Consider the following 47,346-nt stretch of genomic DNA (forward strand, 5'->3'; position numbering starts at 1 on the left):
TGAACAACTCAATGCCGTATTCAAACCGGCGTTCCTCGGCCGCCTGAGCATCGTCCCCTACTACCCGGTACAGGACGCCATCCTTGAACGCATTGTCGGCCTGAAGCTTGAGCGCATCCGCCAGCGCTTCGAACGCAACCACCAAGCGCAATTGCACTTCAGCCCGGCGCTGGTACCGGCAATTGCCGCACGCTGTACCGAGGTCGACAGCGGCGCGCGCAACATCGACAACATCCTGTCGGGCAGCCTCATGCCAGAGTTGGCCGACCGGGTACTGACGCGCATGGCGCAAGATCAGCCGATCAACAGCCTGCGCATCGACCTGGATGAAGCCGGCGGCTTCGCCTACAGCCTGGCGTAAGAAATGCAGCCGTTGACACAAGGACCATCAGCAGCAGCCCGCACCGTTCGGCAGCTGCCAGACCTAGATTTCAGGAGCAGTGCAATGGGCAGGTTACTGGGTGTATTGATTGTGGCGTCGGCGCTGAGCGCGTGTGGCGTTACAGACCGGGTCGGCAAGCGAGTGGACGACACGTGGGCAGGCGACATGCTGTTCAGCAGCGACGAGCAGGTGACCCTGACCGTCGACGGCGGCAACCAGCTGAACCCCGACGTAGCCGGCACTCCGCTGTCGGTGGTCACCCGGATCTATCAGCTGACCAGCCTGGAACGCTTCATCAGCAGTGACGCCGACACGCTGCTGGCCAACCCGGAGCAAGCACTTGGCAACACCCTGCTCGATACCCGTGAGCTGGTGGTGTTGCCAGGCATCGGCGACATCCAGCGCTGGCCGCTGACCAAGCAGGCCCGTTACGTTGCCGTTGCCGCGTTCTTCCGCGACGAAAGCGGTGGGCGCTGGAAGATGGCCTTCAACGCTGACGCCTTCCGCAAGGATGGCATCCTGTTCTCTTCCAGCGGTGGTCGAATTCTGCTGGACCGCAACGAGATCACCGCCGAGCGCGGCCAGGACGTGCTGCAGCTGCCCTCCCAGCAGGCCATCGCCACGTTGCAACCCGCGCAGCCCCAGCAAGCACAACCAACTGTGGCCGAGCAACTGCAGGCCAAGGCGCTGGACTCTGCCCAAGAGGCTGCCGAAGAGGCCGCTGACAAATCCATCAAAAAATCAGTGACCAACCTGTTCGACTCTTCACTGGAAGGTATCCATGAGTAAGAAAAGCCGTGTGATGTGGTCGGAAGGGATGTTCCTCCTGCCCCAGCACTTCCAGTACCAGGACGAGTTCCACCAACATCAGCTCGCCCAGGCAACCCTGCGCTCGTCGCCGTTCCACTGGGGTGTTCAGGCGCTCGAAGTCGACGAACAGGCGCTAAGCAGCGGTGTACTGCAGCTCAAACGCCTGCACCTGGTGTTCCCTGATGGTTCGGTATTCGATGCGCCGCAGCATGACCCGCTGCCGGCCGCCCGCGACCTCAAGGAGGTGATGCAGGGGTCTGGCCTCAAGGTGTACGCTGCCCTCAAGCTGGCAGAACCCTACAGCGCCAATTACCTTGAGGAAGGTGCCGAGCGCACCGGTGCCCGCCGTTACCGCAAAGCGTTCGACACGCTGCCCGACCTCAACGAAGGTGATCTGGAAAACGAAATCACCAGCCTGCGCCTGAACGTGGTGCTGCTGGTCGATGGCGATGCACTGGACGGCTACAGCTATTGCCCGCTGCTTCACCTGCAGCGCAACAACCTCAACGCCTTCAGCATCGACAGCCAGTTCGTCCACCCGGCATTGCACCTGGGCGCCCACGAAACCTTGCTGACTATCGCCCAGCGCCTGCTGGCTTTGCTGCACAGCAAAAGCGAGACCTTGTCCGGCCGGCGGCGCGAACGCGCTGACCAGATTGCCGAGTTTGGGTCCAGCGATGTAAGCCTGTTCTGGCTGCTGTACACCGTCAACCGCGCCTACCCGGGCCTTGCGCACCTGCTGCAGCACCCGCAGCTGCACCCGGAGCAGCTGTACCGGTTCCTCGCGGAGCTGGCCGGCAGCCTGCTGACCTTCTCGCTCAACGCCCGGCTTGACGACATCCCGGCCTACGACCACCAGAACCCTGCCGCCTCGCTGATGAAGCTCGACCGGCTGGTGCGCGAGCTGCTCAACAGCGTCGTGCCCAACCAGTACATCCCGATTCCGCTGGACCAGACACGCCCCTCGTATTACGTCGGCCGCCTGAACGATCCACGCCTGGTAGACGCCGATTTCTACTTCTCGGTCCACGCCGACATGCCAGGCGCCCAAGTGCTGGAACTGGTGCCCCGGGCGTTCAAGGTTGGCTCGCCGGAAGACATCGAAGTGGTGGTCAACACGGCCATGCCCGGCGCCACGCTCAACCACTGCGTACGCACACCGAACGCCATACCGGTACGCCTGGACAACCAGTACTTCGCAATCGAACCCCATGGACGGGTGTATGAACGCATGATGGGCGCCAATGCCATCGCCTTCTACGTCCCCAGTGCCTTCAAGAACCTCAAGCTCGAACTGATGGCGGTGCTCAAATGACTGTTGCCGTAATGCCAGGCGGCGTGGCCGCCACCGAACAGACCTCGACTCTGAAGGACCTGGTCAAGGACTTCCTGACCATGGCCCTGATGATCCGCCGGGGCAACAAGGTCATCGACGTGAAACGCCTGCGGGCCAGCGTTGACGAGTTCTTCCCTGCCCTGGAGCGTGATGCACGCCGTGCCAACTACAGCGTCGAACAGGTCAAGGATGCCCAATACGCATTGTGCGCCTTCCTCGACGAAAGCGTGCTGAACGCAGGCCCTAGCGAAATCCGCAACCAGATCGAAATCAATCCGCTGCAATTCCAGTACTTCGGCGTACACCTGGCTGGCCAGGGCTTCTTCGACAAGCTCGACAGCCTGCGCACCGACGTCAAACGCAACCTGGACGTGCTCGAGGTTTTCCACCTGTGCCTGGCGCTGGGTTTCGAAGGCAAATACAGCCTCGAGCAGAAGGATCAGTTGCGTTATATCGCCAACACCCTGGGCCAGGACATCGCCCGCCACCGGGCACCCCGCAAGGCACTCGCCCCGCAATGGGCACTGCCCGACCAGGTGTCGCAGATGCTGCGTTACGAAGTGCCGTTGTGGCTTTACCTGGTGCTCATCGCACTGGTCTGCGGGGCGGTCTACCTGACCCTGGACTGGTTGCTGGGCAAGGAAGTCGCCGCTTTGGCGGAACAGGTCCGACGGCTGTTCGGCGTTTAATTCGGGTACGGTCAGGAAGACATGAAAGCACTACTGCGCTGTTTGAAAAATTTTTGGTTTGCCTTGGCGCTGGTCTGGGCCATTGGCTTGTTGGCCTGCTGGTTCGCACTGCCGCGCTGGCAGGTGTCGCGCGAGCAAGTCTATGTGGCGATGACGCTGTTCAGCGCCGTGTGCCTGCTGCTGGTCGTGTTGCGCCAATACCGCCGCATCCGTGCAGAGCAGAACATCGAGAACCTGGTGCAACTGGAGGTTGACCGCTCGCTGGGCAGCGAAGGTGAATTCCGCGATCAACATGTGCTGCGCGAGCGCCTCAAGCACGCCATCGCCATGCTGCGCTCGGCACGCTCGGCGGGCGGTGGGGGTGCATCGGCACTGTCCGACCTGCCCTGGTACCTGGTAATCGGCATGTCGGCTTCGGGCAAGACCTCGCTGCTGACCCGCTCCGGGCTGTCTGCATCGATCGCCGGTGCACAGGCCAGCGGTTTCGACAGCGGTACGCAACACTGCGACTGGTATTTCAGCCCGGAGGCGGTGCTGATTGATACCGCCGGCCGCTACCTGCGTGACGATGCTTCGGCAAGCGAGTTCGCCTCGTTCCTCAAGCTGCTGCGCAAACAGCGCAGCAAACCTGCCGTCAACGGCCTGGTGCTGGTGGTCAGCCTGCCAGAGATCATCTGCGCCACCGTTGCCGAGCGCGAGGCCATCGCCGCACGCCTGGTCAACCGCATTGACGAGTACAGCGAGTGCCTGGGCGTCAACCCGCCGTTGTACCTGATGCTCAGTAAAACCGACCTGCTGCCGGGGTTCAATCAGGCCTTCGAAGGCCTGGACAATAACCAGCGTCAACAACCCTTGGGCATGACATTCCCGCTGGCCGACGTGCGCAGCAAGGGCCTGCGTGCAGTGGCCGAAGAGCGCTTCAACCAGTTGCTGGCCAGTGTGCGCGAGCATGTAGACGCCCAACTGATCGGCGCTGGCAACACGGCCAACGTCGAACTGCTGCAGTTCCCCAACTACTTTGCCGAGCTGTCCACGGTGCTTGGTGGCTTCCTCGAGCAGTTCGAACGCAACGCCGATGGCCGTACGCCACCGATCGTGCGCGGTGTGTATTTCACCAGTGCTTTGCAAACCGATGAGCAACTGCCACCGGTGTATGAAGACGCACTGGGCGCGCACTACGCCCTGCAAGCCAGCGATCGCCCGGCTGCCGGCACGCCCGCGCACAAAGTTGGCGACAAGAGCTACTTCATCACTGGGACGTTCCGCAATGTGGTGTTCCCCGACCGTAACCTGAGCCTTTATTATTCGCGCCAAGGGCGCACCCGTGCGCTTACACCAGCGCTCGCCGCAGCGGCTGCACTTGCCGGTGTCGCCCTGCTGGCGTGGGAAGGTGTTTCGTTCCACAACAATCGCCAAGTGCTGGCCAGCATCGCTGGCGAACTCAGCGAACTGGAACAGGCCCCCGACCAGGCCGAGCGCCTGGCTTCCGGCCAGGCGATGGAGCAACTGCGCCGCTACCTCGGCGAATTCGAAGGTTACGACAGCCAAGGTGTCCCCCTGGCACTCGGCGCCGGGCTTTACAGTGGCAATGACCTGCTCAGCCCGCTACGTCAGGCTTACCTGCAGCAATTGCGCACCCAGGCACTTGAACCGATTGGCAAACAACTGCAGGTGCAATTGCGCGCCCTTAACCAGTTTGCCGAAACCGTGGACCGCACCCCGCTGGCCGCCCCTGGCAAACGGCCAACAGCCAAGCAAACCGCTGTGAATGCTGCACCTGCCAAGTCCGTCAAAGTGTTCAAGGCACCCGCCAGTGCGCCGTTGGTCACCGGCGTTGCGGGCACTGGTACCCAGACCCTCGGCCAGCTTCAGTCCGCAGCCAGCCAGGCCGGTCAGGAAGGCCGCCGGCGCGCGCTCGATGCACTGCAGGACAAGGCGCGCTCGGTATCAAGCGCCGACTCCTCCGAAGACACTGCACTGACTGCGGGGCTTTCGCTGTCCGAGGACAGCCTCGGGCGCCTCAGCGAGCAGCAGATAGGGTCGGTAATCGAGGCCTACAGCGCGCTCAAGCTGTACCTGATCCTGACCCACCCGCAGGCGCACCCGGACGTCGACTTCGTCGCCACCGAGTTGCCGCGCGCCTGGGCACAGGCAGCACAAGCGCAAGGGCTCGACATCAGCCCGGAGCTGATCGCCGCCAACAGCGCAACCTATGTGCGTTACCTGGAGCAAGGCAGCGCCCCAGCATTGCGCCGCAATGAGCAGCTGGTCACCGATGCACGGCAGAGCCTGCGCTCGTTCATGATCGCCAGCTCCCTGGTCGACCGCGAATACCTGCGCCTGCAGCTGGAGTCTGGCCGCCAATACCCAGCGTTGACGCTTGCCGATATGGTCCCGGCCAACAGCCGCAACCAGTTGTTCTCCGCCGAATCTGTGCCTGCTTTCTACACCCGCCAGGGTTGGGAGGAGTTCGTCCAGCCCGAGTTGATCAAGCTGCTGTCGGGCGAGTTGCGCAACGACAGCGACTGGGTACTCGATGGCGAAGGCGGCAACGGCCTGGTGCAAAAGGCCAACTTCATGCGTGAACTGCTGGCTCGTTACAAATCTGACTACGCCGAAGCCTGGTTCACCTTGTTGCAAGGTGTCGGTGTGCGTCATTTCACCGACATGGCCAACGCCAGCGAGCGCCTCACAGTCCTGAGTGACGTACAGAACTCGCCGGTCAAGAGCCTGCTGGCGGCCGTCAACCACAACACCGACTGGGACCTGCCCAAACAAGCGTCCACCTCGCCGACCAGTGCCGTCGACGACAGTTTCTGGAGCAGCATCAAGGGCGTTTTCGCCGGCCAGGGCGCACAAGGTGCTGCCATCGTCGCCAAGTTGCCTCGCGTTGACGACGCCAGCCTGGCCAAGCGTTTCGAGCCGGTCTCGCGGCTATTCGCCACGCAGAACGCCGAAGGCGCCGACAGCACCGTGATGGATCGCTATTTGGCCGCGCTGCGCAAGCTGAAGGTACGCCTGAGCAACATCCAGCGCTCTCAGGACGTCGGCAAGAACAGCAAACTGTTGATCAGTGAAACGCTCGAAGGCCAGCCTTCGGAGGTAACCCTGGTACGCAACTACGTCGAGACCAGCGTCGACACAAGTGCCGGCAGCTTGTCCGATTCGCTGCTGCGCCTGTTCAATTCGCCCCTGCAGTACACCTGGGAAACCCTGCGCGACCCGGCTGGTCAGCAAATCGCCAAAGCCTGGGCGCAAGACATTGCCCGCCCATGGCAACAGGTCATGGCGCACCGTTACCCGATCGTCGCCAGCAGCAACAACGAAGCCTCGGTCAAAGACCTGCAACGCTTCGTCGACCCCGAGAGCGGCTTGCTGCCCGCCTTCAAACGCAACGAAATCGGCAACTTGGCCGGTGGTGAAGGTTTGGGCATGGGTACCGGCAACAGCAGCAGCCCATTGGTGAATACGAAGATGGTCGACAGCATCGACAAGGCCAGCTCGGTTGGCCAGGTCATCGCTAGCCTGTCGGACCGCGAGAATGGCTTCGAGATCATGCTGGAGCCGTCAGCACGCTACACCGACATCATCTTCACCCTGGACGGCCAGGAGCAGCACTACCGCAATGGCCGCACCAGCTGGAACCGCTTCGCCTGGCCAGGCAGCAACAACGCACCGGGTGCACGCCTGGACGTAGTGACCCTCGAAGGCCAGCGCATCACTGTGTTCGACTACCCTGGCCGCTGGGGCTTGCTGAAAATGAATGACAGTGCACGGGTCAACGACCTCGACACCATTCAGCAGCGCTTTACCTGGCAATCGGTGGCCGGCCCTGTGAGCCTGGTGGTGCGCAACTACGGTGGGGTAAAGATGACCGACCTGGCTCAGGTCAAGGCACTGAGCGTGCTCAACGACAGTGCGCGGGTGAACTGATGATCGGTTGTTTCGGCAAAGTCCCGGCCAGCGCCGACTTCGTCAGCCTCAACGGCGCCCTGCCCGAGGTTTGCGAGTTCGACCTATGGCTGCAGAACGGCCTGGGCCGCATGCAGTCGCAGCCCGACTGGCGCGAGCGCTTTGACGCGTTGCCGGTGTGTTTTTTCTGTTACCGCAGCCGCAGCGGGCAATGGCTGCTCGGCGGCTTCATCAGCTCGCGCGACACCAGCGGTCGGCGCTACCCGTTCATGGTGTTCCAGAGCATCCGGGTGGAGCACGACGAACAGTTCGTCAGCCCGCATATTCTTTGCGAGCTGTTTGCCGGGCAGATCAAACCGTTGCTGATGCGGGCAGCACAAGGCACCGACATGACCGAACTGTTCGCCCGCATCAAGGCCATGCGCGGCTGGACCGTGCAAGACCTCGACCTTTACCGCCGTGTGCACGAAAAATTTCTGCGCGACTTCAACCTGCGCGACGTGGCCCGGCCGCTGCGCCACAGCTACCCGGAGTTCGACACCCAAGCCGGCATGGCCAGCCTATACCGCCTGCGCGCCGCCCTGCAGCAACAGCAACCCGCAGCCATCAGCTTGCCACTGCCGGCGCAGAGCGGCCTCAAACGGCCGATGGCTGACCTCTGGTGCTCGTTGCTATCACGCCTGCGCGGCACGGGCGGCATGCCCGACGTCAGCGTGCTGGTCGACGACTTCATGCGCCCTGGCCTGCTGTGCTTCGTATCGCGCGGCAGCGATGAGGTCTATCGCGTGCTGACTGGCGTTGCCGACAGCACCGAGCGCTACAACCTGCTGGACCCTTTGTCACAACCAGCGGCAGGCGGCGCATTGCCGCTACCTGCCGATGACCTCGCCCTGAACGATTTCATTGAGCGCTTTGCCAGTGCTCGGGACGAACAGTATTGATGAACAGGCTCAAGTACTACTTCTTCAAATACCAACCGTATGTACTCGGTGTGGTGTTTTTCCTGGCCATTTTCCTGGTCTGGGCAATCGGCCTGGCGCTGGGCTTTGCCTCGCTCTACAGCCTGCTGGCCGGTATCGGGCTGTTCGTACTGTTGTCTGCCGCCTATGTGTTGCTGATGTACCGCGGTGTGTCCAACCATCACGACCTCGAAGCTCTGCTGCGCGATGACGCCGACCAGGCCGTGCTCAACGCCAACCCGCAGGACCGCGAAGAGGTAAGCCTGCTGCGTGAGCGCCTGCTGCAAAGCATCGAACGCTTGCAAGGCTCGGGCAAATCCGGGGCCAACAAGGACGCCCTGTACGCCCTGCCCTGGTACCTGGTTATCGGCCAGCCGGCCTCGGGCAAAAGCACCATGCTCTACCAGTCCGGCCTCACGTTCCCCTACGCCGACCGCGAAGGCGCAAGGGTTTCCGGCTTGGGCGGCACGCGCAACTGTGACTGGTTCTTCAGCTCCGAAGCGGTACTGCTCGACACGGCCGGCCGCTACATGGACAACCAGGAAGAAGCCGGCAAATGGCGCGCCTTCCTCGGCCTGTTGCGTCAGCACCGCCAGCGCCGCCCCCTCAACGGCCTGATCGTCGCAGTCAGCATCGAAGACATCCTGCACGCCAACGCCGAAGGGCGCGAGCGCTTGGCCAAACGCCTGCGCGAACGCATCCAGGAGGCGCACGAACTGCTGCAGCTGCGCTTGCCGATCTACCTGGTTTTCACCAAGTGCGACCTGCTGCCCGGCTTCACCCATTTCTACCGTCAGCTGGACCCGTCGGCGCGCGACGACGTCATGGGCAAGACTTTCGCCCACGAAGGGTTTGAAAAGTCCGACTGGGGCACGCGCTTTACCACAGGCCTGAACGAATTGGTCGAACATTGGCAGGTGCTGGCCGACCAGCAGATGCTGCAGCAGGACATCCAGCTGACCCGCCAGGACCCGGCCGCGTACCGCCTGCCGCTGGAACTGGCGGCGCTAAAGCCCCTGCTCAACACCTTCGTGGCCGACCTGCTGCGTGCCAACCCTTACCAGAGCGCCGAACTGCTGCGCGGGTTCTACTTCACCAGTGCCTTGGACGCCGATGATCCAGCCCAAGGGGCATACGCTCGCCAGGTGCGCGAACGCTTTGCCCTGGCGGCACCCGGCAACACCGCTGCCGTCAACAGCCAGCCCGCGCCGCTGTTCATCGCCAGCTTGTTCCGCAAGGTGATCATCCCCGATCAGCACCTGGTGGCGCTGTATACCAGCAACCACCAGGAAACCCGTCGCAAGGCGACCTGGGTGGGTGCCGCCGGGCTTGCCGGGCTGCTGATGTGCCTGGCCTGGGGCTGGTCGTACAGCAACAACAAGGCCGCCCTCCAGGCCGTGGCAGCCAACCTGAGCGCAGCCGAGCAACAGGATGCCGCAGCCAGCCAGCAATACACCGACTGGCACACACTGGACCAATTGCGTCACGCCGCAGCCGAACTGTATGCCCGCCACCATGTCGACGGCGTGCCCCTGGCCATGCGCATGGGCCTTTACACCGGCCACGCCATCGAACCCTTCCTGCGGGAGGCGTATTTCGCCCAGCTCGAAAAGGTCATGCTCAAGCCCACTGCCGATAACCTGACCCGCTCGCTGTACCTTTTGAGCAGCATCAAGATCTACCAGCGCAACGCTTCGCGCCTGGAAGCGGTGAGCGGTATCGACAGCGTCGAACCGCGCGCCCTGCCCGTGGACAACCGCGCGCAATCTGTGGCGACCTTCGGCCAGACCACGCTGGACACTTACCTGATGCTGTCCAAGGCCCAGCGCGAGCAAGCCCAGCCTGCCGTGCTCAAGGCACGCATCCCCGACTATTGGTACCCGGCAATCTACAAACAGGTGCCACGCGCTGCCGGGCAGTCCGCGCAAGCGGCGGGCGAGGCCGACGACTATCAGTTCGCCGGGCGCCAGATCGCCTTCTACGCCGACCAGATCCGCGAGCCCGACGTGCCGCGCATTCTCAACAATGCGTTCCTGATTTCCAGCTCGCGCAATTACATCAACAGCCTCCTGTCACGCTCGCTGCGCGCTATCGAAACCATCACGCTGGAGTCCGACACGTTGTTCGCCTTCGGCCGCGCCGACTTCCAGAGCCTTGAGCCCGCAGGCCAACGCCAACTCAGCAGCATTGCCAACAAACTGCTGAACACACCCAACGTCGGCAAGATCGTCATCACCGGCCATGCCGACCAGATCGGCGACAGCCAGAGCAATTTGCAGGTATCGCGGCAACGTGCGCAGACCATCAAGACCTATTTGGTGGGCAAGGGCCTGCCAGCAGAGCTGGTCGACGCCGTAGGCGAAGGCAGCAACAAACCTCTGGTGCGCTGCAACATGCAAGCGCCGCGCGCCCAGCTGATTCAGTGCCTGGAACCTAACAGGCGTGTAGAGATCGAGGTCCGGGCACTTGATTGATGCCAGGTCTCAACACGACGCCGGCGGCTTGCCCGCAGGCGTCAAACTCAGGGCGGGTCCACGCTATGGATCAAGGAAGCCCTTTATACCTATGGAGAAACGTAAACATGGCATTTGACGCTTACATCAAAATTGACGGCATCCCAGGCGAAGCTCTGGATGACAAGCACAAGGACTGGATCGAAGTGCTGGGCTACCAGTACGGCGCCACCCAGGCCACCTCGGCTACTGCCAGCTCCTCCGGTGGTGCCTCGTCCGAGCGTGTCAACCTGAGCGATTTCACCATCCGCAAGTACGTCGACAAGGCTTCTGCCAAGGTTTTCGAAGCTTGCTGCAAAGGCCAGCACATCAAGGAAGTGGTGCTGAACGTGAACCGTGCCGGTGGTGACAAGGTGACTTACCTGACCATCACCCTGGAAGAAGTGGTGGTCTCCTCGGTCAACTTCCTCGGCAACCTGCCGCTGGATGGCCAACCTAACTCCGAAAGCGACCTGCCGATGGAAGAGGTCAAATTCAACTTCTCGCGCATCAAGACCACCTACACCCAGCAGAAGCGCTCCGATGGCGCCGGTGGCGGCAAGGTCACCGGCGGCTGGGACCGTTCGCTGAACAAGGTCTATGCCTAAGCCTGGCCTGAGCTGCCGCCTGTAACGGGCAGCTCGATCGAGGGTCCCGTGCCGCCATGGCACGGCGACCTTCCTTTTACCTTTGCGATAGAGCCGTCCATGTCCGACATTCTTGACGACCTTTCACTGTCAGCCTTGCGTGCCCCGATCGATGGCGGTGCTGGCGAGGACCTGAGCTTTTCCAGCCTGTTCGATCAGATCAAGGAGGCGCGCCGTGCCGATGCCGACTACCTGACCCAGGGTGATTGGCAAACCGACCTCAAGCAGGCCGACTGGGAGCAGGTAATTCAACTGGCCGCGACTGGTCTCACCGAGCAGAGCAAGGATTTGATGCTGGTGGCCTGGCTCAGCGAAGGCCTGGCACACAGGAAACAGTTTCCTGGCATCCGTTTTTCCCTGGCAGTGGCCCAAGCCCTGCTGGAAGATTTCTGGGACACGCTGTACCCCGCCCTTGACGAGGGCGTGGAGGAACGCGCGGCCCGCATCGCGTGGCTTACGACCACGCTAACCCAGGTGGTGCGCACCCTGCCGATCACCCAGGGGCAGCACTACAGCCTGCACAAGTATGAAGAGTCGCGGCAGGTCGAGAACCTCGCCCGGCAAAACCCCTCGGCGATGCACCAGGCGCTGGAAGAAGGCAAGATCAACGCCGAACTGTTCCAGCGCTCGGTAGTGCTAACCGACACCGAACACCTGCAGCAACGGCATGCGCAGATCAGCGAATGCCTGGTCGCCTGCCAGCAGCTTCAGGCTGCCGCCAACAAGGTGTTCGTACACGATGCGCCTAGCTTCCTGTCGCTGAACGACGTGCTGGTGCACGCCCGCCAGTTAGTCGAACGCTTGCTCAAGGAGCGCGGCGTCGAACTGGCTGTAGCACCTGCCCCAAACGAGCCAGTACCCGAGCAACGCGTCGCTGACGCCGCCCCCACTGCTGCTGTCGCGAGCGAACGCAGCGCCGCCGATGCACCGCTGCGGACTGTGCCGCTGAACCGCGAAGAAGCCTTCACACTGCTGCAAGGTGTTGCGCAGTACTTCAAGCAGGCCGAGCCCCACAGCCCGGTGCCTTACCTGGTGGAGCGCGCCATCAAGTGGGGCAACATGCCGCTGGAGTCCTGGCTTAACGATGTGATCAAGGACAGCAGCGTGGTCGATAACATTCGCGATGTGCTCGGCACCTTGCAACCTCGTGACTGATTTGTGGTCCTAGCCGCCAGAAAAGGAGTTTCGACATGCGTCCGATCATTCTCTTGAACGACCCCACCGACCGCGGAGGGATGGTCGTGCAAGGCTCGCCGTCTACCTTGGTTTACGGCCGTGCCGTCGCGCGGCTTGGTGACAAGGTGATGTGCCTGCACGGTGCGTGCGTGATCGCCAGCGGCGACACCACCACGTTGGTTGACGGCAAGCCGGTGGCCCGCCAGGGCGACAAGACCGCCTGCGGCTCAAGCCTGATCGCGACCAACAGCGACACCGGAATACTCTAAGGACTGCCAGCATGTTGAAACCCTTTGCCCAAGGCCATCGCTCGCTGTGGGATGTAATTGGCGAACGGCGTGAGCAAGAGCAGCGCCTGGCGCCCCCTCCCCGGCCCATTGCGCACTACGACACCGCGCGCATCGGGTTGGCCGATGCCTGGCTGTGGCTACCCAATCTGACCCCGGCTGAGGCCAAAGCAGGCAAGGCGCTGGGCAAGGTCGATGCTGACTTCGAGCACGACCCACGGCTGGTCAGCCCGGCCGGGCATCGGCGCAATGTGCGACGTATCCGCGCTGGCACTGACCGCGCCGAAGTAAGGGCACTACCCAGGGCGCTGCAGTTGCTGAAGGGCATGCTGGGGCAGTGGCATGAGTTCGCGGCCGAGCTGGACTGGGACCAGGTTCAGGTCGTACTGTTCGCCCCTACCGATATAGCTCCCGATCCGTGGCTTGATGCGGCGCTCGAGGTGTGGCCGTTCGACTACCTGCCCGGGCATGGCTTCATCGCCCCGGAACAAACGTTCGCCACCTGGCTGCCTTGGGCGCTGCAGAATGATCTGGAAGTACCCAATCTGTTGTGCATCGGCCTCGACTCCTGGGCGACGGTAGCCAGGGCTGGCAGCTTGACGGGTGAGCGCATGGCCGGTGAGGCCATCAGCGTACTCAACCTGCAACGCATCGACCTGGCCAACGCCGATACCAACCCCCGTTGGCATGTCACCCCTGCCGTGGCCCATACCCATGAACCCCGCGCCTTGCAGTCACGCAAAAGTACGGGCGGCCTGGAGCAGGTGGCCGAGGCGTTGTGTGAACGAAGTGGCATGGCAATCGCCGATGTAAAGGCTGTGGTTACCGACGGCTACCACGACGACAACCGTCTGGAGCATCTGTACCAGTTCCTGAATACCTGCCTGCCCGACTGCGACCTGCAGCAGCACGTCATCGGGCATGCCCTGCTGGCGGGCGAATACGGGCATGGCATCGGCGAGTTGAGTGCGCTGGCGTTGGCCTTGCAGGCGGCCAACAGCCTGGAGGGGCCCGTGCTGGTGCTCGACCGGCATGCCCCCACGCAGACCCAGGGATGGTTGGTTGAGCCGTCGCAGGTAGCGGATGCCGACCCGCAAACGAGTGAGCATGCCTGATGATGAGGTTCGCGAGCAAAATCAACCGCATGGCCCAGGAACGCGCCCAAACCGAAGCACGCCTGAAAAAGATGGGCATCGCCATCGATGAAAACTACCAGGACCCGCCCATCAAGGCCCTGGAATAACCCACTTTTTCAGCCCCCACTCAGGAGACCCCTTGTCATGGACCTGACCTTCGGCACCCCGCTCTCGCAAAGCGGCCGCCTGTTGCAGCTGACCACCCCGCTGGGTGCCGACGCGCTCCAGGCCCTGCGCGCCCACGGCGTCGAGCGCATTGGCCGCACCCCGCGCTACACCCTCGACGTGCTGGTGCAGGACACCGAGTACGATCCGGAGAAACTCATCGGCCAGCCCGTCAGCCTTGCCCTGCTCTGCGACGACGGCAGCCACACCCCGCGCCATGGCCTGGTCGAGAGCGTGCGCTACCTGGGCAGCGACGGCGGCCTGCATGACTGGCAGTTGGTGTTCGCGCCGTGGTTCAGCCTGCTCGAATACCGCAGCGACTGCCGCATCTGGCAGGACAAGAACCTGCCGGCGATTTTGGAGGCCGTTTTCGCCCAGTACGAACAGGCCAAGGGCAACTACCGCCTCGACCTGCGCCGCGAATACGCCCCGCTGTCCTATGTCACCCAGTTCAACGAAACCGACGCCAACTTCGTCCAGCGCTGGTGCGAACTGGAAGGCATCTTCTGGTACGTCGAGCACAAAGCCGACAGCCACTGCATCGTCTTCACCGACAGCGTCGACACCCTGCCTGCGCTCACCCCGCAGAACGTGCCGTTCCACACCCAGAGCGTGACCCAGAAGCAGGACGGCATCACCCAGTGGAGCACCGGCTCGCAATTGCTCAGCGGCAAGCTCAACTGGCGCAGCGTCGACTACCTGGCACACAGCCAACCGCGCGAAAGCGTGATGCCGGCGCTTGAAGCCGCTTCCGCCCCCGCCGCCCTGGAACGCTACGAATACCAGGGCCAGTACAACTGGCAAAAGCAAGAGCGCGGCGACTGGCTGAGCCGCGTGCAGATCGAGCAGCGTGAATCCCAGGCCCGCCGTGTGCACGGCCAGGGCGGTGTGCGCCAGTTGCAGGCCGGGCGCTGGTTTGAACTGACCCAGCACCCGCTGTACGAACGCAAGGCCGCCGAGGCCCGGCAATTCGTGCTGATCGAGGTGCAGTTCTTCGCCGAAAGCAACCTGCCCATGGCCCAGCAGCGCCGCGATGCGCCCGGCAGCCTGGCACCGTTGTTCAAATCGGTACGCCCGGCACCGGACGATGCGCTGCTCGGCTCGAAGCTGAGCGAAGCCTCCTACGGTTTCTTCCTCAGCACCTTCGAGGGCCAGCTGCGCAGCGCGCCCTACCGCAGCCCGTTCGAGCACGCCAAGCCCACCTGCCCCGGCCCGCAGACCGCCGTGGTGGTCACCCCCAGCGGCCATGAAGTGTTCACCGACAGCCTCAACCGCCTGTGCGTGCGCTTCCATTGGGACCGCCTGAGCCAGGACGGTGAGTTGAGTTCCTGCTGGCTGCGCATGCTGCAACCGAGCAGCGGCCCCGACTGGGGCAGCGTGCACGTGCCGAGGGCCGGCGAAGAAGTGGTGGTCACCTTCCTCGACAACGACATCGACCGCCCGTTGGTCATGGGCCAGGTCTACGGCGGCCACAAACCCGCCTGGCACTCCAGTGGTTTGATGAGCGGCTACAAGAGCAAGGAAGTCGGCGGCGGCGGCTTCAACCAGTGGGTGATGGACGACTCCACCGGCCAGGTGCGCACGCAGATCCACAGCAGCCACGGCCACACCCAGCTCAACCTCGGCTACCTGATCGACCAGCGCGGCAACAACCGCGGCGGCCTGCGCGGCACCGGCTTCGAACTGCGCACCGATGCCTACGGCGCCCTGCGCGCCCAGCAAGGCCTGTACCTGAGCACCTGGAAACGCAGCAACGCCGAAGGCGCCCAGCTCGACGTCAGCGAAGCCCAGCAGCAGTTGCAGAACAGCGAGCAGCGCCTCAAAACCCTCTCCGACACCGCCAAACAGCACAACGCAGACGCCCTGCAGGCTGGCCTCGACAGCCTGACCCAGCTCAACGCCGATACCGACGTGACCTACGGCAACGACAGCAGCAGCCCGAGCCAAGGCCCGAGCGAGCAGCAGCGCAACGGCGGCGACACCGCCTGGGCGATTCGCAACGGTGGCCGCGGCAAGACACCGGGTTATCAGAAGCCGCTGCTGATCGCTTCTTCCCCGGCCGACATCGCCACCGCAACCCCGCAAAACACCCACCTGCACAGCGGCAAGCACCTGACCGTGAGTACCGGGGAAGACGTCAGCATCGCCAGCGGCAAATCGCTGCTGGCCAGCGTGGTGCAGAGTATCAGCCTGTTTGCGCAGAACGCCGGGGCCAAGCTGTTTGCGGCCAAGGGCAAGGTGGAGCTGGAGGCGCAAAGTGATGCGATGGAACTCACTGCGCTGCAGAACATGAAGCTCACGTCGCTGGAACAGTTGATTGAGATGTCGGCGCAGAAGGAGATTCTGCTTACCAGTGGCGGGGCCTATATCCGTATCAAAGGCAGCAATATCGAGGTGCATGCACCGGGGACCATCGACATCAAGGGGGCAAAGAAAACGCTGGATGGGCCGGCCAGCATGGAGCACTCGTTCAAGGAGTTCCCCACCGGTCCTGACTCCGGCATGTATGACGAGCAGAACAGGTTGATGACCAGTTTCGGTGTACCGCTTGAAAACGTGGCTGTCGAGTTCGACATTCCTGGCAAAGGCAAGCGGGTTTACTTCACCGACCAAGAAGGTATGACACCCCGCCTTTTCAGCGACAAACCCGACACGGCCAAGATGAGGCTCGTACCCGATGAGTTGGTGGTGCCGGCAGGTGCTGACACATTTGTGCCGAGAAACAAATCATGAAACAGGATTTTAAGTTCAATGAACAAACGTGTTCTGAAAACAAGCCCAATCTTCATTACAACGAACTGTGGACGCTGGGTCAGCAAGAAGCGGTAAGACGACTATCGATTAAAACCCGAATTGAATTCAAGGCCACTGCGCGATATCAGTTAATCAAAGATTTCAGCACGAGAGCAGAGCGCATCGCGGGTAACTACGCACGGATTTATCTTGAGCTGGAGCGGAATGGCAAGCCTGAACTTAAAGGCCGATTCTACTGGACTGGACTTGCGACGTTCGCCAGCAAACAGGTCATGTGTGCCCTTGATTATGCCAGCAATAGTAAATGGCGCTGGACAGGGGCCGCCACACCTTTCTTTGAAATAACCAAAATGCATTTAGGAGAGGGTAATTTCTGGCTATTCCAAGATATCTTTGTGTGGCATTGGTTTTATATAAACTACCCTGATGAATTCAAATCAGCCACACCCATACGCGACTGGAACACATACATCTGCGAGTTTAAAGCTACATTCAAGGAATTGCCTTGGGTTGATGATGCGCTACCAAAAATAAACAACCTCCAAAAAACACCTGAGCTTGTTGAGGGTTTCCTCTTGATTTCGGAGACCGAGAAGATGCCGTTAGGCAAAGACCGAAGAGACAAGCAACTCGCATCGTTAATGGCAATCGCAAAACATGAGCAGATTAAAATCTTGCAACCTTTGATCTATGAGAATTGGGATTTTCAGAAGTTGCTCGATGCTCAAGCAGTGATGGAGGGGCACCTCGGAGTGCCTCGACGGCTCGCGGCCATGAGCACTATGTGCGAAACGAACAGCCCAGATTACGATACTGTTATGACCGAAGGGCAATTGCACAACAAAAATGACCGAATGAAATTTATTACTGAAATCGCGAATAATTACCACAAGCTCATGAAGATCAAAGGGACCTACATGCACGAAAGCATTCGCGCCATAGCAAGCTGGAGTGAAAATGTATAAACCTTTAGGATTGACACTTTTTTTATTTCTTATGGCCTGTGGAGAGTCACAGATGGGTAGCAATAAGCCGATCGTGCAATTTCAAATCAATGATAACATCCAGAATGCAATCGCCAACTCATCGGTCGACTTCAAAAAAGATTGCATGCTGGGCATTTGCCTCTACAAATATTCACTGTCTTTTGCCAGTGGGCACAGAGCGGCCATTGACATAAACCCAGCGTCATCAACATCTCTTCAATACAATGATGGTGTGGGTGTCACATTGGGCACCTATGAGAGCGATACGGTGAATGATGCAGAGATTATCCTCGGCGGGGTTGATCCCGATTCCTCCCACTCACTTGCCATGAATTACTTCCGGGATCAAGCAGACGGTTTGCTTGCCAAAGGATGGCATCGGTTTATCATGCCCAACGAAGCTAGACTGCCGGGCAGCCAAGCGAAAAAATTCGATAGCCCAAGAGTCGTTTTGGGTAAACCCATTGGCACAGGCCCATGGAATGATCCCGCATTGGTACTCAGCCAAGAAGAGTGGCTAGCGATGCCAATGTTCAGCAGTTGGTATTTTTACAAGGATGGTGTGTATCTGACACTTCGAGTTCAGCGCGAAAACAACGAAATTGCTCCGGAAGAGAAAGGCTCCTATTTGTTCACACTGACGGTCGAATCCGAAGCGGAGTTTTACAAAAGCTTTTTTGAAAGCGACGACCGTGAACAATGGACAACTCTCCTTCCCGCCGAACTCAAACGCATGGCCCAGGAACGCGCCCAAACCGAAGCACGCCTGAAAAAGATGGGCATCGCCATCGATGAAAACTACCAGGACCCGCCCATCAAGGCCCTGGAATAACCCACTTTTTCAGCCCCCACTCAGGAGACCCTTGTCATGGACCTGACCTTCGGCACCCCGCTCTCGCAAAGCGGCCGCCTGCTGCAGCTAACCACCCCGCTGGGGGCCGACGCGCTCCAGGCCCTGCGCGCCCACGGCGTCGAGCGCATTGGCCGCACCCCGCGCTTCACCCTCGACGTGCTGGTGCAGGACACCGAGTACGACCCAGAGAAACTCATCGGCCAACCCGTCAGTTTGGCCCTGCTCTGCGACGACGGCAGCCACTGCCCGCGCCATGGCCTAGTCGAAAGCGTGCGCTACCTGGGCAGCGACGGCGGCCTGCATGACTGGCAGTTGGTGTTCGCGCCGTGGTTCAGCCTGCTCGAATACCGCAGCGACTGCCGCATCTGGCAGGACAAGAACCTGCCGGCGATTTTGGAGGCCGTTTTCGCCCAGTACGAACAGGCCAAGGGCAACTACCGCCTCGACCTGCGCCGCGAATACGCCCCGCTGTCCTATGTCACCCAGTTCAACGAAACCGACGCCAACTTCGTCCAGCGCTGGTGCGAACTCGAAGGCATCTTCTGGTACGTCGAGCACAAAGCCGACAGCCACTGCATCGTCTTCACCGACAGCATCGACACCTTGCCTGCGCTCACCCCGCAGAGCGTGCCGTTCCACACCCAGAGCGTGACCCAGAAGCAGGACGGCATCACCCAGTGGAGCACCGGCTCGCAATTGCTCAGCGGCAAGCTCAACTGGCGCAGTGTCGACTACCTCGCACACAGCCAACCGCGCGAAAGCGTGATGCCGGCGCTTGAAGCCGCTTCCGCCCCCGCCGCCCTGGAACGCTACGAATACCAGGGCCAGTACAACTGGCAAAAGCAGGAGCGCGGCGACTGGCTGAGCCGCGTGCAGATCGAACAGCGTGAATCCCAGGCCCGCCGCGTGCACGGCCAGGGTGGCGTACGCCAGTTGCAGGCCGGGCGCTGGTTTGAACTGACCCAGCACCCGCTGTACGAGCGCAAGGCCGCCGAGGCCCGGCAATACCTGCTGATCGAGGTGCAGTTCTTCGCCGAAAGCAACCTGCCCATGGCCCAGCAGCGCCGTGATGCGCCCGGCAGCCTGGCACCGTTGTTCAAATCGGTACGGCCGGCACCGGACGATGCCCTGCTCGGCTCGAAGCTGAGCGAAGCCTCCTACGGTTTCTTCCTCAGCACCTTCGAAGGCCAGCTGCGCAGCGCGCCCTACCGCAGCCCGTTCGAGCACGCCAAGCCCACCTGCCCCGGCCCGCAGACCGCCGTGGTGGTCACCCCCAGCGGCCATGAAGTGTTCACCGACAGCCTCAACCGCCTGTGCGTGCGCTTCCACTGGGACCGCCTGAGCCAGGACGGTGAGTTGAGTTCGTGCTGGCTGCGCATGCTGCAACCGAGCAGCGGCCCCGACTGGGGCAGCGTGCACGTGCCGCGGGCCGGCGAAGAAGTGGTGGTCACCTTCCTCGACAACGACATCGACCGCCCGTTGGTCATGGGCCAAGTCTATGGCGGCCACAAACCCGCCTGGCACTCCAGTGGTTTGATGAGTGGCTACAAGAGCAAGGAAGTCGGCGGCGGCGGCTTCAACCAGTGGGTGATGGACGACTCCACCGGCCAGGTACGCACCCAGCTGCACAGCAGCCACGGCCACACCCAGCTCAACCTCGGCTACCTGATCGACCAGCGCGGCAACAACCGCGGTGGCCTGCGCGGCACCGGCTTCGAACTGCGCACCGACGCCTACGGTGCCCTGCGCGCCCAGCAAGGCCTGTACCTGAGCACCTGGAAACGCAGCAACGCCGAAGGCGCCCAGCTCGACGTCAGCGAAGCCCAGCAGCAGCTGCAGAACAGCGAGCAGCGGCTCAAAACCCTCTCCGACACCGCCAAACAGCACAACGCCGACGCCCTGCAGGCTGGCCTCGACAGCCTGACCCAGCTCAACGCCGACACCGACGTGACCTACGGCAATGACAGCAGCAGCCCGAGCCAAGGCCCGAGCGAGCAACAGCGTAACGGCGGCGACACCGCCTGGGCGATCCGCAACGGTGGCCGGGGCAAGACTCCGGGTTATCAGAAGCCGCTGCTGATCGCCTCTTCCCCGGCCGACATCGCCACCGCAACCCCGCAGAACACCCACCTGCACAGCGGCAAGCACCTGACCATCAGTACCGGCGAGGATGTCAGCATCGCCAGCGGCAAATCGCTGCTGGCGAGTGTGGTGCAGAGCATCAGCCTGTTTGCGCAGAACGCCGGGGCCAAGCTGTTTGCGGCCAAAGGCAAGGTGGAGCTACAAGCGCAAAACGACGAGATGCTGCTGACCTCGCTGCAGAACATGAAACTCAGCTCGACCGCCGCCGGTATCGAAATTGCGGCCAAGGACGGGATTTTGCTCACCAGTGGTGGCGGTTACATCCGCATCAAGGGCGGCAATATAGAAATCCATGCACCGGGAACCATTGATGTCAAAGGGGCGAAAAAGACCTTCAGTGGGGGCACGAGCCTGTCGCACAGCTTCAATGAAATGCCCAAGACCGACTTTGCCGACCCTTATGTGATCAAGAAGCTCAGTACTGGTGAGCCTGCGCCGGGGGTGAAGGTTGAAGTTACCAGGGCTGATGGCAGCGTGATGCAGTATGTATCGGATGCGGCCGGGAAGATTCCGGTGCAGCAGAGTCAGATTGCAGAACTTCTTAACATTAAAGTGCTCGATAAAACCTGAAACGGTACGTGCAATCGCGTGGCACGGGAAAACATGAGGACGGAAAAATGATTAACCCACTGAAGCTACATACAATTATCAACTCTGACGGCACTCGCACAGCTTCATCCACGATGTCAAGCTCCTCAGATCAACAAGAAAAAGAAATTGGTATTAAAGCAGCCAAGGTTGTACCAATAGTATTCATTCCAGGAATCATGGGAACAAACTTGTGGAACAACAGAACAAAAAAAATAGCTTGGATGGCACCTAACACTGACACCATTTTGTCAGGTATCGCTGCCGTAGGATCTTTTCTATCAGCCCTGTTTAGCTCTGCCAAGGACCGACAAAACGACTTAGATGGTAGAGAAGGGATGATATCTGTCTACAAAGAGGGTCCCATCGGCGGCGGCGGATTGAGAGAAACGATCAGTAAAGAAGAGCTCAAACGCCGAGGGTGGGGCGGCATCATGCGCTCAGCCTACCACCCAATAATGGAATCAATGCAAAATGAAATGAACTCCATTTTGCTGGATAATAAGCTCCAAGGGTGGTGGAAAGAAAACTCAGATCACGCCCCGAAAGAATGGGGTGACTGGAATGACAACCCTCCCCTCTCTGAATTACCGGAAAGCATAGGCCTCAAGCACGCTGCGGAAGTCCGCTACGAAGTATGGGCAGGAGGATACAACTGGTTACAATCAAACGAATACTCAGCATCTGACCTGATTAATTATATAGACAAAACAGTACTTAGCAGCTACGAAACAGCAGACAGCGTAATCATCGTCACCCATTCCATGGGTGGACTAGTTGCACGTGCCATGGTAGGTATTCATGAGTATTCACAAATTTATGGGGTCATTCATGGGGCAATGCCTGCGACTGGAGCGCCCGCCGCTTACCGCAGGATCAGAGCTGGTTTTGAAGGAGATGGTATACAAGGATTTATCGCGCGCCAGATCCTAGGTCCCACTGCAACTGAAACAACTGCGGTTTTAGCATTTTCACGAGGTGGCTTGGAACTTCTACCAAGCAAGCAGTATGCTGGCGGAGATAAGTGGCTATTCGCTCAAAAAGAAGGTGAGCCAAAAAAACTAATTTCCCTACCTGAATGCGGAGACCCATATAATGACATTTACCTGTCAAAAAAATGGTGGGGTCTAATACCTGAAGAGAATGAAAAACTACTAGACCCGAATCAGTTCACTGGGTCGTTCAGCTCAACTAAATGGAGAACAAAACGCACCAAGCGAAGCATTTTTGAAGACAACATTACTGCTACAGCGGGCTTTCATGACGCTATAAAAAAAGCCTATCACCCTTATACGTATGTGCACTACTCGGGCGAAGCCAAGGAATTTGATCTTCTTACATGGAGCAATATTACCTGGACCTCCGACTGGATAGGCTGGGGAGATATTAATAACTTCAAAATCACTAAAGATGATAGTACCGGAAACATTGAACTAGACGCCGGCTATAAATTTACATTTGGGCCTAAATACTCCCCAGGTGATGGTACGGTACCTGTATGCTCATCTGCAAGCTCGAGAGATTTTGAAAGCACACGCGCAGCGTTTGCCCATGGAAACAACAGCACTCTTAATCCTAACGCTTGCAAAGAAGGCACATTTAACAACTCATCAGGCTACGAACATCAGAATGCATATAACGACTCAAAGGGCCGCACTCTATTTGCGACACTCTATAGCATCGTGAGAATATCTCAACATGTCCAACTCTAAAAGCACGGCACACCAGACAAAGATATGGTTAAGAACCCTTACCCTCATAGCGACATTCACATCTTGTATCGGAGCTGGAGCTGAAAACATGTCAAATCAAATGAAGACTTTCTACTTTGGACGATACGCACTTGAAGTACCCACCGACGGTGCAGGCATTTGGTCTTCATATGATGTTGTCGAGGAAAGAATTGAACTGCTCAGCAAGAACGGTAAGCGCGACCTCCCGGCGAATAGCAATGATACAATTGCAAAAATCAATAAAAAACATAAAATTGGCTATATTGACGCCTACGACCAGACAATTCAGCTTGATGGCGGCGGCGCCATTATAGTAACGAAAGGGAAAAAATATAATTTCTATATTTACTACCTCACCGAAAAAAACACACTGTACAGTCAAAAAGTCGAATCAATACCTTTCGAGGATTTCGAAGGCGCAATAAAAATAGCTAGAGAACTGAATTCTTCTCTTCATTATCGTAACCCAGCAGTGCGCCCCCCAGCGCACACCTTTGCGATTGAAGCGGGGTACATGGACCTGCCGACCAATAAATTTGATGAGAAAGTATCAATTGGCTTGCCAGTATCATCTGTGCCCGGAATTCATTTAACATTTGATACACAAGTTATTGGCAAGCCGGAGCCAGGAATTTTATCACGATTTGAAGAGAGGTCAACCGGTGCTCTACCACTGCTGCGAAACCTGCTCAGCAGTTCCAGCATTATTAGAAAGGGCAAAAGGAAAGTTGCCGGTCTGACATTTGAAGAGCTTTTAATCAAGACAAAATCGGAAGGAAAAAATGTATACGCCTTCCGACTTGAATTCCCTGGAGCTCCTGACTCCAGTTTAGAGCCGTATACTGTTTTAGAATTGAGCACTGTCGATGGCGGCCCAGGATTTGAGAGCGACGAACAAGCCATCCAATTTTGGGATGAAGTAGTTGAGAGCTTAAAACGCATATAAACACAGCAGAGCAGCTGCGGCGTGCAGTGGAATCCAATGCTGTTTTGCACCCCGCAGCGCAACCTAGTTGACAAATTTCAGTAATTTATATCTCTATAACAGTGGCATTTATCGATCATTCGATTACAGCGTGGAGTAAGCAAAAAACCAGCATATGGGGCACAACAACATCCAAAATAAAATTTTTTGAAAAGAACATTGACCTTGTGAAGGTTTTTCATAATGCGATGGAACCGTCCCTGTGGTCTCCTCTTCAAGGCAGCTTTCGCCCACGGCTAGTGTAGAGCCGAAAATATGATCCGCTTATAAAATAGGCAAGCAGGAGCGCGGCGACTGGCTGAGCCGCGTGCAGATCGAGCAGCGTGAATCCCAGGCCCGCCGCGTGCACGGCCAGGGCGGTGTGCGCCAGTTGCAAGCCGGACGCTGGTTCGAGTTGACCCAGCACCCGCTGTACGAACGCAAGGCCGCCGAGGCCCGGCAATTCATGCTGATCGAGGTGCAGTTCTTCGCCGTAAGCAACCTGCCCATGGCCCAGCAGCGCCGCGATGCGCCCGGCAGCCTGGCACCGTTGTTCAAATCGGTACGCCCGGCACCGGACGATGCGCTGCTCGGCTCGAAGCTGAGCGAAGCCTCCTACGGCTTCTTCCTCAGTACCTTCGAAGGCCAGCTGCATAGCGCGCCGGCTTGCTGCGATGAGCACTCTATGCGAAACACATAATCCTGACTATGACACGGTGATGACAAAAGAAAAACTACACAACAAGCATGACAGAATGGAATTCATCACCTATATCGCAAACAATTATCACGACCTAATGTTAACAAAAGCGATTTATATGAGAGAAAGCATTGAAGCCTTTTCAAGCTGGAGCGAGCATGTTTAAACCGATTCTTTATTGTATGCTCCTAACCCTTACAGCTTGCGGAGACTCAGCCATGACCGACAAAAAACACAGCATTAAATTTAAAGTAGACAGCCAGATTACAGAAGCCCTTTCTGCATCGAGCGTCGACTTCAAAAAAGATTGCATGCTTGGTCTTTGCCTATATAAATTTGGATTGACATTCAGCGAGCCTCTGCGAGCTAACCTGTCTGTAGAGTTGGATACTGGGACCTTAGAGTTCAATGATACGATCAGTACAACCTTAAGAACTTTTGAAGGAAACATAATCGACAAGGCCTCCGTCACACTGGGCGGTATCGAGCCTGAGTCAAAGCACACCCAAGCAATCGAATACTTCTATCAACAGGTAGAAAAGTTACGTAAAAGTGGTTGGCATCGGTACATTTTCCCCAATGAAGCAAGAGTTCCAGGTAGCCAGGCAAAAGAGTTTGAAAATCCCAGATCCATTTTAGGTGAACCTGTAGGAACGGGGCCATGGAATGATCCTGAGTTGAGGCTGACCACGGAAGAGTGGTTGGCAATGCCCATGTTCAGCAGTTGGTATTTTTACAAGGATGGTGTTCATTTATTGCTACGCGTTCAGCGCGAAAAAAGCGAGAGCGCGCCTCAGGAAAGAGGCTCTTATTTGTTTACGCTCACCTTTGAGTCCGAGTCTGAGTTTTTCAAGGGCTTTGTAGACAATGAGAAACGTGAAGAATGGAAGGTTCTCCTTCCCGCCGAACTCAAACGCATGGCCCAGGAACGTGCCCAAACCGAAGCACGCCTGAAAAAGATGGGCATCGCCATCGATGAAAACTACCAGGACCCGCCCATCAAAGCCTTGGAATAACTCACTTTTAGCCCCACTCAGGAGACCTTCGTCATGGACCTCACCTTCGGCACCCCGCTTTCGCATAGCGGCACCGTATTTGCCACGCTCTACAGCATCGTGAGGGTATCCCAGCATGGTACATTGTAGCAGTCAAACTAACCGTCGGCATCTGAGTACAGTAATATTAATCACTGCCCTGACATTGCTATATTGCGTAGGTGTTGGAGCTGGAAATATGCCAAATGAGAGAAAAACCTTTTACTTTGGACGCTACTCTATTACGGTTCCGACTGACGGGCACGATATATGGTCTTCATATGAAGTGGTGAAGATGAGAATCGAACTCATCAGCAAAAATGGCAAGCACGACCTTCCCAAAAACATCTCGGAAATAATTACCACAATAACTAGCAAGCACAATGCTGGCTATGATGATGCATATGACCGCACGCTTCCGCTGGACAGAGGTGGAGCGATTGTGATCTCAAAGGGTTACGAATATAGTTTTTATATTTTCTACCTAACCGAAAACAATACTCTTTATCGCCAAAAAGTCGGATTAATACCATTCAGCGCTTTCGACAAAGCAGTTGCCAGGGCCAAAGAACTAAATAGCCTTATCCATTATCGAAATCCCGCGGATCGCCCACCCAACGACGCCTTTGCGCTAGAGGACGGGTACATGAATTTACCGATTGACAAATTCGATGAGAAAATTTCAATAGGGTTGCCTGTTTCATCAATACCCGGAATTCATTTGACTTTCGATACGCAGGTGATTGGGAAGCCTGAGCCGGGACTGCTATCTAGGTATGCTGAGAGATCAGGGGGTGTCTTACCCCTTTTAAAAAATCTCCTAACCCGTTCAAGGGTCATCAGGAAAGGCAAAAGAAATGTTGCTGGATTAATGTTTGAGGAACTGTTAATGAAAACTAGAGCTGACGGAAAAAACGTCTATGCGTTCCGGCTCGAGTTTCCAGGCACCCCTGAACTCAGTCTAGAACCCTACACAGTTCTCGAACTTAGCACAGTCGATGGTGGCCCCGGATTTAAGAACGATGAACAAGCCCTCCAATTCTGGGATGAGGTAGTGGAGAGTTTAAAACGTATATAAAGGTAGCAAAATAGCTGCGGAGTGCGGTGTGAACTTATGCCGTTTCGCCCTCCCCGCAGCGCAGCCTAAGTGAAAAGTTTCAGTAAACCATATCTATAAAGCTTTACCACCCACATCGACAAAATTATGTTCATTGGTAGTATCGCCAACATTTATCACACTCTGATGCTTAACGTAAAAATGCACCGAAAGCATCATCGAGATCATATCAACCTGGTGCAACAAGTTTGGGCGCACTCATTTTGCAACGCTATACAGCCTCGTTCGCCTGTCTGCACAGATCGGCTAACGGCGCTCAAGGGGCGTTTTGGGTTGAGCTGCTATTCGGTTTGGCTTACACTGACAAGTTCGGGCGTACTCAATTTGCAACTCTTCACAGCCTGATAAGATTATCATCAAATATCAAGAGTATTTAGTTTTTTTCGAGAGCAAAAATCGTGCAAAACTTAAGCGTAATCATTTTAACCGCACTATGCGCCTTTTCTTCTTCACAATCCATTGCTGCCGACCACATGGACTCACACTTGGAAAACCAAAACTGGAAGACTCATTACTTCGGAAGATTCAGCCTTTCGCTCCCCAAAGATTCTGAAATCTCGGCGGATTACAAAATATTCGGCGCAAACATAGAGTTAATCAGCAAAAATGCCCGTTCGGAACTCCCAAACATTGTTAACCAACAAATCGATGCCCTCAAAAAAGGCACAGCGAAAGGTACCGCCCATCGATACCAAAAGACTATACCCCTCGATAACGAAAGTACACTTTTGCTTTCCCACCTTACATCACTCTACACATTTAACGTTTATTTGATAACGAATAAGAATACCGCATACCACATGATGGTAAGAAACATTTCAGAAGAGGGGATGCCAACTGCTGTAGAGAGAATGCGCATGTTGAGCGATGCCATTTACTTTAGGCATCCAGATTCAGCGCCTCCTGCTGAAGGATTTGCTTTGGAAGCTGGATACACCTTACTCGATAAAACTAGATTTTACGAATCAGTCTACATGGGCGCACAAATAAAAGAGCATTCAGGCACTTACATAAGTCTTCTGACTAAAGGCATTGAAGAAAAAGAAAACACTCTTATCCAGCGATTTGAGGCAAAGCAATATGATGCGTCGGTAGGCGATCTGATGAAGGCAGGAACAATTACGGTATTAAGAAAAAATAAACGTACAGCTAGAGAAATCAATGGCGAGGAAATCGCACTTAGCGCCAATGCCGATGGAAAGAAATTTTACGCCTTTCAGTTCGAGCACGAGGGAACCATCGGTTCTAATACACGCCCATATATAGCACTCGAACTGGGAACCCATGAAAAAGGCAGTGACTTCGCGTCTGATGAAGAGGCTCTAGCATTTTGGGATGATGTGTTAAATAGTTTGCGTTCAACTCTTTGATTCATTGAGTAACCATGGCTTCAATGGGCCGACTGCGAAAGACAACACGGAAAAGCTAGGGCGCCCTGTTCTCATTGCGTTGTTCCATGCGCTATTCGCGGCTGTTCTTCTCGTACAAACCGCAGATCAGAAGTAAATGAACGAACGCAAGGCCGCCGAGGCCCGGCAATTCATGCTGATCGAGGTGCAGTTCTTCGCCGAGAGCAACCTGCCCATGGCCCAGCAGCACCGTGGTGCGCCCAGCAGCCTGGCACCGTTGTTCAAATCGGTACGCCCGGCACCGGACGACGCGCTGCTCCGCTCGAAGCTGAGCGAAGCCTCCTACGGCTTCTTCCTCAGCACCTTCGAAGGCCAGCTGCACAGCGCGCCCTAGGTTCTGTACGAAATCCCGAGAAACTCAATCGTCGCGCCCCCAGTGCTGAGATTTTGTAGAGTCACCCGCCATCATCGGAAAGGAATTCTGTGATGGCGAAGCGTTACGAACTCTCGGACGAGGCCTGGGATGTGGTCTCCGATCTCTTCATCGAAACCCATGGCCGGGGGCGGCCCCGACTGAGCGACCGACTGATGCTCGATGGCGTGCTATGGGCGCTCTGTTCGGGGGCTGCGTGGCGAGATATGCCTGAGCGCTTTGGCCCATGGTCAACGGTGTAGCAACGGTTTCGGGGTTGGCGAAACCAGGGGACATTCGATGCGATGCTCAAACGCTTGCACCTGAGACTGAATGAGCAAGGCTTGATCGATCTGCAAACCTGGATGATCGACTCAACCGCAGTACGCGCAACCCGAGCCTCATCTGGCGCCGGAAAAAAAGGGGGCCTGACGAGCCTGCCGATCACGCTCTAGGCCGCAGTCGCGGCGGCCTGACAACCAAAATCCACATGCTCTGCGACGCCAATGGAACACCGTTGCGCTTCATCCTCTCTGGCGGTCATGCCAGTGACATCAGCTACGCACAACCACTGTTGGACGAGGTCAGCATTCCATCGAGCCAGCGTGGCCGCCCGCGCAAGCGCTGTAAATGGCTGCTTGCTGACAAGGGCTACGACGCCGAAGCGCTACGCCGCTACTGCGACCAATATCGAATGCAACCCGTCATCCCGCTGCGCTCAATGAAGCGCAAGCCCAAGCCTGGCTTACCAAGACTGTTTGACCGGCCCAAATACCGGCAGCGCAACATCATCGAGCGCATGTTTGGCTGGCTGAAAGAGAACCGCCGGATCGTGACACGCTTCGACAAGCTCGCGAAAAGTTATGCCGCCATGGTCTCACTGGCTTGCTCCATGCGGTGTTTGCGACATCTCTTTTCGTACAGAGCCTAACTCGCCTATAGATTCATAACTTGATGATCGATGCGCCCGACACTGCCGGCATGGGCAGTATCAATCAGTGGAGCACCTCATAACTGCCAAGTTTTTGCACCTTGGCCGTATAAAAAAACTACTAGCTACGAGCATTACAATGATCCGGACACACGCTGTATGCCACGTACCGTGAGGTTCTCTGCCTATGCTACAACTGGGCGCCGTCGGCAGCTGGCTTCGCCATGACGCGCAAGCCCTCCCGATCTGGGAAAGTGTGCTGAGCAGGCTGAAACGCCTGTCGCAATCAGCCTTCCACGAACAGCAGCGCGATCGCGAACAGCAGTTGAATTCCCATGGTCCAGCCGAGCCATCTGGGGCGGCGACCACAAAGCCACACCACGGCATTGAGTACCAGGGTGATCACGTTGGTGAGCCAGAGGAACGTCAAACCCCACATGACGGACGAGCTGCCGCCCAGTATGGGAGCGTAACTGTCCGAGTCGAGTGCGACATAAAGAGAGAACAGCGCGCCCACCGTGGCGATGCTGATGGATGTGAAACCGATACGGCGGGCCAACCAGGATTGCAAAGGCTTCATGCGGGGGCAGTGCTCCTTGAAAAGGGGCAGTCTACCCACAACCGCTTACTTCACAAACCAGAGCGGGTGCGCCCTTGGCAGCGAAAATCCTGTTAACTTGAGCTTGAATCCGCCGCCAAGGACCGCCCCATGCCGCCCCGCCACCCTACCCCGCCAGGCTTCATCCGCGTACGTGGCGCCCGTGAGCACAACCTCAAGAACGTCGACGTCGACATCCCGCGCGACGCGTTGGTGGTGTTTACCGGGGTCTCCGGCTCGGGCAAGTCCTCGCTGGCCTTCTCCACGCTCTACGCCGAAGCCCAGCGCCGCTATTTCGAATCGGTCGCGCCGTATGCCCGGCGCCTGATCGACCAGGTCGGCGTGCCGGACGTGGACGCCATCGAGGGGTTGCCGCCGGCCGTGGCCCTGCAACAGCAACGCGGTACCCCCAGCGCGCGCTCGTCGGTGGGTAGCGTCACCACGCTGTCCAGCTCGATCCGCATGCTCTACTCCCGCGCCGGCAGCTACCCGGCCGGGCAACCGATGCTGTATGCCGAGGATTTTTCACCGAACACACCGCAAGGCGCATGCCCCGAATGCCACGGCCTGGGCCGGGTGTACGAGGTGACCGAAGCGACCATGGTGCCTGACCCATCGCTGAGCATCCGTGAGCGGGCGGTGGCGGCCTGGCCGATGGCCTGGCAGGGGCAGAACCTGCGCGACATCCTGGTGACCCTGGGCTATGACGTGGATGTGCCCTGGCGGGACCTGCCGCAAGCGCAACGCGACTGGATTCTCTACACCGAAGAAACACCCACCGTGCCGGTGTACGCTGGCCTCACCCCGGCGCAGACCCGCACCGCACTGAAGCGCAAGCTCGAGCCCAGCTACCAGGGCACCTTCAGTGGCGCACGGCGCTATGTGATGCACACGTTCATGCATTCGCAGAGCGCGCAGATGCGCAAACGCGTGTCGCAGTTCATGCGCCCCAGCCCCTGCCCGCTGTGCCAAGGCAAGCGCCTGAAGCGTGCAGCCCTGGACGTGACCTTTGCCGGGCGCGACATCGGCGAACTGTCGCGGCTGCCTTTGCAGGCACTGGCCGAGGTGTTGCGCACAGTGGCCGCACCCGGCTACCTGGAACAGCATGAAGACACCCTGACGCTGGAAAAGCGCCTGGCTGCCCAGCGCATTGCCCACGAGCTGCTGGAGCGCATCGCACCGCTGCTTGACCTGGGCCTCGGTTACCTGGCCCTGGAGCGCAGCACGCCGACGCTTTCCTCGGGCGAGCTGCAGCGGCTGCGCCTGGCCACCCAGCTCAACTCGCAGCTGTTCGGCGTGATCTATGTGCTCGACGAACCCTCTGCCGGCTTGCACCCGGCCGACAGCGAGGCGTTGTCCGGCGCCTTGCAGCGGCTCAAGCAGGCCGGCAACTCGGTGTACGTGGTGGAGCACGACATGGACACCATGCGCCGCGCCGACTGGTTGGTGGATGTCGGCCCCGCGGCCGGTGAACATGGCGGGCAGGTGCTGTACAGCGGCCCGCCGGCAGGCCTGGCCGAGGTCGAGGCGTCACGCACCCGCGCCTACCTGTTTGCCGCGCCGCAGCCAGCCGCGCGGGTGCCACGCCAGCCACAGGGCTGGCTGCAGCTGGACGGCATCACCCGCAACAACCTAAGCAACCTCAGCGCAGCGTTCCCGCTGGGTTGCTTCACCTCGGTCACCGGTGTTTCGGGCTCGGGCAAATCAAGCCTGGTCAGCCAGGCACTGCTGGAGCTGGTGGGTGCCCACCTGGGCCATGCCGAACAGCGGGCCGAGCCAGAGGAGCAGAGCCTTGAGGATGAACCCGAGCAAACCAGCAGCGGGCGCGTGAGCGCGGGGCTTGAGCAGGTCAAGCGGCTGGTGCAGGTGGACCAGAAACCCATCGGCCGCACGCCGCGTTCCAACCTGGCCACCTACACCGGGTTGTTCGACCATGTGCGCAAACTGTTTGCCGCCACCGAGCAAGCCAAAGCCTGCGGTTTCGATGCCGGGCGGTTCTCGTTCAACGTCGCCAAGGGCCGCTGCGAAAACTGCGAGGGCGAAGGCTTCGTCAGCGTCGAGCTGTTGTTCATGCCCAGCGTCTACGCGCCCTGCCCGACCTGCCACGGCGCACGCTACAACCCCGAAACCCTGGCCGTGACCTGGCAGGGCATGAACATCGCCGACGTGCTGCAGCTCACCGTCGACCAGGCATTGCAGGTGTTCACCGAACAGCCGCCGGCGCGGCGCTGCCTGCAGGTGCTGCAGGACATCGGCCTGGGTTACCTGCGCCTGGGCCAGCCGGCCACCGAGCTGTCCGGCGGTGAGGCGCAGCGCATCAAGCTGGCCACCGAGCTGCAACGCATGGCCCGTGGTGCCACGTTGTACGTGCTGGACGAGCCTACCAACGGGCTGCACCCGCAGGACATCGATCGGTTGCTGGTGCAGTTGAACCGCCTGGTCGAGGGCGGGCACAGCGTGGTGGTGGTCGAGCATGACATGCGCGTGGTGGCGCAGAGTGACTGGGTGATCGATATCGGCCCGGGGGCCGGGGATGCGGGGGGGACGGTGGTGGTGAGTGGTACGCCGGATGTCGTTGCCCAGTGCGGTGATAGCCGCACGGCTGAGTTCCTGGCCAGAGTGCTTTAGCGTCGGTACTGGCCCTATCGCGGGCAAGCCCGCTCCTACAAGAACCTGTAGGAGCGGGTTTACCCGCGATAGGGCCGTTGTTGTCGCAACATCTTCGGCAGGTCAAATCCTTCCTATACTGCCAAAGGCATCCCCAAATGCCATCTGCCCAAAAGCGTGCAAAACCTCACACAACAACAATCGAGGTGGCAAATGGTCTGGCAGCAAATCTACGACCCGTTCGCAAGCCCGGTGCTCTCCACCCTCATGGCCGCCGTCCCGGTGGTGGTCATGCTGGCAGCCCTGGCCTTCTTCCATATAAAAGCCCACATCGCCGCCCTGCTCGCCCTGGGTTCGGCGCTGTTGATCTCGATCGTCGCCTTCGGCATGCCCGCCAGCATGGCCGGTTCGGCGGCGCTGTACGGCGCCGCCAACGGGCTGCTGCCGATCGGCTGGATCGTGCTCAACATCATCTTCCTGCACCGGCTCACCACCGAGAACGGCTCGTTCAAGGTGCTGCAGGACTCCCTGGCACGCATTACCGACGATCGCCGCCTGCAACTGCTGCTGATCGCCTTCTGCTTCGGCGCCTTCTTCGAGGGTGCGGCAGGCTTCGGCACGCCGGTGGCGGTGACCGGGGCCATTCTGATCGGGCTGGGCTTCTCGCCACTAGCGGCCTCGGGCCTGGCGCTGATCGCCAACACCGCACCGGTGGCGTTTGGCGCGCTGGGCACGCCGATCATCACCCTGGCCAAGGTGACCGGGCTGGATGAAATGGAGCTGTCGGCGATGGTCGGCCGGCAACTGCCGTTCTTTTCGGTGATCGTGCCGTTCTGGCTGATCTGGGCCTTTGCCGGCTGGCGCAAGATGCTCGAAGTGTGGCCGGCGATCCTGGTGGCCGGGGTCAGCTTTGCGGTGCCGCAATTCGTGGTCTCCAACTACCATGGCCCGATGCTGGTGGACGTGATCGCGGCGCTTATTTCCATGGCCTGCCTGACTGGCTTTTTGCGCGTGTGGAAGCCGGCCACCGTGCACACCTCGGCCGCGCTGACCGGGCGTGTCGACAACTCCAAGGTCGAGCCCGACGACCGGCCGGGCGCCACCACCACGTTTACCCAGACAGACCAGCGCAGCGTGCTCAAGGCCTGGATGCCGTGGATCATCCTCACCGTGTTCGTGTTCGCCTGGGGCACTGCCAGCTTCAAGAACCTCTTCGACACCCGTGCGGCGCTCGACCCCGCTAGCGGCGTAGCCATGCTCGACCCGCAAGGCAAGCCCGTGCGCGAGGCCAATCCGGTGTTCGCGCCGGTGTTCACCTTCGACGCCATCCACCAGCAGATCGAAAAGGTGCCGCCGGTGGTGGCCACGCCGAAGAAAGAAGACGCCCAGTACAAGTTCACCTGGTTCACCGCCACCGGCAGCGGCATCTTCCTGGCGGCGATCCTCGGTGGGCTGCTGATGGGCTACTCGCCGCTGGAGCTGGGCCGCCAGTACCTGCGTACGTTGTGGTTGGTGCGCTACTCGCTGATCACCATCGTTGCCATGCTCGCCCTGGGCTTTCTCACACGGTATTCAGGCCTGGATGCGACCATGGGCCTGGCGTTTGCCGCAACCGGCATCTTCTACCCGATGTTCGGCACCTTGCTGGGTTGGCTGGGTGTGGCCCTGACGGGTTCGGACACTGCCTCCAACGTGCTGTTCGGCGGGTTGCAACGGGTGACTGCCGAACAACTGGGGCTCAGCCCGGTGCTGATGGCGGCGGCCAACAGCTCTGGCGGGGTGATGGGCAAGATGGTCGATGCACAGTCCATCGTCGTGGCCTCCACCGCTACCCGCTGGTACGGGCATGAAGGTGAGATCCTGCGCTATGTGTTCTTCCACTCAATCATTCTGGCGATCCTGGTGGGTTGCCTGGTGACGTTGCAGGCTTATGTGGCGCCGTTCACGGCGATGGTGGTGGGTGGCTGATCCGCTGAGCCAACACTGGCCCTATCGCCGGCTTGCCGGCGATAGGGCCGGCAAGTAAAGTCTGCGCCATGGACAAATACGCCCCCCACCAGTGGCTCCCGCACGAAAAGCCCAGCCTGCCCGGCTCACCTTCAACGCCCTTGCATTCCCCGGCCAAACGCCTGGCCTTCGGCGTGGTCGGGCTGCTGGTAGCGATCACCGGCGGGCTGGGCAACGCGCTGGTCACCGCCAACCTGGTGTTCCTGCAGGGCGCCCTTGGCGCGACCACTGCGGAAATGGCCTGGTTGCCCGCTGCTTACGTGATGACCAACGTGTCGATCAACCTGCTGCTGGTCAAGTTTCGCCAGCAGTTCGGCCTGCGCGCGTTCACCGAAGTGTTCCTGGTGCTGTACGCGCTGGTCACCTTCGCCCACCTGTTCGTCAATGACCTCAACTCGGCCATCGCCGTGCGGGCCGCCCACGGCATGGTTGGCGCCGCGCTGAGTTCGCTGGGGCTGTACTACATGATCCAGGCGTTCCCGGCGCAGTGGCGGCTCAAGGCCATGGTGCTTGGCCTGGGCGCCTCGCAGCTGGCGCTGCCGTTGGCGCGGATCTTCTCCGAAGACCTGCTGCAGATCGCCGAATGGCGCGGCCTGTACCTGTTCGAACTGGGCCTGGCGCTGGCCGCGCTGGGGTGCGTGCTGATGCTCAAGCTGCCCCCGGGCGACCGCTTCAAGACTTTCGAGCCGCTGGATTTTCTCACCTTCACCCTGATGGCCAGCGGCACCGCCCTGCTCTGCGCGGCGCTGTCGCTGGGGCGCATCGACTGGTGGCTGGACGCGCCGTGGATCGGCGTGGCCCTGGCCGCCTCCATCGCCCTGGTGTTCAGCGGCCTGGCCATCGAGCACAACCGCCAGAACCCACTGCTGATGACGCGCTGGCTGGGCAGCGGCGCGATCATCCGCCTGGGCCTGTGCGTGATCCTCATTCGCATGGTCACCTCCGAGCAGTCCACCGGCGCCGTCGGTTTTCTGCAGGTGCTGAACATGGGCAGCGAGCAGATGCGCTCGCTGTACTGGATCATGCTGCTCGGCGCGGTGGCGGGCCTTGCCACCAGCGCATTGACCATCAACCCCAACCACCTGGTGATTCCGCTGTTCATCTCGCTGCTGTCCATGGCCACCGGGGCGTTCATGGACAGCAGCTCAAGCAACCTCACCCGCCCAGCGCAGATGTACCTCAGCCAGTTCCTGCTGGCCTTCGGCAGTACCTTCTTCCTCGGCCCATCGATGGCACTGGGCATCAGCCACGTACGCGCCAACCCGCGTAACCTGGTGAGTTTTTCGGTGCTGTTCGGCATCTGCAACAACCTCGGCGGGCTGATCGGCGCGGCGCTGTTGGGCACCTTCCAGACCTGGCGCGAGAAGTTTCACTCCAGCCACCTGATTGACCGCCTCAGTTTCCTCGAACCGCTGGTGAACGCCCGCGTTCAAAGCGGTGGCGCAGGTTACGCCGGTATCCTCGCCGACCCGGCCCTGCGCAGCGAGGCCGGCATGCGCGTGCTGGCCAGCGCGGCTACCCGTGAGGCCAACGTGATGGCCTACAACGATGTGTTCATGCTGATCGGCAGCATCGCCGTGCTCACCATGATCTGGATTTGCATCCGCGGTTCCTGGCTGTGGTACACCGCCCGCCAGGCCGCTTCACCTGACTCCCCCAGCGGTACTGCCAGCCGATGACCGACGAAACCCGTACGACCACCACCACTGCCATTGCCGAAACCCCGGAAGGCGCGACGCCGCCCAGCGAGCCGACCAGCCCGGTGCGCACGCGGCGGGTGCGCATCCTGTCGTCGATCCTGTTCGCCTGCGTGGCCCTGGCCGGCATCCTGCTGGTGCTGTACGCCTGGCGCCTGCCGCCGTTCAGCAGCGCCATCGAGAGCACCGAGAACGCCTTGGTGCGCGGGCAGGTGACGATCATCGGGCCGCAGCTGAGCGGCTACATCGTCGATGTGCCGGTGCATGACTTCCAGTTCGTCAAGGCCGGCGACCTGCTGGTGCAGCTCGACGACCGCATCTACAAGCAGCGCCTGGCCCAGGCCATCGCCCAGCTGCAGCAACAGCAGGCGGCGCTGGCCAACAACCTGCAGCAGCGCAAAAGCGCCGAGGCCACCATTGCCCAGCGCCAGGCCGCCATTGGCGATGCCTCGGCACAGGCCGACAAGGCCCGCGCCGATCTGCGCCGCAGCCAGGCGTTGGTCAGCGATGGTTCGGTGTCACGCAGCGAATTTGACCTGGCCCGTGCCAGCCAGGCCGCCGCCGTCGCCACCCTGGCCCAGGCCAAGGCGGCGCTGGCCATCGCCCGCCAGGACCGTGAAACGGTGATCGTCAACCGTGCAGCGCTGGAGGCCGCGGTGGAAAACGCCAAGGCGGCCGTGGAGCTGGCCCGCATCGACCTGGACAACACCCGGGTGACGGCGCCGCGCGACGGCCAGCTGGGGCAGATCGGCACGCGCCTGGGCGCGTACGTCAACTCTGGCGCGCAACTGATGGCGCTGGTGCCCGATACCCTGTGGGTGATTGCCAACATGAAGGAAACCCAGATGGCCGATGTGCGCATCGGCCAGCCAGCGACCTTTACCGTCGATGCGCTCAACCACCTGAAATTGCGCGGCCATGTGCAGCAGATTTCACCCGCCACCGGCTCTGAGTTCGCCCTGTTGCAGGCCGACAATGCCACCGGCAACTTCGTCAAGATTGCCCAGCGCATACCGGTGCGGATCATCGTGGATGCCGACCAGCCAGAGGCCCGGCGCCTGCGCCCGGGGATGTCGGTGGTGGTGAGCATCGATACCCGTAGCGAACCCTGAAACCGCCGCGGTGCGATTATGAGAACCGCGTCGAGATGCCGTCCTGCCACGATTGCGCCGCTCTAAACCGTGGGTTCTAATTCCGACCCACCGGTTTTATCTTCGCAATCCAAGGACGCTTGATCATGTACAGGACGATCGCACCGCTGGCGCTGCTGGCCTCTCTTGCTGGCTGTTCGGACACCAAGGACGTCAGCGAAGCCAATTTCCACAAGGCCGCCCAGGCCTACCTCGACACCCAGTACCCGCATTGCTTCGTGGTCAGTGCCTTCCCCACCAAGACCCAGGACTTCGACACCAACGGCACCAACAAGGCGCTGCATGCGCTGGCGCAGGTCGGGGTGGTCAGCGAGAAGGAAATTTCCCGCACCGAAGTGCCGGAACGCCTGTGGCAACCGGCCCGCACCGACATCTACTACGCCTACGACCTCACCGACGAAGGCCGCAAGTACTACAAGGCCGACGCGCAGAAAATGCTCAACGGCAGCACCCGTGGCGGGCTGTGCTTCGGCAAGGCGCAGGTCACCCGCATCGAGCGGTTCACCGAGCCGGGCGAGCTGAGGGGGCAGACGGTTTCCGACGTGACCTATGCCTACAAGATCACCGGTTTACCGGAATGGGCAGGTAACCAGCAGGTGAAGGCCAGCATTCGCCAGTTGGGTGAGGCGGTGGCCACCAATGAGACGCCGGCCAGGGAAACGCGGGTGATGGTGCTGACCGACAAGGGTTGGGTGCATGAGCGCTTGGTCGAGAAATGATGTTGCCTTTACCGGCCTCATCGCGGGCAAGCCCGCTCCTACAGGCCATGCACAGCCCTGACGGGAACGTGGTAACCCGAGCGCAGCGCTGCCCCGGTAGGAGCGGGCTTGCCCGCGATGAGGCCAGTAAGGTCACATCCACCAGGCCAGCACCAGCGGCAACCAGGCAAACGACAGCACGGTGGAGCACATCACCAGGTTCGCCACCTGTTCCGGCTCGCGGTTGGCGCGCACCGCCATCAGGTAGTTGAACACCGCCACCGGCATCGCCGACTGCAGCATCAGCACCGCCCGCTCCATCTGCTCCAGGCCAAGCGCCGCGCCCACCGCCCAACCTGCCGCCGCCCCCAGCACGATGCGCAAGCCGCCCAGCAGCAGCCCCTTGCCGATATGCTGCGGGCGAATGCTCGCCAGCGATACGCCGAGGGTCAGCAGCATCAGCGGGATCGACATGCCGCCCAGAAGGTCCGCCGTGTTGGCCAGCCAGCGCGGCAACTCGAAGTCGAGGAAAATGATCGGCATGGCGCCCGCCAGGCTGATGACGATGGGGTTGCGCAGCAGCGCCTTGAACGACGCCGCGGTGCCGGCGATGGCCATGCCGAGGGTGAACTGCACGATCGACAGCGTCAGGAAGAACGCTACAGCCAGGGCCAGGCCGTGCTCGCCAAAGGCGTACAGGCTGATCGGCAGGCCCATGTTGCCGGTGTTGGGGAACATGAACGCCGGCAGCAACACCCGCCAGTGCTGGCCCGAGGCACGGCACACCAGCCACCCGCCGGCGGCCATCACCAGCGTGCACAACAGGCAGGCCATGGCCATGCTGGTGAAGGCTGCCGGGTCGAGTTCGGTGCGGCTGAGCGTCGACAGCACCAGCGAGGGCGTGCCGACTGTCATGACCATCCTGGCCACGAAGGCGGTGGGGTAATCCAGGCCCTTGCGGGCCCAGGCGTAGCCGATGCCGGCGACGATGAAGACCGGAGCCAGGACGGCGAACAGTGAGGCGAGCATTGGGTTGGGCCTTCCTTGGAGCGTTTGGGCGACATTATGCCGCAGCCTTCAACTTCCCGGGGCTGCTTTGCAGCCCTATCGCCGGCAAGCCGGCTCCCACAGGGAAAGCAGTAGGCTTGGGGGTAGGAGCTGGCTTGCCAGCGATTGGGCTGCAAAGCAGCCCCACTCGGTGTCGGCTCCAGGCACAAAGCCAAAGCATTCCGACCTGCGGCGTCCCGTCGCACGCTACACCCCCTTGGGCAAACCCCTCGAAGGCCGTAGAATCGCGCCTCCTTTTCGCCCGTCGCCTTGAACGGTGGCAACCGGCAGCAACGACAAAGTCCGTGCCTGACCACATGCCCAGCCATGTGAAATAGGCTCAACCGACCCGCGCGGCCCGCTTTTACAGGGTTCAGCGGTTGAGTCTTGCCCAGGTCGCATCCAGCCCAGGCACATCCGTGCAGCCTCCTGGCCCATTACGGGCCTGCTTGGCGTGCGCGTTCGAAGAGGCGTTCCCAACCGCCACTCCAACTTGAGGTATGTATGTCTGCGCGTTTGCTGGCCATGGCGCTGGCGCCCCTGCTCGGGCTGTTCATCATCGCCCTGGGCAATGGTTTCATGTCTTCCCTGACCACCCTGCGCCTTGGCGCTGCCGGTGAATCGGCAACGATGATCGGTATCGTTTCGTCGAGCTACTTCCTGGGCCTGACCCTCGGCGCGGTCTTCAACGACCGCCTGATCCTGCGCATCGGCCATATCCGCGCCTACACCAGCTTCGCCGCGCTGATTGCCGCCACCATCCTGCTGCAAGGGGTGTTCTACGACACCACCTGGTGGTCTATCCTGCGCCTGATCAACGGCTGGGCCGCGGTCGGCGTATTCCTGGTGATCGAGAGCTGGCTGCTGCTGGCGGGCGACGCGAAGATCCGCGGGCGCCTGCTGGCGCTGTACATGATCAGCTTCTATGGCGCCGGGGTGATCGCCCAGGCCTGCCTGGGCGAAATCACCCATCTGGGTGACAGCGCGCCGTTCATGCTGGCCGGCGTACTGGCCGCACTGTCGGTGCTGCCGATCGTGATCCTGCCGCGGGTGTCGCCGCTGCTGGAGCAGGTCGAGCCGCTCAAACCACGTCAACTGCTCGGCGTTGCACCGTCGGGCCTGGTCGGTTGCTTCGGCTCGGGTGTGGCCATTGCCGGTATCTATGCCCTGCTGCCGCTGTACCTGCAGCGCATCGGCCTGGACGTGGGTGAAGTCGGCAACATGATGGCCTGGGTGATCCTCGGCGCCATGTTGCTGCAGTACCCGGTGGGGCGCTGGTCCGACCGCAAGGACCGCCAGGATGTGCTGATTGCCTTGGCCGCGCTGTGCGTGGTGCTGTCGCTGGTTACCGTGTTCCTGCCGTCGCAGTCGGCGCTGCTGCCGGTGATGCTGTTCCTGCTCGGTGGCGGTGTGTTCACGCTGTACCCGGTGGCGGTCAGCCACGCCGCTGACCGCGCGCCGTCCGATGCGCTGGTGCCGATGATCCAGGGCCTGTTGCTGATCAACTCGCTGGGCTCGGCCATGGCGCCACTGGCAATTTCGCCGGCCATGACCGAATTCGGTGAAGCCGGGCTGTTCTGGGCCTTTGCCGTGGTCAACCTGGGCATGGTGTGCTTCTTCCTCTGGCGCCGCGGCAAGCGCCCGGCGGCGGAACACCCGGCGCCGTTTACCGCGTCGACCACCTTTTCGCCAACCGGTGCCGAGCTGCGCGTGACCGAAGACCTGATGCATGCAGCGCAAGAGCATCCTCTGGAACACCCGCCGCTGCAGCCAGAAACGCCTGCGGCTCGCGCAGAAGTTCAGTGAAACTGGGGCCGCTTTGCGGCCCATTCGCGGCGCAAGGCCGCTCCCACAGGGTCCGCGTACATCCTTAAAAAGGGTCAGAACGCGGTCAGTGTGGGAGCGGCCTTGTGCCGCGAATGGGCCGCAGAGCGGCCCCTGCATTCCCAACTAACTTTTCATGACCGCCCGTCGCCCAGAGGGCACCCCGCCAGCACGCTCAAGCCAAACGAATGACAGATCATCCGCTCAGGAGATTCGCCATGATCCGCATTCGTCCACTTCCGCTACTGCTCACCCTCGCCCTGGGCCTCGGCTCGGCCACCAGCTTTGCCGCCTCCGATACTTCCGACACCAACACTGACGCCTACCCGAAAACCGACCAGCAAGGCGGTAAAACCGCCGGTGAAGGCAGCAGCGTCAACAGCCCGGGCAGCGGCCAGGACAACGACAGTGCCGACACCGGCGACGATGCCGCCGACGGTGCCGCAGGTGGGTCCAACAGCACCGGTGAAGCCACAGGCTCTGGCGCTGGCCACAGCGGCGGCACTGCCGAGGACCAGGACAGCCGCTGACGGCAGGCTGGACTACACTGCGGCCATCGCCCTGCCAAGGAATCGCCATGAACCTCAAACCCTGGCTGTTCGCCGCACTGCTACCGGGGGCTGCACTGGCGGCCGGTAATGGCTCCGGTGCGTTGTCGATCAGTTCGTCTTCGTTCACCGATGGCGGCGTGATCGCCCTGCAGCAGGTCGGGCCAGACCCGGCCTGCGGTGCGGGCGAGGAGCGTACGCCGCAGTTGAGCTGGAAAAACCTGCCGCCAGGTACGCGGTCACTCGCTTTGGTGATGTTCGACCCGGACGGCGGCAAGGGTATCGGTGTGGTGCACTGGCTTGCCTACAACATCGACCCTGAGCTGGATGGGCTTGAAGAAGGCAAGTTCGCCCTGACCACGCAGGCGGTGACCGTGGGGCGTAACTCGCGGGGCACCCTCAACTACCGAGGGCCTTGCCCACCGGCCGGCGATAATCCACATCACTATGCGTTGACGTTGATTGCCACGGATATCCCCATCGGCACATTGCCTGAGGGCTTGGATCGCACAGGGTTGATGGAGCTGCTGCAAGGGCACGCGCTGGGGGCGCAGAGCCTGGTGGGTAAATATGGACATTGATGTTGGCTTCGCCGGCCCTTTCGCGGGACAAGCCCGCTCCCACAAATCCCCTACCTGACTCGAAATTAACCCGGATTTTGTGGGAGCGGGCTTGCCCCGCGAAGGCGCCGGCACTGACTCACCGCCAATACTGCGGATCATCGACAATCCGCTCATGCCCCGCAAACAGCGCCGGCAGCTGTTCCTTGAGGTAATCGATCCAGGTCCGCACCTTGGCATCCAGGTAATGCCGCGACGGGTAGATCGCATACAACGCACTGTCCCTTAACCGGTACGGCGCCAGCAACCGCCGCAAGCGCCCCTGCTCGATCGCCTGGCTGGCCGTGTAGAACGGCAGCAGCCCAATCCCCATCCCCAGCTCACTCGCCACCAGCATGGCATCGGCGACATTGGTCAGGAAGCTGTCGCGCGGCGCGATCACGCAATGGTCCAGGCCTTCCGGGAACACCCAATCGCCCTCGTACATCGGGTACGCCATGCGCAGGCAGCGATGATCATGCAGGTCTTCCGGCCGCTCTGGCACGCCATGGGCCTCCAGATAGCTGGGCGCGGCGCAAGGGATGCTGAAGATCTTGCCCAGCGGCACGGCGATCAGTTGCGAGTCGGGAAGGGCCTCGTCCACGGTGATCACCACGTCGTGGCCTTCGGCCAACGGGTCGGGGTTGCGTTGAGAGAGGGTCAGCTCGATCACCACCTCCGGGCACAGCGCGTTGTAGCCGGCCACCAGCGGCATCAACAGCATGCCCAGGCCATGCGGGCAATGCAGGCGCAGGCGGCCGCGCGGGGTCAGGTGCGCGCCGCGGGCCTCGCCCACGGCCTCCTCAGTCAGCAGCATGATCTGCCGTGCACGCTCCAGGAACCGCTCGCCGGCCTCGCTCATGCGCAGGCGCCGTGTAGTGCGGTGCAGCAGGCGGGTCTGCAGCTGGTTCTCAAGCTCGGCAACAATGCGCGATACCTGCGCGGCAGAGATGTCCAGGGCGTTGGCAGCGGCGGCGAAGCTGCCGCACTCCACAACCCGGGCGAAGGTTCGCATGGCGTGCAGCATGTCCATGGGGCTGGGCTCCTTGTGTGTTCTTATTCGTACGTTCCAGGCAGGAATCTATCACGGCTTGGCCCATTTATTGTGCAGGGCCGTTGAATACATCATGGATAAAACATTGAAAAAGGAGCCTGCCATGAACATCAAACGCTCGATCGCCCTGCTCGCGCTGTCTGCAACCTTCGCTTCATTCGGTGTCCTCGCCGACCAGGCCGCCAGCCAGCCAGTCGCAGGCAGCGGCGCAAACTACGAATACGGCATGCCGCTGGACGTGGCCAAGGTCATCTCGATCACCCCTGCCAGCAACATTGCCGATTGCCAGATTGGCACCGCGCACATGGTCTATGTCGACCACCAGGGCCAGACTCGCGAAGTCAATTACCGCGAAATGGGCAACTGCTCGCAAATGTGACTCACGCCAATACCTGACTAATCCAGCCGACCTGCGTGGCAAACATACGCTGTTTTTCCTGCGGGATTGCATCCCGAGCACGCTCGAAGTTGGCCAGGGTCTGCTGCTTCTGGCGCAACATGCGCTGCCACTTGGTGAGGAATGCCGGGCTTTTCTCACGCATCAGTAGCGGGCCGAAATACAGCTCTTCTTCGCTGTAATCCACCGCCCCGCCTGGCTCGGCCACGATGATCTCGTAGTCGAAGCGGTTCTCGCGCAGCAGCTCTTCACCCACGATCCGGTAACCGTTCGCCATCAGCCAGGCACGCAGCTCGCGCTCGCCGCCATTGGGCTGCAGAATCAAGCGCTCGCTGCCGTTCAGGTGCGCCTTGCCGCGTTCGAGAATTTCGCACATGGTTTCGCCGCCCATGCCGCAGATACTGACCGCCGTGATGCGGTCCTGCGCTTCGATCGCCGCCAGGCCATCGGCCAGGCGAACGGTGATGCGGCCCTGCAGGCCGTTCCTGCGCACATTGCGCTGAGCAGAAGCATAAGGCGTCTGCGCCACCTCCCCGGCCACACCGGCTTCGATCCCGCCACGCAGCGCCAGGGCCACCGGCAGGTAGCCATGGTCCGAGCCGATATCGGCCAGGCGCGCGCCCTGCGGCACATGCGCTGCCACACGCTCCAGGCGCATCGACAATGTCTGTTCGTTCAACTGATATTCCTTGCTCGACAATCGGCGCGATTCTGACGGCCATGACGCACTATTACAATGCGCGCGGGCCAGACGGCGCGCTGTGGCTCGACCCTTGCGCCGCGCTCGCGTAGGCTTGCGCCTTTCCTCCCGTTGCAAGGCAAACCTCCATGGCAAACCTCGTCTTCACCCCGGATTCCGATGCCGAGTCGATCTCCTCCGACGTCGCCGAGTACAATGGCGTCCTGGTCACCACCCAGATCCCTGCCGATCTCGACGGCGATATCGTGCAACAGAGCGAAAGCACCCTGCAGGCCCTGAAAGAGGCGCTGGAAAAGGCCGGCAGTGGCATGGACCGCGTCATGCACCTGACCATCTACCTGACCGACATGGCCGACCGCGCCGCGTTCAACGAGGTGTACCAGCGTTTCTTCAGCAAGCCTTGGCCGGTGCGTGCCGCAGTAGGTGTGGCGGCGTTGGCGTACCCGCAAATGCGCGTTGAAGTGACCGCGATGGCGGCCAAGGGCTGATAACGCCGTTGCCTTAAGATCTTGGGGCCGCTTTGTGGCCCTTCGCGGGGCAAGCCCGCTCCCACAAAACCAACCGCCAACGGCGTTCTTGTGGGAGCGGGCTTGCCCCGCGAAGGGCTGCCCGCCAGCCTCTACCAAAGCAGGACGCAGCTCCAATGCATCACCCTCTACGCCGCAAGGCAATGTTCGCCCTGGCGCCTACCTTTGGCCTGTGTACCCTCGCCCACGCCGAACCCGCCACGACCTTCAACCTGCTCGAACCGGTGGTGGTCACGGGCACCTACGCCCCCAACCCCAGCTTCGACCTGCCCTACTCCATCGACACCGTCGAGCGAAGCCAGATCGCCGATGGCCAGCTGGGCGTGAACCTGTCCGAAGCGCTCAACCGTGTCCCTGGCCTGGTGGTGCAAAACCGCCAGAACTACGCCCAGGACCTGCAGATTTCCTCACGGGGCTATGGCGCCCGCTCAGCCTTCGGCATCCGTGGCATCAAGCTGCTCAGCGACGGCATCCCGGCCAGCACCCCGGATGGCCAGGGCCAGGCGGCATCGCTCAACCTGGACGTGGCCGAGCGCATCGAAGTGCTGCGCGGGCCGGCTTCGGCGATCTACGGCAGCAACGCCGGCGGCGTGATCCAGATGTTTTCCCGCGATGGCTCCGGCCCGCCCAAGGTCGGCGCCGAAACCACGTTCGGCAGCGATGGCTTCAACAAGAACCACGTCTACAGCGAAGGTGGCAGTGAACAGGCCGGCTTTCTGGTCGATGCCTCGCGCATGGACACCGACGGCTACCGCGACCACAGCGCCGCACGCCGCGACCAGACCTTCGCCAAGGTGCACGTCAAGCCCGATGAAGACAGCCGCCTGGCGCTGATTTTTAGCACCCTTGAACAGAACGGCACCGAAGACCCGCTCGGCCAGACCTGGGACGCCTACAAGCACGATCCGCGCTCGGTGGCGGCCCGCGCCGAGGAATACAACCCGCGCAAGAGCATCCACCACCAGCAGGTGGGCATGAACTACGAGCGTTACTTCGGCGAGGCAACCCTGCAGTTCAACCTGTATGCCGGCAAGCGCAGCGTGATCCAGTACCTGTCGATCCCCAGGGGCACACCAGCGAACACCCGGGGCGGCGGCGTGGTCGATTTCGACCGCGAGTTCCACGGCGGCACCCTACGCTGGGTTCAGCCGATCAGCGCCGCCCCTGGCAACCTGACGCTGACCTTCGGCGCCGACTACGACCGTAGCCGCGATGACCGCCGCGGCTTCCAGAACTTCAGCGGCGACACGCTGGGGGTGAAAGGCGAGCTGCGCCGCGACGAAAAAGACACCGCCACCAGCCTGGACCCTTATGTGCAGGCGCATTGGGAGCTGGACCGCTGGACCATCGACGCCGGCCTGCGCCATAGCAGCATGGAAATGGAAGTGGACGATCGCTTCCTCTCCAATGGCGATGCCAGTGGTTCGAAGAAGTACCAGCGCACCACGCCGACCCTGTCGGTGATGTATGCCTTCACCCCTGCCCTGCACGGCTACGTCAGCGCGGGCAAGGCCTTCGAGACCCCAACCCAGGCCGAAATGGCCTATGCGCCGGGCGCCCTGGAAGGCTTCAACTTCGGCCTGGAACCGGCCACCAGCACCCAGTACGAGCTGGGCCTGAAGGCCCGCCCCGACGAGCGTACCCGTATCAATGCAGCGATCTTCGAGATCCGCACCAAGGACGAAATTGTCGTGGCGGCGTCGGAAGGCGGCCGTACCAGCTACCGCAACGCCGGCAAGACTTTACGCCGCGGCTTCGAGCTGAGCGTGCAGCGTGAGCTGAACGAACAGTGGCAGGCCAACCTGGCCTATACCCTGCTCGATGCCACCTACGACGAGGCCTTCAGCCAGGGCACCAGCACCATCGACAAGGGCAACCAGCTGCCGGGCGTACCGCGCAGCAGCCTGTTCGGCGAACTGCTGTGGAAACCGCGTGACGGCATCAGCATGGGGCTCGAGGGGCAGTACCGCAGCAAGGTGTATGTCGAGGACACCAACGACCAGCATGCCGCGCCGAGTTATGCGGTGTTCAACTGGCGGACGCGTTTCGAGCAGCATGTCGGGCCGTGGACGTTCCATCAACTGGTGCGGTTGGACAACCTGCTCGACCGGCAGTATGTGGGCTCGGTGATCGTCGGTGATGGCAATGGCCGTTACTACGAAGCGGCGCCGGGGCGGTCGTGGTATGCGGGGGCCGGGATGGAGTATCAGTTCTGATCCACCCCTATTGGCTGGGCTGGCCTCTTCGCGGGTGTACGACCGGAGACATCGTTTACATAGTAAACCGGGGACATGGTTTACACATTTGAGGCTTGGACGCGGTTTTCGCCTCGTCCAAG

The 47,346-nt window shown here is 60.4% G+C and carries 39 protein-coding genes and 1 pseudogene (1 of these 40 cut by a window edge); 36 read left to right on the forward strand and 4 right to left on the reverse strand.

The features are described from left to right. From tssH to ACFY68_RS06320, 25 genes and pseudogenes are all read left to right on the forward strand, one after another. Positions 1-361 carry the 3' portion of a type VI secretion system ATPase TssH gene (gene tssH / locus ACFY68_RS06200; protein WP_387524540.1) on the forward strand. Its footprint begins 2,237 nt before the window's first position, so only the last 361 of its 2,598 coding nucleotides appear in the window; the start codon falls outside the window, past its left edge; the stop codon is at positions 359-361. A gap of 84 nt (positions 362-445) precedes the next feature. Beyond that, complete coding sequence (gene tssJ, locus ACFY68_RS06205; protein WP_387524542.1) at positions 446-1,171, forward strand: type VI secretion system lipoprotein TssJ; 726 nt, start codon at positions 446-448, stop codon at positions 1,169-1,171. Next, the gene (gene tssK / locus ACFY68_RS06210; protein WP_387524545.1) at positions 1,164-2,507 is read left to right on the forward strand and encodes a type VI secretion system baseplate subunit TssK; all 1,344 of its coding nucleotides are present in this window, start codon (positions 1,164-1,166) and stop codon (positions 2,505-2,507) included. Before tssJ ends, tssK begins: the two co-directional genes overlap by 8 nt. Next, a complete protein-coding gene (gene icmH, locus ACFY68_RS06215) occupies positions 2,504-3,217 on the forward strand; it encodes a type IVB secretion system protein IcmH/DotU (RefSeq protein ID WP_387524548.1) in 714 nt (237 codons plus the stop codon). Before tssK ends, icmH begins: the two co-directional genes overlap by 4 nt. A gap of 21 nt (positions 3,218-3,238) precedes the next feature. Then, the gene (locus tag ACFY68_RS06220) at positions 3,239-7,150 is read left to right on the forward strand and encodes a type VI secretion protein IcmF/TssM N-terminal domain-containing protein (RefSeq protein WP_387524551.1); all 3,912 of its coding nucleotides are present in this window, start codon (positions 3,239-3,241) and stop codon (positions 7,148-7,150) included. Next, positions 7,150-8,070, forward strand: a complete 921-nt coding sequence (tagF, locus tag ACFY68_RS06225; RefSeq protein WP_387524554.1) for a type VI secretion system-associated protein TagF — start codon at positions 7,150-7,152, stop codon at positions 8,068-8,070. Before ACFY68_RS06220 ends, tagF begins: the two co-directional genes overlap by 1 nt. Continuing rightward, complete coding sequence (gene tssM, locus ACFY68_RS06230) at positions 8,070-10,562, forward strand: type VI secretion system membrane subunit TssM (RefSeq protein ID WP_387524557.1); 2,493 nt, start codon at positions 8,070-8,072, stop codon at positions 10,560-10,562. Before tagF ends, tssM begins: the two co-directional genes overlap by 1 nt. Before the next feature lie 107 nt (positions 10,563-10,669). Then, the gene (locus tag ACFY68_RS06235; RefSeq protein WP_387524560.1) at positions 10,670-11,188 is read left to right on the forward strand and encodes an Hcp family type VI secretion system effector; all 519 of its coding nucleotides are present in this window, start codon (positions 10,670-10,672) and stop codon (positions 11,186-11,188) included. Between the two features lie 99 nt (positions 11,189-11,287). Continuing rightward, entirely contained in the window at positions 11,288-12,382 is a 1,095-nt protein-coding gene (tssA, locus tag ACFY68_RS06240) for a type VI secretion system protein TssA (RefSeq protein WP_387524563.1), read from the forward strand. A gap of 35 nt (positions 12,383-12,417) precedes the next feature. After that, the gene (locus ACFY68_RS06245) at positions 12,418-12,672 is read left to right on the forward strand and encodes a PAAR domain-containing protein (RefSeq protein ID WP_387524566.1); all 255 of its coding nucleotides are present in this window, start codon (positions 12,418-12,420) and stop codon (positions 12,670-12,672) included. 11 nt (positions 12,673-12,683) lie between these two features. After that, positions 12,684-13,805, forward strand: coding sequence for a hypothetical protein (locus ACFY68_RS06250; protein WP_387524569.1), 1,122 nt, complete (start codon positions 12,684-12,686; stop codon positions 13,803-13,805). Further along, positions 13,805-13,933 carry a hypothetical protein gene (locus tag ACFY68_RS06255; RefSeq protein ID WP_387524572.1) on the forward strand — a complete coding sequence of 43 codons (129 nt, stop codon included), beginning with the start codon at positions 13,805-13,807 and terminating at the stop codon, positions 13,931-13,933. Before ACFY68_RS06250 ends, ACFY68_RS06255 begins: the two co-directional genes overlap by 1 nt. A 37-nt stretch (positions 13,934-13,970) precedes the next feature. Beyond that, positions 13,971-16,724 carry a type VI secretion system Vgr family protein gene (locus ACFY68_RS06260; protein ID WP_387524574.1) on the forward strand — a complete coding sequence of 918 codons (2,754 nt, stop codon included), beginning with the start codon at positions 13,971-13,973 and terminating at the stop codon, positions 16,722-16,724. After that, complete coding sequence (locus ACFY68_RS06265; protein ID WP_387524577.1) at positions 16,721-17,710, forward strand: DUF2515 family protein; 990 nt, start codon at positions 16,721-16,723, stop codon at positions 17,708-17,710. Before ACFY68_RS06260 ends, ACFY68_RS06265 begins: the two co-directional genes overlap by 4 nt. Further along, on the forward strand, positions 17,703-18,563 hold the full coding sequence (locus ACFY68_RS06270; RefSeq protein WP_387524580.1) for a hypothetical protein: 861 nt from the start codon (positions 17,703-17,705) through the stop codon (positions 18,561-18,563). Before ACFY68_RS06265 ends, ACFY68_RS06270 begins: the two co-directional genes overlap by 8 nt. Before the next feature lie 36 nt (positions 18,564-18,599). Continuing rightward, positions 18,600-21,296 carry a type VI secretion system Vgr family protein gene (locus ACFY68_RS06275; protein ID WP_387524583.1) on the forward strand — a complete coding sequence of 899 codons (2,697 nt, stop codon included), beginning with the start codon at positions 18,600-18,602 and terminating at the stop codon, positions 21,294-21,296. Positions 21,297-21,343: 47 nt separating this feature from the next. Continuing rightward, on the forward strand, positions 21,344-23,026 hold the full coding sequence (locus tag ACFY68_RS06280) for an esterase/lipase family protein (protein WP_387524585.1): 1,683 nt from the start codon (positions 21,344-21,346) through the stop codon (positions 23,024-23,026). 88 nt (positions 23,027-23,114) lie between these two features. Beyond that, positions 23,115-23,993, forward strand: coding sequence for a T6SS immunity protein Tli4 family protein (locus ACFY68_RS06285; RefSeq protein WP_387524588.1), 879 nt, complete (start codon positions 23,115-23,117; stop codon positions 23,991-23,993). Between the two features lie 310 nt (positions 23,994-24,303). Continuing rightward, positions 24,304-24,711, forward strand: coding sequence for a contractile injection system protein, VgrG/Pvc8 family (locus ACFY68_RS06290; RefSeq protein WP_387524661.1), 408 nt, complete (start codon positions 24,304-24,306; stop codon positions 24,709-24,711). 19 nt (positions 24,712-24,730) lie between these two features. Beyond that, positions 24,731-24,877, forward strand: a complete 147-nt coding sequence (locus ACFY68_RS06295) for a hypothetical protein (protein ID WP_387524591.1) — start codon at positions 24,731-24,733, stop codon at positions 24,875-24,877. A 52-nt stretch (positions 24,878-24,929) separates the two neighbouring features. Further along, a complete protein-coding gene (locus ACFY68_RS06300; protein ID WP_387524594.1) occupies positions 24,930-25,727 on the forward strand; it encodes a hypothetical protein in 798 nt (265 codons plus the stop codon). Between the two features lie 313 nt (positions 25,728-26,040). Further along, positions 26,041-26,823 carry a T6SS immunity protein Tli4 family protein gene (locus tag ACFY68_RS06305; protein ID WP_387524597.1) on the forward strand — a complete coding sequence of 261 codons (783 nt, stop codon included), beginning with the start codon at positions 26,041-26,043 and terminating at the stop codon, positions 26,821-26,823. A gap of 437 nt (positions 26,824-27,260) precedes the next feature. Next, complete coding sequence (locus ACFY68_RS06310; RefSeq protein WP_387524600.1) at positions 27,261-28,232, forward strand: T6SS immunity protein Tli4 family protein; 972 nt, start codon at positions 27,261-27,263, stop codon at positions 28,230-28,232. 136 nt (positions 28,233-28,368) lie between these two features. Further along, complete coding sequence (locus ACFY68_RS06315; RefSeq protein WP_387524603.1) at positions 28,369-28,605, forward strand: hypothetical protein; 237 nt, start codon at positions 28,369-28,371, stop codon at positions 28,603-28,605. Positions 28,606-28,697: 92 nt separating this feature from the next. Beyond that, a pseudogene (locus ACFY68_RS06320) lies at positions 28,698-29,554 on the forward strand (IS5 family transposase). A gap of 286 nt (positions 29,555-29,840) precedes the next feature. Here ACFY68_RS06320 and ACFY68_RS06325 read toward each other — a convergent pair. Continuing rightward, positions 29,841-30,134 carry a hypothetical protein gene (locus ACFY68_RS06325; RefSeq protein ID WP_387524606.1) on the reverse strand — a complete coding sequence of 98 codons (294 nt, stop codon included), beginning with the start codon at positions 30,132-30,134 and terminating at the stop codon, positions 29,841-29,843. A 129-nt stretch (positions 30,135-30,263) separates the two neighbouring features. Here ACFY68_RS06325 and uvrA point away from each other — a divergent pair, with 129 nt between their 5' ends. From uvrA to ACFY68_RS06350, 5 genes are all read left to right on the forward strand, one after another. Next, positions 30,264-32,780, forward strand: coding sequence for an excinuclease ABC subunit UvrA (gene uvrA / locus ACFY68_RS06330; protein WP_387524609.1), 2,517 nt, complete (start codon positions 30,264-30,266; stop codon positions 32,778-32,780). A gap of 192 nt (positions 32,781-32,972) precedes the next feature. Beyond that, on the forward strand, positions 32,973-34,727 hold the full coding sequence (locus ACFY68_RS06335; RefSeq protein WP_387524612.1) for an L-lactate permease: 1,755 nt from the start codon (positions 32,973-32,975) through the stop codon (positions 34,725-34,727). Positions 34,728-34,795: 68 nt separating this feature from the next. Further along, a complete protein-coding gene (locus ACFY68_RS06340; protein ID WP_387524614.1) occupies positions 34,796-36,445 on the forward strand; it encodes an MFS transporter in 1,650 nt (549 codons plus the stop codon). After that, positions 36,442-37,575 carry an HlyD family secretion protein gene (locus ACFY68_RS06345; protein ID WP_387524617.1) on the forward strand — a complete coding sequence of 378 codons (1,134 nt, stop codon included), beginning with the start codon at positions 36,442-36,444 and terminating at the stop codon, positions 37,573-37,575. The genes ACFY68_RS06340 and ACFY68_RS06345 overlap by 4 nt, the downstream gene beginning before the upstream one ends. 125 nt (positions 37,576-37,700) lie before the next feature. Further along, the gene (locus ACFY68_RS06350) at positions 37,701-38,333 is read left to right on the forward strand and encodes a hypothetical protein (RefSeq protein ID WP_387524620.1); all 633 of its coding nucleotides are present in this window, start codon (positions 37,701-37,703) and stop codon (positions 38,331-38,333) included. 132 nt (positions 38,334-38,465) lie between these two features. On the opposite strand, the gene ACFY68_RS06355 is transcribed toward ACFY68_RS06350, so the two are convergent. Continuing rightward, the gene (locus ACFY68_RS06355; protein ID WP_387524623.1) at positions 38,466-39,341 is read right to left on the reverse strand and encodes an AEC family transporter; all 876 of its coding nucleotides are present in this window, start codon (positions 39,339-39,341) and stop codon (positions 38,466-38,468) included. Between the two features lie 522 nt (positions 39,342-39,863). On the opposite strand from ACFY68_RS06355, the gene ACFY68_RS06360 reads away from it, so the two are divergent. The 3 genes from ACFY68_RS06360 (at position 39,864) to ACFY68_RS06370 (ending at position 42,312) form a co-directional block, all read left to right on the forward strand. Next, positions 39,864-41,165 carry an MFS transporter gene (locus ACFY68_RS06360; RefSeq protein ID WP_387524626.1) on the forward strand — a complete coding sequence of 434 codons (1,302 nt, stop codon included), beginning with the start codon at positions 39,864-39,866 and terminating at the stop codon, positions 41,163-41,165. 236 nt (positions 41,166-41,401) lie between these two features. Further along, entirely contained in the window at positions 41,402-41,713 is a 312-nt protein-coding gene (locus tag ACFY68_RS06365) for a hypothetical protein (RefSeq protein WP_346615510.1), read from the forward strand. A gap of 47 nt (positions 41,714-41,760) precedes the next feature. Then, complete coding sequence (locus tag ACFY68_RS06370) at positions 41,761-42,312, forward strand: YbhB/YbcL family Raf kinase inhibitor-like protein (RefSeq protein WP_387524629.1); 552 nt, start codon at positions 41,761-41,763, stop codon at positions 42,310-42,312. Between the two features lie 118 nt (positions 42,313-42,430). On the opposite strand, the gene ACFY68_RS06375 is transcribed toward ACFY68_RS06370, so the two are convergent. After that, complete coding sequence (locus tag ACFY68_RS06375) at positions 42,431-43,363, reverse strand: LysR family transcriptional regulator (RefSeq protein WP_387524632.1); 933 nt, start codon at positions 43,361-43,363, stop codon at positions 42,431-42,433. Between the two features lie 130 nt (positions 43,364-43,493). Here ACFY68_RS06375 and ACFY68_RS06380 point away from each other — a divergent pair, with 130 nt between their 5' ends. Continuing rightward, entirely contained in the window at positions 43,494-43,763 is a 270-nt protein-coding gene (locus ACFY68_RS06380; RefSeq protein ID WP_387524664.1) for a DUF2790 domain-containing protein, read from the forward strand. Position 43,764: 1 nt separating this feature from the next. Here the strand turns inward: ACFY68_RS06380 and ACFY68_RS06385 are convergent, their stop codons facing one another. Continuing rightward, the gene (locus ACFY68_RS06385) at positions 43,765-44,460 is read right to left on the reverse strand and encodes a tRNA (adenine(22)-N(1))-methyltransferase (protein WP_387524635.1); all 696 of its coding nucleotides are present in this window, start codon (positions 44,458-44,460) and stop codon (positions 43,765-43,767) included. Between the two features lie 149 nt (positions 44,461-44,609). Between ACFY68_RS06385 and ACFY68_RS06390 the strand changes: the two genes are divergently transcribed. Together ACFY68_RS06390 and ACFY68_RS06395 are read left to right on the forward strand one after the other, a co-directional pair. Further along, complete coding sequence (locus ACFY68_RS06390) at positions 44,610-44,969, forward strand: RidA family protein (protein ID WP_387524638.1); 360 nt, start codon at positions 44,610-44,612, stop codon at positions 44,967-44,969. A 155-nt stretch (positions 44,970-45,124) separates the two neighbouring features. Then, a complete protein-coding gene (locus ACFY68_RS06395) occupies positions 45,125-47,224 on the forward strand; it encodes a TonB-dependent receptor family protein (RefSeq protein WP_387524640.1) in 2,100 nt (699 codons plus the stop codon). Positions 47,225-47,346 lie beyond the last annotated feature (122 nt).

The organism is Pseudomonas sp. NPDC012596 (genome assembly GCF_042902325.1).
Classification (GTDB): domain Bacteria; phylum Pseudomonadota; class Gammaproteobacteria; order Pseudomonadales; family Pseudomonadaceae; genus Aquipseudomonas.

What these genes read in the sequence shown, in the direction of transcription:
- ACFY68_RS06250 (WP_387524569.1), top strand. Translation starts at nt 12,684, where the DNA reads ATGTTGAAACCCTTTGCCCAAGGCCATCGCTCGCTGTGGGATGTAATT.
- ACFY68_RS06305 (WP_387524597.1), top strand. Translation starts at nt 26,041, where the DNA reads ATGAGAATCGAACTCATCAGCAAAAATGGCAAGCACGACCTTCCCAAA.
- tssK (WP_387524545.1), top strand. Translation starts at nt 1,164, where the DNA reads ATGAGTAAGAAAAGCCGTGTGATGTGGTCGGAAGGGATGTTCCTCCTG.
- ACFY68_RS06255 (WP_387524572.1), top strand. Translation starts at nt 13,805, where the DNA reads ATGATGAGGTTCGCGAGCAAAATCAACCGCATGGCCCAGGAACGCGCC.
- ACFY68_RS06245 (WP_387524566.1), top strand. Translation starts at nt 12,418, where the DNA reads ATGCGTCCGATCATTCTCTTGAACGACCCCACCGACCGCGGAGGGATG.
- ACFY68_RS06315 (WP_387524603.1), top strand. Translation starts at nt 28,369, where the DNA reads ATGAACGAACGCAAGGCCGCCGAGGCCCGGCAATTCATGCTGATCGAG.
- icmH (WP_387524548.1), top strand. Translation starts at nt 2,504, where the DNA reads ATGACTGTTGCCGTAATGCCAGGCGGCGTGGCCGCCACCGAACAGACC.
- ACFY68_RS06345 (WP_387524617.1), top strand. Translation starts at nt 36,442, where the DNA reads ATGACCGACGAAACCCGTACGACCACCACCACTGCCATTGCCGAAACC.
- ACFY68_RS06350 (WP_387524620.1), top strand. Translation starts at nt 37,701, where the DNA reads ATGTACAGGACGATCGCACCGCTGGCGCTGCTGGCCTCTCTTGCTGGC.
- ACFY68_RS06365 (WP_346615510.1), top strand. Translation starts at nt 41,402, where the DNA reads ATGATCCGCATTCGTCCACTTCCGCTACTGCTCACCCTCGCCCTGGGC.
- ACFY68_RS06390 (WP_387524638.1), top strand. Translation starts at nt 44,610, where the DNA reads ATGGCAAACCTCGTCTTCACCCCGGATTCCGATGCCGAGTCGATCTCC.
- tssJ (WP_387524542.1), top strand. Translation starts at nt 446, where the DNA reads ATGGGCAGGTTACTGGGTGTATTGATTGTGGCGTCGGCGCTGAGCGCG.
- ACFY68_RS06335 (WP_387524612.1), top strand. Translation starts at nt 32,973, where the DNA reads ATGGTCTGGCAGCAAATCTACGACCCGTTCGCAAGCCCGGTGCTCTCC.
- ACFY68_RS06300 (WP_387524594.1), top strand. Translation starts at nt 24,930, where the DNA reads ATGACCGACAAAAAACACAGCATTAAATTTAAAGTAGACAGCCAGATT.
- ACFY68_RS06375 (WP_387524632.1), bottom strand. Translation starts at nt 43,363, where the DNA reads ATGGACATGCTGCACGCCATGCGAACCTTCGCCCGGGTTGTGGAGTGC.
- tssA (WP_387524563.1), top strand. Translation starts at nt 11,288, where the DNA reads ATGTCCGACATTCTTGACGACCTTTCACTGTCAGCCTTGCGTGCCCCG.
- ACFY68_RS06235 (WP_387524560.1), top strand. Translation starts at nt 10,670, where the DNA reads ATGGCATTTGACGCTTACATCAAAATTGACGGCATCCCAGGCGAAGCT.
- ACFY68_RS06325 (WP_387524606.1), bottom strand. Translation starts at nt 30,134, where the DNA reads ATGAAGCCTTTGCAATCCTGGTTGGCCCGCCGTATCGGTTTCACATCC.
- ACFY68_RS06295 (WP_387524591.1), top strand. Translation starts at nt 24,731, where the DNA reads ATGACAAAAGAAAAACTACACAACAAGCATGACAGAATGGAATTCATC.
- ACFY68_RS06260 (WP_387524574.1), top strand. Translation starts at nt 13,971, where the DNA reads ATGGACCTGACCTTCGGCACCCCGCTCTCGCAAAGCGGCCGCCTGTTG.
- ACFY68_RS06395 (WP_387524640.1), top strand. Translation starts at nt 45,125, where the DNA reads ATGCATCACCCTCTACGCCGCAAGGCAATGTTCGCCCTGGCGCCTACC.
- ACFY68_RS06220 (WP_387524551.1), top strand. Translation starts at nt 3,239, where the DNA reads ATGAAAGCACTACTGCGCTGTTTGAAAAATTTTTGGTTTGCCTTGGCG.
- ACFY68_RS06275 (WP_387524583.1), top strand. Translation starts at nt 18,600, where the DNA reads ATGGACCTGACCTTCGGCACCCCGCTCTCGCAAAGCGGCCGCCTGCTG.
- ACFY68_RS06270 (WP_387524580.1), top strand. Translation starts at nt 17,703, where the DNA reads ATGTATAAACCTTTAGGATTGACACTTTTTTTATTTCTTATGGCCTGT.
- ACFY68_RS06285 (WP_387524588.1), top strand. Translation starts at nt 23,115, where the DNA reads ATGTCAAATCAAATGAAGACTTTCTACTTTGGACGATACGCACTTGAA.
- ACFY68_RS06360 (WP_387524626.1), top strand. Translation starts at nt 39,864, where the DNA reads ATGTCTGCGCGTTTGCTGGCCATGGCGCTGGCGCCCCTGCTCGGGCTG.
- ACFY68_RS06265 (WP_387524577.1), top strand. Translation starts at nt 16,721, where the DNA reads ATGAAACAGGATTTTAAGTTCAATGAACAAACGTGTTCTGAAAACAAG.
- ACFY68_RS06355 (WP_387524623.1), bottom strand. Translation starts at nt 39,341, where the DNA reads ATGCTCGCCTCACTGTTCGCCGTCCTGGCTCCGGTCTTCATCGTCGCC.
- tssM (WP_387524557.1), top strand. Translation starts at nt 8,070, where the DNA reads ATGAACAGGCTCAAGTACTACTTCTTCAAATACCAACCGTATGTACTC.
- tagF (WP_387524554.1), top strand. Translation starts at nt 7,150, where the DNA reads ATGATCGGTTGTTTCGGCAAAGTCCCGGCCAGCGCCGACTTCGTCAGC.
- uvrA (WP_387524609.1), top strand. Translation starts at nt 30,264, where the DNA reads ATGCCGCCCCGCCACCCTACCCCGCCAGGCTTCATCCGCGTACGTGGC.
- ACFY68_RS06280 (WP_387524585.1), top strand. Translation starts at nt 21,344, where the DNA reads ATGATTAACCCACTGAAGCTACATACAATTATCAACTCTGACGGCACT.
- ACFY68_RS06370 (WP_387524629.1), top strand. Translation starts at nt 41,761, where the DNA reads ATGAACCTCAAACCCTGGCTGTTCGCCGCACTGCTACCGGGGGCTGCA.
- ACFY68_RS06340 (WP_387524614.1), top strand. Translation starts at nt 34,796, where the DNA reads ATGGACAAATACGCCCCCCACCAGTGGCTCCCGCACGAAAAGCCCAGC.